Annotated in this window: 52 protein-coding genes and 1 pseudogene (1 of these 53 cut by a window edge); 33 read left to right on the forward strand and 20 right to left on the reverse strand. The window is 61.0% G+C overall.

Annotated features, from left to right (window positions below):
- Positions 1-324 precede the first annotated feature (324 nt).
- Both KW849_RS19380 and KW849_RS19385 read right to left on the reverse strand, forming a co-directional pair.
- Positions 325-1,818, reverse strand: a complete 1,494-nt coding sequence (locus KW849_RS19380; protein ID WP_218430873.1) for a CoA-acylating methylmalonate-semialdehyde dehydrogenase — start codon at positions 1,816-1,818, stop codon at positions 325-327.
- Between the two features lie 178 nt (positions 1,819-1,996).
- Positions 1,997-3,346, reverse strand: a complete 1,350-nt coding sequence (locus KW849_RS19385; RefSeq protein ID WP_218430874.1) for an aspartate aminotransferase family protein — start codon at positions 3,344-3,346, stop codon at positions 1,997-1,999.
- A 153-nt stretch (positions 3,347-3,499) separates the two neighbouring features.
- On the opposite strand from KW849_RS19385, the gene KW849_RS19390 reads away from it, so the two are divergent.
- The 6 genes from KW849_RS19390 (at position 3,500) to KW849_RS19415 (ending at position 10,057) form a co-directional block, all read left to right on the forward strand.
- Positions 3,500-4,420, forward strand: a complete 921-nt coding sequence (locus KW849_RS19390; RefSeq protein WP_218430875.1) for a LysR family transcriptional regulator — start codon at positions 3,500-3,502, stop codon at positions 4,418-4,420.
- A gap of 226 nt (positions 4,421-4,646) precedes the next feature.
- Positions 4,647-5,297, forward strand: a complete 651-nt coding sequence (locus KW849_RS19395; RefSeq protein ID WP_218430876.1) for a TetR/AcrR family transcriptional regulator — start codon at positions 4,647-4,649, stop codon at positions 5,295-5,297.
- An 18-nt stretch (positions 5,298-5,315) separates the two neighbouring features.
- A complete protein-coding gene (locus KW849_RS19400; RefSeq protein WP_218430877.1) occupies positions 5,316-5,900 on the forward strand; it encodes a YigZ family protein in 585 nt (194 codons plus the stop codon).
- Between the two features lie 547 nt (positions 5,901-6,447).
- Positions 6,448-8,013, forward strand: coding sequence for an ABC transporter ATP-binding protein (locus tag KW849_RS19405; protein ID WP_218430878.1), 1,566 nt, complete (start codon positions 6,448-6,450; stop codon positions 8,011-8,013).
- 11 nt (positions 8,014-8,024) lie between these two features.
- Positions 8,025-9,131: an ABC transporter permease gene (locus KW849_RS19410; protein WP_218430879.1), complete on the forward strand. Its 1,107-nt coding sequence runs from the start codon at positions 8,025-8,027 to the stop codon at positions 9,129-9,131.
- Positions 9,131-10,057 carry an ABC transporter permease gene (locus KW849_RS19415; protein WP_218430880.1) on the forward strand — a complete coding sequence of 309 codons (927 nt, stop codon included), beginning with the start codon at positions 9,131-9,133 and terminating at the stop codon, positions 10,055-10,057. The genes KW849_RS19410 and KW849_RS19415 overlap by 1 nt, the downstream gene beginning before the upstream one ends.
- On the opposite strand, the gene KW849_RS19420 is transcribed toward KW849_RS19415, so the two are convergent.
- Positions 10,054-10,506, reverse strand: coding sequence for a hypothetical protein (locus KW849_RS19420; protein ID WP_218430881.1), 453 nt, complete (start codon positions 10,504-10,506; stop codon positions 10,054-10,056). The two genes, KW849_RS19415 and KW849_RS19420, sit on opposite strands and share 4 nt — an antisense overlap.
- Before the next feature lie 83 nt (positions 10,507-10,589).
- Between KW849_RS19420 and KW849_RS19425 the strand changes: the two genes are divergently transcribed.
- The 6 genes from KW849_RS19425 to KW849_RS19450 all read left to right on the forward strand — a co-directional run bounded on the left by KW849_RS19425 (position 10,590) and on the right by KW849_RS19450 (position 16,749).
- Positions 10,590-10,946, forward strand: a complete 357-nt coding sequence (locus tag KW849_RS19425) for a MerR family transcriptional regulator (RefSeq protein ID WP_218431052.1) — start codon at positions 10,590-10,592, stop codon at positions 10,944-10,946.
- 19 nt (positions 10,947-10,965) lie between these two features.
- The gene (locus KW849_RS19430) at positions 10,966-11,655 is read left to right on the forward strand and encodes an SDR family oxidoreductase (RefSeq protein ID WP_218430882.1); all 690 of its coding nucleotides are present in this window, start codon (positions 10,966-10,968) and stop codon (positions 11,653-11,655) included.
- A 242-nt stretch (positions 11,656-11,897) separates the two neighbouring features.
- A complete protein-coding gene (locus KW849_RS19435; RefSeq protein ID WP_218430883.1) occupies positions 11,898-13,256 on the forward strand; it encodes an 8-oxoguanine deaminase in 1,359 nt (452 codons plus the stop codon).
- A 263-nt stretch (positions 13,257-13,519) separates the two neighbouring features.
- Positions 13,520-14,602 (forward strand): BMP family ABC transporter substrate-binding protein, encoded by a 1,083-nt coding sequence (locus tag KW849_RS19440; protein ID WP_218430884.1) that lies wholly within the window; start codon positions 13,520-13,522, stop codon positions 14,600-14,602.
- A 145-nt stretch (positions 14,603-14,747) separates the two neighbouring features.
- Positions 14,748-15,713: a 2-oxoglutarate and iron-dependent oxygenase domain-containing protein gene (locus KW849_RS19445; protein ID WP_218430885.1), complete on the forward strand. Its 966-nt coding sequence runs from the start codon at positions 14,748-14,750 to the stop codon at positions 15,711-15,713.
- An 82-nt stretch (positions 15,714-15,795) separates the two neighbouring features.
- Positions 15,796-16,749, forward strand: coding sequence for an adenosine deaminase (locus KW849_RS19450; protein WP_218430886.1), 954 nt, complete (start codon positions 15,796-15,798; stop codon positions 16,747-16,749).
- A gap of 123 nt (positions 16,750-16,872) precedes the next feature.
- Here KW849_RS19450 and KW849_RS19455 read toward each other — a convergent pair whose 3' ends face one another.
- Positions 16,873-17,607 (reverse strand): helix-turn-helix transcriptional regulator, encoded by a 735-nt coding sequence (locus KW849_RS19455; protein WP_218430887.1) that lies wholly within the window; start codon positions 17,605-17,607, stop codon positions 16,873-16,875.
- A 315-nt stretch (positions 17,608-17,922) separates the two neighbouring features.
- Positions 17,923-18,852, reverse strand: coding sequence for a LysR family transcriptional regulator (locus tag KW849_RS19460; protein WP_218430888.1), 930 nt, complete (start codon positions 18,850-18,852; stop codon positions 17,923-17,925).
- Between the two features lie 122 nt (positions 18,853-18,974).
- Between KW849_RS19460 and KW849_RS19465 the strand changes: the two genes are divergently transcribed.
- Positions 18,975-19,988 carry a zinc-binding alcohol dehydrogenase family protein gene (locus tag KW849_RS19465; protein ID WP_218430889.1) on the forward strand — a complete coding sequence of 338 codons (1,014 nt, stop codon included), beginning with the start codon at positions 18,975-18,977 and terminating at the stop codon, positions 19,986-19,988.
- A 421-nt stretch (positions 19,989-20,409) separates the two neighbouring features.
- Here the strand turns inward: KW849_RS19465 and KW849_RS19470 are convergent, their stop codons facing one another.
- Both KW849_RS19470 and KW849_RS19475 read right to left on the reverse strand, forming a co-directional pair.
- Positions 20,410-21,606: a multidrug effflux MFS transporter gene (locus KW849_RS19470; RefSeq protein ID WP_218430890.1), complete on the reverse strand. Its 1,197-nt coding sequence runs from the start codon at positions 21,604-21,606 to the stop codon at positions 20,410-20,412.
- A gap of 90 nt (positions 21,607-21,696) precedes the next feature.
- Positions 21,697-21,894, reverse strand: coding sequence for a heavy-metal-associated domain-containing protein (locus tag KW849_RS19475; RefSeq protein WP_218430891.1), 198 nt, complete (start codon positions 21,892-21,894; stop codon positions 21,697-21,699).
- Between the two features lie 148 nt (positions 21,895-22,042).
- Here KW849_RS19475 and KW849_RS19480 point away from each other — a divergent pair, with 148 nt between their 5' ends.
- From KW849_RS19480 to cueR, 3 genes are all read left to right on the forward strand, one after another.
- Positions 22,043-22,426: a hypothetical protein gene (locus KW849_RS19480; RefSeq protein ID WP_150727783.1), complete on the forward strand. Its 384-nt coding sequence runs from the start codon at positions 22,043-22,045 to the stop codon at positions 22,424-22,426.
- Positions 22,427-22,513: 87 nt separating this feature from the next.
- A complete protein-coding gene (locus tag KW849_RS19485; protein WP_218430892.1) occupies positions 22,514-24,907 on the forward strand; it encodes a heavy metal translocating P-type ATPase in 2,394 nt (797 codons plus the stop codon).
- The gene (gene cueR / locus KW849_RS19490) at positions 24,904-25,302 is read left to right on the forward strand and encodes a Cu(I)-responsive transcriptional regulator (protein WP_218430893.1); all 399 of its coding nucleotides are present in this window, start codon (positions 24,904-24,906) and stop codon (positions 25,300-25,302) included. Before KW849_RS19485 ends, cueR begins: the two co-directional genes overlap by 4 nt.
- Positions 25,303-25,451: 149 nt before the next feature.
- Here the strand turns inward: cueR and KW849_RS19495 are convergent, their stop codons facing one another.
- A complete protein-coding gene (locus tag KW849_RS19495; RefSeq protein ID WP_218430894.1) occupies positions 25,452-26,345 on the reverse strand; it encodes a PA4780 family RIO1-like protein kinase in 894 nt (297 codons plus the stop codon).
- Positions 26,346-26,791: 446 nt separating this feature from the next.
- Between KW849_RS19495 and KW849_RS31885 the strand changes: the two are divergent.
- Positions 26,792-27,880: pseudogene (locus KW849_RS31885) on the forward strand (cache domain-containing protein); the annotation flags it as partial.
- A gap of 129 nt (positions 27,881-28,009) precedes the next feature.
- A complete protein-coding gene (locus tag KW849_RS31890) occupies positions 28,010-28,738 on the forward strand; it encodes a methyl-accepting chemotaxis protein (protein ID WP_371315412.1) in 729 nt (242 codons plus the stop codon).
- A 141-nt stretch (positions 28,739-28,879) separates the two neighbouring features.
- Here KW849_RS31890 and KW849_RS19505 read toward each other — a convergent pair whose 3' ends face one another.
- Positions 28,880-30,157, reverse strand: a complete 1,278-nt coding sequence (locus tag KW849_RS19505) for an acetyl-CoA C-acetyltransferase (RefSeq protein ID WP_218430896.1) — start codon at positions 30,155-30,157, stop codon at positions 28,880-28,882.
- A 217-nt stretch (positions 30,158-30,374) separates the two neighbouring features.
- On the opposite strand from KW849_RS19505, the gene KW849_RS19510 reads away from it, so the two are divergent.
- Positions 30,375-31,727: a 3-oxoacyl-ACP reductase gene (locus KW849_RS19510; RefSeq protein WP_218430897.1), complete on the forward strand. Its 1,353-nt coding sequence runs from the start codon at positions 30,375-30,377 to the stop codon at positions 31,725-31,727.
- A gap of 2 nt (positions 31,728-31,729) precedes the next feature.
- Positions 31,730-32,584: a MaoC/PaaZ C-terminal domain-containing protein gene (locus tag KW849_RS19515; RefSeq protein WP_218430898.1), complete on the forward strand. Its 855-nt coding sequence runs from the start codon at positions 31,730-31,732 to the stop codon at positions 32,582-32,584.
- Between the two features lie 158 nt (positions 32,585-32,742).
- Here KW849_RS19515 and KW849_RS19520 read toward each other — a convergent pair whose 3' ends face one another.
- The 5 genes from KW849_RS19520 to KW849_RS19540 form a co-directional block, all read right to left on the reverse strand.
- On the reverse strand, positions 32,743-33,048 hold the full coding sequence (locus KW849_RS19520) for a DUF6124 family protein (RefSeq protein WP_218430899.1): 306 nt from the start codon (positions 33,046-33,048) through the stop codon (positions 32,743-32,745).
- Positions 33,049-33,920: 872 nt separating this feature from the next.
- The gene (locus KW849_RS19525; protein WP_218430900.1) at positions 33,921-34,484 is read right to left on the reverse strand and encodes a DUF4136 domain-containing protein; all 564 of its coding nucleotides are present in this window, start codon (positions 34,482-34,484) and stop codon (positions 33,921-33,923) included.
- A gap of 55 nt (positions 34,485-34,539) precedes the next feature.
- Positions 34,540-35,136, reverse strand: a complete 597-nt coding sequence (locus KW849_RS19530; RefSeq protein WP_218430901.1) for a DUF4136 domain-containing protein — start codon at positions 35,134-35,136, stop codon at positions 34,540-34,542.
- Between the two features lie 12 nt (positions 35,137-35,148).
- Positions 35,149-35,898 (reverse strand): methyltransferase domain-containing protein, encoded by a 750-nt coding sequence (locus KW849_RS19535; protein WP_218430902.1) that lies wholly within the window; start codon positions 35,896-35,898, stop codon positions 35,149-35,151.
- On the reverse strand, positions 35,898-36,200 hold the full coding sequence (locus tag KW849_RS19540; RefSeq protein ID WP_085727452.1) for a MazG-like family protein: 303 nt from the start codon (positions 36,198-36,200) through the stop codon (positions 35,898-35,900). Before KW849_RS19540 ends, KW849_RS19535 begins: the two co-directional genes overlap by 1 nt.
- A 157-nt stretch (positions 36,201-36,357) precedes the next feature.
- Between KW849_RS19540 and KW849_RS19545 the strand changes: the two genes are divergently transcribed.
- On the forward strand, positions 36,358-36,651 hold the full coding sequence (locus KW849_RS19545; RefSeq protein WP_218430903.1) for a hypothetical protein: 294 nt from the start codon (positions 36,358-36,360) through the stop codon (positions 36,649-36,651).
- A gap of 154 nt (positions 36,652-36,805) precedes the next feature.
- Complete coding sequence (locus KW849_RS19550; protein WP_218430904.1) at positions 36,806-38,155, forward strand: MATE family efflux transporter; 1,350 nt, start codon at positions 36,806-36,808, stop codon at positions 38,153-38,155.
- Between the two features lie 11 nt (positions 38,156-38,166).
- On the opposite strand, the gene KW849_RS19555 is transcribed toward KW849_RS19550, so the two are convergent.
- The 6 genes from KW849_RS19555 to KW849_RS19580 all read right to left on the reverse strand — a co-directional run bounded on the left by KW849_RS19555 (position 38,167) and on the right by KW849_RS19580 (position 44,963).
- Entirely contained in the window at positions 38,167-38,967 is an 801-nt protein-coding gene (locus tag KW849_RS19555; protein ID WP_218430905.1) for a DUF4123 domain-containing protein, read from the reverse strand.
- Positions 38,964-40,283 (reverse strand): type VI secretion system Vgr family protein, encoded by a 1,320-nt coding sequence (locus KW849_RS19560; protein WP_218430906.1) that lies wholly within the window; start codon positions 40,281-40,283, stop codon positions 38,964-38,966. The genes KW849_RS19555 and KW849_RS19560 overlap by 4 nt, the downstream gene beginning before the upstream one ends.
- A 232-nt stretch (positions 40,284-40,515) precedes the next feature.
- Complete coding sequence (gene speA, locus KW849_RS19565; protein WP_218430907.1) at positions 40,516-42,429, reverse strand: arginine decarboxylase; 1,914 nt, start codon at positions 42,427-42,429, stop codon at positions 40,516-40,518.
- Positions 42,430-42,647: 218 nt separating this feature from the next.
- Entirely contained in the window at positions 42,648-43,019 is a 372-nt protein-coding gene (locus tag KW849_RS19570; RefSeq protein ID WP_008053936.1) for a translation initiation factor Sui1, read from the reverse strand.
- A gap of 315 nt (positions 43,020-43,334) precedes the next feature.
- Positions 43,335-43,892 carry an NUDIX hydrolase gene (locus KW849_RS19575; protein WP_218430908.1) on the reverse strand — a complete coding sequence of 186 codons (558 nt, stop codon included), beginning with the start codon at positions 43,890-43,892 and terminating at the stop codon, positions 43,335-43,337.
- A 3-nt stretch (positions 43,893-43,895) separates the two neighbouring features.
- Positions 43,896-44,963 (reverse strand): DUF2333 family protein, encoded by a 1,068-nt coding sequence (locus tag KW849_RS19580; protein WP_108219840.1) that lies wholly within the window; start codon positions 44,961-44,963, stop codon positions 43,896-43,898.
- A gap of 487 nt (positions 44,964-45,450) precedes the next feature.
- Between KW849_RS19580 and gcbA the strand changes: the two genes are divergently transcribed.
- The 11 genes from gcbA to purH all read left to right on the forward strand — a co-directional run.
- Positions 45,451-47,121: a diguanylate cyclase GcbA gene (gene gcbA / locus KW849_RS19585; RefSeq protein ID WP_218430909.1), complete on the forward strand. Its 1,671-nt coding sequence runs from the start codon at positions 45,451-45,453 to the stop codon at positions 47,119-47,121.
- 955 nt (positions 47,122-48,076) lie between these two features.
- The gene (locus KW849_RS31895; protein WP_371319164.1) at positions 48,077-49,120 is read left to right on the forward strand and encodes a methyl-accepting chemotaxis protein; all 1,044 of its coding nucleotides are present in this window, start codon (positions 48,077-48,079) and stop codon (positions 49,118-49,120) included.
- Positions 49,121-49,295: 175 nt separating this feature from the next.
- Positions 49,296-51,041, forward strand: coding sequence for a protein-disulfide reductase DsbD (locus KW849_RS19595; RefSeq protein WP_218430911.1), 1,746 nt, complete (start codon positions 49,296-49,298; stop codon positions 51,039-51,041).
- 132 nt (positions 51,042-51,173) lie between these two features.
- Positions 51,174-51,629 (forward strand): type II 3-dehydroquinate dehydratase, encoded by a 456-nt coding sequence (gene aroQ / locus KW849_RS19600; RefSeq protein ID WP_007971361.1) that lies wholly within the window; start codon positions 51,174-51,176, stop codon positions 51,627-51,629.
- A gap of 24 nt (positions 51,630-51,653) precedes the next feature.
- On the forward strand, positions 51,654-52,115 hold the full coding sequence (gene accB / locus KW849_RS19605; RefSeq protein ID WP_108219836.1) for an acetyl-CoA carboxylase biotin carboxyl carrier protein: 462 nt from the start codon (positions 51,654-51,656) through the stop codon (positions 52,113-52,115).
- Positions 52,116-52,132: 17 nt separating this feature from the next.
- Positions 52,133-53,491 (forward strand): acetyl-CoA carboxylase biotin carboxylase subunit, encoded by a 1,359-nt coding sequence (accC, locus tag KW849_RS19610; protein ID WP_108219835.1) that lies wholly within the window; start codon positions 52,133-52,135, stop codon positions 53,489-53,491.
- 241 nt (positions 53,492-53,732) lie between these two features.
- Complete coding sequence (prmA, locus tag KW849_RS19615) at positions 53,733-54,611, forward strand: 50S ribosomal protein L11 methyltransferase (protein ID WP_218430912.1); 879 nt, start codon at positions 53,733-53,735, stop codon at positions 54,609-54,611.
- Between the two features lie 30 nt (positions 54,612-54,641).
- Positions 54,642-55,886 (forward strand): DUF3426 domain-containing protein, encoded by a 1,245-nt coding sequence (locus KW849_RS19620; RefSeq protein ID WP_218430913.1) that lies wholly within the window; start codon positions 54,642-54,644, stop codon positions 55,884-55,886.
- 184 nt (positions 55,887-56,070) lie between these two features.
- Positions 56,071-57,081 (forward strand): tRNA dihydrouridine synthase DusB, encoded by a 1,011-nt coding sequence (dusB, locus tag KW849_RS19625; RefSeq protein ID WP_218430914.1) that lies wholly within the window; start codon positions 56,071-56,073, stop codon positions 57,079-57,081.
- Positions 57,078-57,398 carry a DNA-binding transcriptional regulator Fis gene (fis, locus tag KW849_RS19630; RefSeq protein ID WP_015093301.1) on the forward strand — a complete coding sequence of 107 codons (321 nt, stop codon included), beginning with the start codon at positions 57,078-57,080 and terminating at the stop codon, positions 57,396-57,398. The genes dusB and fis overlap by 4 nt, the downstream gene beginning before the upstream one ends.
- A gap of 81 nt (positions 57,399-57,479) precedes the next feature.
- Positions 57,480-57,508, forward strand: the start of a protein-coding gene (gene purH / locus KW849_RS19635; protein ID WP_218430915.1) for a bifunctional phosphoribosylaminoimidazolecarboxamide formyltransferase/IMP cyclohydrolase. 1,579 nt of this gene lie beyond the right edge of the window; only the first 29 of its 1,608 coding nucleotides appear in the window; its start codon is at positions 57,480-57,482; its stop codon lies off the right edge, out of view.

Here is a 57,508-nt window from a genome sequence, read left to right on the forward strand (position 1 = left end):
AACAACTTCAACCACTTGCGCTTCAGATCTCTCGTCAGCGGGAGGCGAATTCTACAGCGTTACACGCTGCTGTCAACACCTCTTTTTCAACTTCCTTTTGGCTTCGATGACCTGAAGCAACCCGCTGTCGAAAACCGCGTAACTCATTGTTTACCAAGGAGTTTTCCGTTTCGACTGCGCCGGAAGTGGGGCGAATTATAGACACCTGGAATCTGCCGTCAACAGCTATTTTCACAATTCTGTCATATAGGTTCAAAAAGCCCCAGAAACGCGAAGGCCGGCTCCCCAACAATAAAGGGCGCCGGCCTTCCATCCCCTTTCTACTTACAAGCTAGGGAACGCGAACTGCGAAGCTTCATGGCTCGCACGTTGCGGCCAACGCTGGGTGATGGCCTTGCGACGAGTGTAGAAACGCACGCCATCCGGGCCATAAGCATGCAGATCGCCGAACAGCGAACGCTTCCAGCCGCCAAAGCTGTGATAAGCCACCGGCACCGGCAGCGGTACGTTGACACCGACCATGCCGACTTCGATCTCGTCGCAGAACAACCGCGCCGCTTCGCCGTCACGGGTGAAGATGCAGGTGCCGTTGCCATATTCGTGATCGTTGATCAGTTGCATGGCTTCTTCCAGGCTGTTGACCCGAACAACGCAAAGTACCGGCCCGAAGATCTCTTCTTTATAGATACGCATCTCTGGCGTGACGTTGTCGAACAGGCAGCCACCCAGGAAGAAGCCTTCCTCGTGGCCAGCCACGGTCAGGCCACGGCCGTCCACCACCAGCTTCGCGCCGGCAGCTACACCGTCTTCTACATAACCGCTGACCTTGTCGCGCGCCTGGCCAGTCACCAGTGGGCCCATGTCCAGGCCGCAGTTGGTACCGGCACCGATTTTCAGTGCCTTGATTTGCGGAACCAGTTTGGCCACCAGTGCATCGGCCACCTGATCACCCACACACACCGCTACCGAGATCGCCATGCAACGCTCGCCGCAAGAACCGTATGCCGCGCCCATCAGTGCGCTGACAGCGTTATCCAGATCCGCATCCGGCATCAGAACGGCATGGTTCTTCGCACCACCCAAGGCCTGGACGCGTTTACCGCGCTTGGTGCCCTCGCTATAGATGTATTCGGCAATTGGCGTCGAACCGACGAAACTCAGCGCTTTGACCTCCGGCGCTTCGATCAAGGCGTCCACCGCAGTCTTGTCACCGTGCACCACGCTCAGTACGCCTTTAGGCAGACCAGCCTCCAGCAGCAACTGGGCAATCAGCAACGTCGAACTCGGATCACGCTCGGACGGCTTGAGGATAAAGCAGTTGCCGCAGACGATCGCCAGCGGGTACATCCACAACGGCACCATGGCCGGGAAGTTGAACGGCGTGATACCGGCAACCACGCCCAGCGGCTGGAAGTCCGACCAGGCATCGATATTCGGGCCGACGTTACGGCTGTATTCGCCCTTGAGAATTTCCGGAGCCGCGCAAGCGAACTCGACGTTCTCGATACCGCGCTTCAGTTCACCGGCCGCATCTTCCAGGGTCTTGCCGTGTTCTTCGCTGATCAATTGCGAGATGCGCGCTTCGTTCTGCTCCAGCAGTTGCTTGAAGCGGAACATCACTTGGGCACGCTTGGCCGGCGGCGTGTTGCGCCAGGCCGGGAACGCTGCCTTGGCCGCGTCGATGGCACTCTGGATGGTTTCGCGGGTCGCCAGCGGCAACTTGTGAATAGCCTGACCGGTAGACGGGTTGAACACATCGACCGCGCGACCGTTCTCGGTCACCAGTTCGCCATTGATCAAATGCGGAATAACGCTCATGGAAGCTCCTGAAAAGTTGTCCACAGACGCTCGCTTCGGAGCGCCTGCTATGTAGATGCTTTTTGTAGGAGCGAGCTTGCTCGCGAAGATGGTGAGGGCGCCGTGTTCATCCAGGCAGCCCACATCATCGTTAACGTCCATCGCGAGCAAGCTCGCTCCTACAGGTGTGTTTGTCAAATCAGTCGATCTTGCTCAGCACTTCGCCGACCGCGTCGAACAGACGATCCAGGTCCTGCGGCTTGCTGTTGAAGGTTGGGCCGAACTGCAGGGTGTCGCCGCCGAAGCGCACGTAGAACCCGGCTTTCCACAGCGCCATGCCGGCTTCGAACGGACGCACGATCGCGTCGCCGTCACGTGGAGCGATCTGGATCGCGCCGGCCAGGCCGTAGTTGCGGATGTCGACGATGTTCTTGGTGCCTTTGAGGCCGTGCAGCGCATTTTCGAAATGCGGTGCGACTTCGGCCACGCTCTGTACCAGGTTTTCCTTTTGCAGCAGGTCGAGCGCTGCCAGACCCGCAGCGCAAGCCACCGGGTGCGCGGAATAGGTGTAGCCATGGGGGAATTCAACCGCGTATTCAGGCGTCGGCTGATTCATGAAGGTCTGGTAGATCTCGGAGCTGGCAATCACCGCGCCCATCGGGATCGCACCGTTGGTGACTTGCTTGGCGATGCACATCAGGTCCGGGGTCACGCCGAAGGTGGTGGCGCCGAACATGGTGCCGGTACGGCCGAAACCGGTGATCACTTCGTCGAACACCAGCAGGATATTGTGCTGGTCGCAGATTTCACGCAGACGTTTGAGGTAACCCTGTGGTGGAACCAGCACGCCAGCGGAACCGGCCAATGGCTCGACGAATACCGCCGCGATGTTCGACGCATCGTGCAGTTCGATCAGCTTCAGCAGTTCGTCAGCCAAGGCAATACCGCCCTGCTCCGGCATGCCACGGGAGTAAGCGTTGCTGGCCAGCAAAGTGTGCGGCAGGTGATCGACGTCCATCATCGCCTGACCGAACAGCTTGCGGTTGCCGTTCACGCCACCGAGGCTGGTGCCGGCGATGTTCACGCCGTGGTAGCCACGGGCACGGCCGATCATTTTGGTCTTGGTCGACTGACCTTTCAGGCGCCAGTAAGCGCGGACCATCTTCACGGCAGTGTCAGCGCACTCGGAGCCCGAGTCGGTGAAGAACACGTGGTTCAGGTTGCCCGGGGTCAGGTCGGTGATTTTTTCAGCCAGCTGGAAGGACAGCGGATGGCCGTACTGGAAGCCTGGCGAGTAATCGAGAGTACCCAGTTGCTTGGCGACCGCTTCCTGGATTTCCTTGCGGGTGTGCCCGGCGCCACAGGTCCACAGACCGGACAGCGAGTCATACACCTTGCGACCCTTGTCGTCGATCAGCCAGCTGCCTTCGGCGCCAACGATCAGCCGTGGGTCGCGCTGGAAGTTGCGGTTGGCGGTATACGGCATCCAGTGGGCATCGAGCTTGAGCTGGCTGGCCAGAGAAGTCGGGGCGTTTTCAGACAAGTTCATGGGCGTAACCTCGCAAGGCAATAAGCGGCATAGGAATGTAAAACCGGCAATTGAAAACCGTTGTTGCAGCTAAATTGCCACGAGGATAAAGTCGGTGAAATGCAACTTTTCTAATGTTCAGTCAGCCAATTACTAAACTTTTGAGTAACCAGCATGAGCACTCGCCGTCCCGATCCGCTGGCCCAGGTCAGCGACTTTGATATTCGCCTGCTGAGGATCTTTCGCAGCGTGGTCGAATGCGGCGGCTTCTCCGCGGCGGAAACCGTGCTGGGCATCGGACGCTCGGCGATCAGCCAGCAAATGAGCGATCTGGAGCAACGTCTCGGCTTACGCCTGTGCCAACGTGGACGTGCCGGGTTTTCCCTGACAGAAGAAGGCCGCGAGGTCTATCAATCGGCGTTGCAGCTGCTAAGTGCACTGGAAAGCTTCCGTACCGAGGTCAACGGCCTGCACCAGCACTTGCGCGGCGAATTGATCATTGGCTTGACGGACAACCTGGTCACCCTGCCCCACATGCGCATCACCCATGCCCTCGCACAATTGAAAGAACGCGGCCCGGACGTGCAGATCCAGATCCGCATGATCGCGCCCAATGAAGTCGAACAAGGCGTGCTCGACGGCCGTCTGCACGTCGGCGTAGTGCCGCAAGCCAGCGCTCTTTCCGGGCTGGAATATCAACCGCTGTATAGCGAGCGCTCGCTGTTGTACTGCGCGGTCGGCCATCCATTGTTTTATGTCGACGACAAACAACTGGACGACGAACGCCTGAACAGTCAGGACGCCATCGCGCCCACCTTCCGTTTGCCGGCAGAGATCCAGGCCCACTATCAAGCGCTCAATTGCACCGCCAGTGCCTCGGACCGCGAAGGCATGGCGTTCCTGATCCTGACCGGACGCTACATCGGTTACCTGCCGGATCACTATGCGAGCCTTTGGGTGCAGCAAGGCCGATTGCGAGCGTTGAAAGCCAGAACGCGCTTCTATGACCTCAGCCTGGCGTCGGTCACTCGTAAAGGGCGCCGTCCGCATCTGGTGCTGGAGAGCTTTCTCGAAAGCCTGGCCGCTACACGCTGATTCGTCGGATATCAGAACTGTAGGAGCGGGCTTGCCCCGGGCGGCGTTCCGACGAAGAGGCCGGTGCATTCAGCATTGATGTTGGCTGACAGGCCGCCTTCGCTGCGATGCGGCGACCCGACAAGCCAGCTCCTGCAATGATTGGTTTGCCCCAAAGACTTGTCTGTAGCCTGCGGGTACGCTATCAACGCATTGGCCGCACCCACTCATCTTCTCGGAAATGCCTATGACCTTTGAAGTCCCAGCCCACGGCGCAAAACCCGTCAGCCGCATTCGTCAGAAAAACGAAGAGACCATCATCAAAGCCGCCGAAGACGAGTTCGCCCGTCACGGGTACAAAGGCACGAGCATGAACACCATCGCCCAGAACGCCGGGCTGCCCAAGGCGAACCTGCATTACTACTTCACCAACAAGCTCGGTTTGTACGTGGCGGTGCTGAGCAACATCATTGAACTGTGGGACAGCACCTTCAACACCCTCACCGCAGAGGATGACCCGGCCGAAGCCTTGACCCGTTACATCCGCGCGAAAATGGAGTTCTCCCGACGCCAGCCGCAAGCCTCGCGGATTTTCGCCATGGAAGTCATCAGCGGCGGTGAATGCCTGACCGAGTACTTCAACCAGGATTATCGCGCCTGGTTTCAGGGCCGTGCGGGCGTGTTCCAGGCCTGGATCGACGCCGGTAAAATGGACCCGGTCGATCCGGTGCACCTGATCTTCCTGTTGTGGGGCAGCACCCAGCATTACGCCGATTTCGCCACGCAGATCTGCCGCGTCACCGGGCGCACCAGGTTGACTAAACAGGACATGGAAGACGCCGGGGACAACCTGATCCACATCATTCTCAAGGGCTGCGGCCTGAAACCTGCCATTTAAGTAGCCATTCAAGTACGTATGCCTTTTACCCTCAGCGGTTTTTGCGAATACCGCGAAGAGATTCGCAAGAGCCGCTTCATTACCTTCGCCGCGCCAGTCTCCACCCCGGCCGAGGCCCAGGCGTTCATTGAACAGCACAGTGACTTGAATGCCTCGCACAACTGCTGGGCGTGGAAACTCGGCGATCAGTATCGCAGCACTGATGATGGTGAGCCCGGCGGTACGGCCGGCCGGCCGATTCTGGCGGCGATCGAAGCGCAGGATTGCGATCAGGTCGCGGTGCTGGTGATTCGCTGGTATGGCGGCATCCAACTGGGCACCGGTGGGCTCGCCCGGGCCTATGGCGGTGGTGCAAATAAATGCCTGCAAGCGGCGCCAAAGATCGAGCTGATCAGCCGGGTGCCGCTGCGTTGCGCTTGCGGATTTGCCGAGTTGAGCCTGGTCAAGCTACGAGTGGCTGAGGCAGGTGGGTTGGTTGTGGATGAAACCTTCACCGCCAATGGTGTCGAGTTACAGTTGGCCGTGGGCGATGCGCAAATCGAAACCCTGCAGTCACAACTGGCCGATTTGAGTCGTGGACGTATTTTGTTGCAGCAGCGCTAAAAAGCTTCAGCACAAGCTGCAATCTTTTGGGGCACGCCGCTTTTTCACTTATTCCATATTTGCCCACATCTGCTGTGCACCCGGCTGTGGATAACCTGAGCACATACGGCTGTAACCCTTGTGTCATACGGCTTTGCGGACTTTGCTCAATTTTCGTCCTATTTGCCATCAAGCCCATCGAATTCAAATAAAAACAACCAGTTACAACGGTTTATCGCCTTTAGAAGAAAGCCACTCAGTGCTTATGCCCGTGCTTTGAGCTTGCGCACAAATACTGTGGAGCAATCTGTGGATAACCCGTTCATGGCCGTCTCGGCGCCCTGCACGGTATGGCTTGTGGTCGGTTGCTCATTTTTTGAGCAAACCCCCACGAGCAAAATCAGGGCTTGATTTGCACCATTGCCCCCATGTGGTGCCGGGCTCTGCGTGGCACATTTGAAAGCTGCGTACTCAACGCCTCTGCTCGCAGGACTTCGACATTTTCCTGACCATATGGCCAGAAAATTGCTTTATCCACAGGCACAAGCCCAACAGCACCGAGCCTGTCATGCCCAATCGCGCTCCAACCCCTGATCCGATTCCGCGCCTGCAACTGCGCAGAATCACAAAACGCTACCCCGGTTGCCTGGCCAACGACGCCATCGACCTGACCATTGCCCCTGGCGAGATCCATGCCCTGCTCGGCGAAAACGGCGCGGGCAAAAGCACCTTGATGAAGATCATCTACGGCGTCACCCACGCAGATTCCGGCGAAGTGATCTGGCAAGGTCAGCGGGTGAGCCTGCGCAACCCGGCCCAGGCGCGCGGTCTGGGCATCGGCATGGTGTTCCAGCATTTCTCACTGTTCGAAACCCTGAGCGTGGCGCAGAACATCGCCCTGGCCATGGATGTGGCGGCAGGCACACCCAAACAGCTTGAGCCGAAGATTCGCGAAGTGTCCCGCCGCTACGGCATGGCGCTGGAACCGGAGCGACTTGTCCACAGCCTGTCGATCGGTGAACGGCAACGGGTGGAAATCATTCGCTGCCTGATGCAGGACATCCGCCTGTTGATTCTCGATGAACCGACTTCGGTGCTGACACCGCAAGAGGCCGACGACTTGTTCGTCACCCTGCGCCGGCTCGCCGCCGAAGGCTGCAGCATTTTGTTCATCAGCCACAAGCTCGGGGAAGTCCGTGCGTTGTGCCATAGCGCGACGGTACTGCGCGGCGGACGGGTGGCCGGACATTGCCTGCCGGCCGAGTGTTCAGATCAGCAACTGGCGCGCTTGATGGTCGGTGAAGCAGCGGAGTTGATTGCAGACTATCCGAAGGTTACTGGAGGTGATGCATTCCTTGATGTCCGTGGCTTGTCCTGGCACAACCCGGACCCGTTCGGCTGCTCGCTCAAGGACATCGACCTTGAAGTGCGCGGCGGTGAAATTGTCGGCATCGCCGGTGTCGCCGGCAACGGCCAGGATGAGTTGCTGGCCTTGCTCAGCGGCGAAGAGCTGCTGCCTCGCAACGTCAGCGCGACGATCCGTTTTGGCAAGGAGCCCGTCGCCCATTTGCGCCCCGATATACGCCGCCAACTTGGCCTGGCATTTGTCCCTGCCGAACGCCTGGGACATGGTGCGGTGCCAGAGCTGAGCCTGGCGGATAACGCGCTGCTGTCCGCTTTTCAGCAAGGACTGGTGAGTCACGGTCTGATCCAGCGCAGCAAAGTCGAAGCACTGGCCGAGGACATCATCCGCCGTTTCGGCGTCAAGACACCCGATAGCCAGACACCGGCCCGCAGCCTGTCCGGCGGCAACTTGCAGAAATTCATCCTCGGCCGGGAAATCCTCCAACAACCGAAACTGCTGGTGGCCGCACACCCAACCTGGGGCGTGGACGTCGGCGCAGCCGCCACCATTCACCGCGCCTTGATTACCTTGCGCGATGCCGGCGCGGCGATCCTGGTGATCTCCGAAGACCTTGACGAACTGTTCCAGATCAGCGACCGCCTCGGCGCCTTGTGCGGCGGTCGACTATCGGCGCTCCACGCCACCGTCGACACCCGCCTGAGCGATGTCGGCGGCTGGATGGCCGGCCAGTTCGGTGCCCCTCAATCACTTGTATCCGCCACGCGCTAACGGAGTGTCACATGCTGCTTTCCCTTGAACCCCGTGGCCAGCAATCGCGCCTGATGCTGTGGTGCTCGCCGTTGCTGGCGGCTGCACTGACCCTGGGCTGTGGATCCTTGTTGTTTATCGCGCTCGGGCACGATCCGTTGCTGACCTTGCACACCTTGCTGATCGCGCCGGTCAGCGACCTGTATGGCGTCTCTGAACTGTTGGTCAAGGCCCTGCCGATTCTGCTCTGCGCCCTGGGCCTGGCCGTCGCGTATCAGGCGCGTATCTGGAACATCGGCGCCGAAGGTCAACTGCTGCTCGGCGCGTTGGCCGGCAGTGCACTGGCGGTGAACATCATTGATATACAAAGCCGCTGGGCACTGGTGCTGATCCTGCTCACAGGCACCCTGGCGGGGGCCGCGTGGGCCGGCCTTACGGCGTGGTTGCGCACACGCTTCAACGCCAATGAGATCCTGACCAGCATCATGCTCAACTACATCGCACTGAACCTGTTGCTGTTCTGCGTTCACGGCCCGTTGAAGGATCCCGCCGGGTTCAACTTCCCCGAGTCGGCGATGTTCGGTGACGCCAGCCGCATGCCACTGTTGATGGCGGATGGCCGGGTTCATGCCGGGGTGTATTTCGCCCTGCTCGCGCTGGTGGCAGTGTGGGTGTTGTTGCAGAAAAGCTTTGTCGGTTTCCAGATCAAAGTGCTCGGGCTGGACAAACGTGCCGCCGGTTTCGTCGGCTTTCGCGAGAAGCGCCTGATCTGGCTGGCGCTGTTGATCAGCGGCGGCCTGGCAGGACTTGCCGGGGTGTGCGAAGTCACCGGCCCCATCGGCCAGTTGGTGCCGCAGGTCTCGCCGGGCTACGGCTATGCGGCGATCACCGTGGCGTTTCTCGGCCGCCTGAATCCTGTCGGCATCCTGTTTTCCAGCCTGTTGATGGCGCTGCTGTACATCGGCGGCGAAAGCGCACAAATGAGCCTGAACCTGCCGCAAGCGATTACCCAATTGTTCCAGGGCATGATGCTGTTTTTCCTGCTGGCCAGTGATGTACTGATTCTCTACCGACCGCGCTTGAACCTGCGCTGGACCCGTCGCGCCCAAGCCACCGCCGTACAAGCAGGAGCGCTGTGATGGATATCGATCTGCTGAGCAATATTTTCTACGCCATGGTCCGCTGCAGTACACCGTTGCTGCTGGTGGCGCTGGGGGAGCTGATCTGCGAGAAAAGCGGCGTCCTCAACCTGGGCCAGGAAGGCATGATGCTGTTTGGCGCGGTGATCGGTTTTATCGTCGCGTTCAGCACCGGCAATCTGTGGCTCGGCGTGTTGCTGGCGATGCTCGCCGGGATGTTGCTGTCGTCGCTGTTTGCCCTCGTGGCGCAGGTGTTCAACGCCAATCAGGTGGCCACCGGGCTGGCCCTGACGATTTTCGGCGTGGGCCTGTCGACCTTCGTCGGTGCGGCGTGGGTCGGCAAGCCGCTGGCGGGGTTCGAGCCGGTGGCGATTCCGTACTTGAGCGAGATCCCGCTGATCGGACGGATGCTGTTTGGCCAGGACCTGTTGGTGTATCTGTCGTTCGCGTTGTTCGCACTGGTGGCCTGGGTGATTCTGAAAAGCCGCATCGGGTTGATCATTCAGGCGGTTGGGGAAAACCCGGATGCGGCCAGCGCCATGGGTTTGCCGGTTTTGGTTGTACGCACATTGGCGGTGTTGTTCGGCGGTGCAATGGCAGGGTTGGCCGGGGCTTATCTGTCCCTGGCGTACACGCCGATGTGGGCGGAGAACATGAGCGCCGGGCGCGGCTGGATTGCCCTGGCGCTGGTGGTGTTCGCCAGTTGGCGGGTGTGGCGCCTGCTGCTCGGCGCCTACCTGTTCGGGCTCGCCAGCATCCTGCACCTGGTGGCGCAGGGGTTGGGGCTGGCGATTGCGTCCAGTCTGCTGGCGATGCTGCCGTATGTCGCGACCATTGTGGTGTTGGTACTGCTGTCCCGGGATGCAGTGCGCACACGGTTGTATGCGCCGGTGTCGTTGGGGCAGCCGTGGCAGGCTGGGCATTAGTGGTTGTCTGGGCGGGCCTCTTCGTCGGAACGCCGCCCGGAGCAAGCCCGCGAAGGGGCCCGAACTGGCAACACTTGAGCAATGCCCCACGCCAATTCAAACACCAGAAAAACCACCAGCAGCGAACTCGCGCCATGGATCAGGGCATAGGCCTGCCAGGCCGAGAACAGGAATCTGCCCGCGGCGTCATACCGCCCATAAACCTGCTGCGGATCACGAATCCGCAGCACCGACCATACGCAGACAATCGATCCTAGCAGATTCGCCATCAACATGTGCGCCGGTTCGAACGGTGGCAGCTCACCGGGCAAACTCAACGCCTGACTCACCCCCGTCAAAACCCCATGCAACGCTGCAAAACTCCACGGCGTGACAAATGCGAGCATCACGATCAGGTCATACCAGGCACTGCCTTGCACCAACCGGCGATACTGCGTTGTAGTCCACATCGACATTGCTCCATCAATTCAAGGAGCAACAAGGCTAAAGCCTGGAGTATGCTCCAGGGTCAAGCCCCCCTCGAGACGTCATGATGCGCATCGGTGAATTAGCCCAGGCCAGCGCCGTCAGCCGCGACACGCTACGCTTTTACGAGCAGCGCGGATTGATCGCGGCGCAACGCAGCGCCAACGGGTATCGCGACTATCCGCCAGACATGGTGCAACTGGTGCAGTACATCAAGACCGCTCAAAGACTGGGCTTTACCCTCGGCGAGATCGGCAACAGCGTGGCTGCAATCTGGCAGTCGCCCGATCCGGACAGCGCCGTCACGCAACTGCTGCAAGACAAACTCAAACTGATCGAAGCCCGCATGGCCGAATTCGGCGCGCTGCGCGACGAGTTGCAACAACGGCTCGGGCAACAGTGTCCATTGAATCCACGATCCTGAATTTTCAAGGAAGCCAATCATGTCCAAGGCAAAAACCGCACTCATCATCGGCGCCTCCCGGGGGCTTGGCCTCGGGCTGGCGAAAACACTGTTGGCCGATGGCTGGCAAGTCACCGCCACCGTGCGTAATCCGCAAAAAGCCGAAGCCTTGCAGGCCCTGGGCAATGTGCGGATCGAAAAGCTCGACATGGACGATCAACAGGCTGTGTCCGCCCTGAGCCAACAACTCAAGGGGGATGTGTTTGACCTGTTGTTCGTCAATGCCGGGGTCAAGGGGCCGGAAGTCCAGACGCCGAACGGTGGCGCGACAATGGCCGAAGTCGGTCAACTGTTCTTCACCAACGCTGTGGCGCCGATCAACCTGGCCCAGCGCTTTGTCGGACAGATCCGCCCGGACACCGGCGTGCTGGCATTCATGACTTCGGTGCTGGGCAGCGTGACCATGCCCGACGCGCCGGAGCTGGCGTTGTACAAGGCCAGCAAGGCGGCGCTGAATTCGATGACCAACAGCTTCGTCACTCAGTTGGGCGAAACAGGGCTCACCGTGCTGTCGCTGCACCCGGGCTGGGTGAAAACCGATATGGGCGGTGAAGACGCGGACATCGACGTGGAAACCAGCACCCGTGGTCTGGTCGATCAGGTGAATGCGTATGTCGGCAAGGGCGGGCATCATTTCATCAATTACCGGGGTGAAACCATTCCCTGGTGACCCCCACCGCCCACTGTAGGAGCTGCCGAAGGCTGCGATCTTTTGATTTTTAAAGGCAGGATCAAAAGATCGCAGCCTTCGGCAGCTCCTACAGGTCTTGAGTTGTTCTGTCGGGCCGGGCTTGCCCATGACGGCGTTTTGATCGACACTTCGCACCTCGCCTCCCCGGCGACCCTGGATCAGCAGACAGGGCAACACTGAGCTGGCAACCCTGAACCCAACTTTCAGAGGAGCCGGCCAACATGGCTGCGACCCGTACCTGGTTAAAAAATCCCCTCGCCATTTTCACGGCCAACGGTCTCGATGCCCGTGGCGGTTTGGTGCTGCAAGATGGTTTGATCGTCGAAGTACTCAGCGCCGGTCAACAACCGTCCGCACCGTGCAATGAAGTGTTCGATGCCCGCGAGCATGTGATTCTGCCGGGCCTGATCAACACCCATCACCACTTCTACCAGACCCTGACCCGCGCCTGGGCGCCGGTGGTCAATCAGCCGCTGTTCCCGTGGCTGAAAACCCTGTATCCGGTCTGGGCACGCCTGACCCCGGAAAAACTCGCCCTCGCCACCAAGGTCGCCTTGGCCGAATTGCTGCTGTCCGGTTGCACCACCGCCGCCGACCACCACTACCTGTTCCCGGAAGGTCTGGAAAACGCGATCGACGTGCAAGTCGAGAGCGTTCGCGAACTGGGCATGCGCGCCATGCTGACCCGCGGTTCCATGAGCCTCGGTGAAAAGGACGGTGGCCTGCCGCCACAACAGACCGTGCAGGAAGGCGAAGTGATTCTCGCCGACAGTCAGCGCCTGATCGCCGAGTACCATGAGCGCGGAGACGGCGCGCAAATCCAGATCGCCCTGGCACCGTGCTCGCCGTTCTCGGTGACCCCGGAAATCATGTCGGCCAGTGCCGAACTGGCGAACAAACTCGACGTGCGCCTGCACACCCACCTGGCGGAAACTCTCGACGAAGAAGATTTCTGCCTGCAACGCTTCGGCCTGCGCACAGTGGACTATCTGGACAGTGTTGGCTGGCTCGGCCCGCGTACCTGGCTGGCCCATGGCATCCATTTCAACCCGGACGAAATCGCCCGCCTCGGCGCCGCCGGCACCGGCATTTGCCATTGCCCGAGTTCGAACATGCGCCTGGCCTCGGGCATCTGCCCGAGTATCGATCTGACCGATGCCGGTGCCTTGCTGGGTTTGGGCGTGGACGGCTCGGCATCCAACGATGCCTCGAACATGATGCTCGAAGCACGTCAGGCCCTGTACATCCAGCGCCTGCGCTACGGCGCCGAGAAGATCACCCCAGAACGCGTACTCGGCTGGGCGACCAAAGGTTCGGCCAGTCTGTTGGGGCGTACCGATATCGGTGAACTGGCCGTGGGCAAGCAGGCCGACCTGGCCCTGTTCAAGCTGGATGAACTGCGCTTCTCCGGCAGCCATGATCCGGTCTCGGCACTGCTGCTGTGCGGCGCCGATCGCGCGGACCGGGTGATGGTCGGCGGCAAGTGGCGGGTGATTGACGGGCAGGTTGAAGGGCTGGATCTGAAGGGGTTGATTGCCGATCACAGCCAGGCGGCGCGGCAGCTGATTGCAGGGGTCTGATACAACACCGATTAAAACTGTGGGAGCAAGCTCGCTCCCACATTGGTTTTGTGGAGGGTCATGGCCATCTGGATTGGCGCACCAGTGGATGGCAGCAGTGCAAGGACATGCACTTTTATCGGACTTCAAAGACCCATCGCGAGCCTGCTCGGGATGGCATCACCGCGGATTCACGTTTTGTTGTCTTGTTGGTCAGCAATTTGCATTGCCCTGTGCAAGCCCGAGAGCCCAGCCAACCTCACAACAAAATGGAGTTCCAATTCATGCACAACCGTCCGTTGAAGAAGCTGCTTTGCGCCGTTGTGGCGGCCATCGGTCTGAGCGCCAGCCTGACCGCCGTAGCCGCCGATCCGCTGAAAGTCGGCTTCGTCTATATCGGTCCGATCGGTGACCACGGCTGGACGTATCAGCATGAACAGGGGCGCAAGGAGCTCGCAGAAAAATTCGGCTCGCAAATCACCACCAACTACGTGGAAAACGTCGCCGAAGGCGCCGACGCCGAGCGGGTGATCCGCAACATGGCCAAGGACAAATACGACCTGATCTTCACCACCTCTTTCGGCTACATGAACCCGACCGTGAAAGTCGCCAAACAGTTTCCCAAGGTGACCTTCGAACACGCCACCGGCTACAAGCAGGACAACAACCTCGGTACTTACCTGGCGCGTACTTACGAGGGCCGCTACGTCGGCGGCTTCCTTGCGGCGAAGATGACCAAGAGCAAAAAAGTCGGCTACGTCGCCTCGTTCCCGATCCCGGAAGTGATCCGCGACATCAACGCCATCCAACTGGCATTGAACAAGTACAACCCCGGCACCGAGATCAAGGTGGTGTGGGTCAACTCGTGGTTCGATCCGGGCAAGGAAGCGGATGCCGCCAACGCGCTGATCGATCAGGGTGTGGATGTGGTGTTCCAGCACACCGACAGCCCCGCGCCGATCCAGGCCGCCGAACGTCGCGGCGTGTTTGCCGTGGGCTACGCTTCGGACATGGCGCACTTCGGACCGAAAGCAGTGCTGACCTCCATCGTCAACGACTGGGGCCCGCACTACATTCAGGCAACCCAAAGCGTGATCGACCATGACTGGAAATCCCGGGACTATTGGGGCGGTTTGAAGGAAGGCACGGTTGAACTGCCGATCAGCGACCTGGTGCCGGCGACGGTGAAGAGCGAAGCCGAGCAGATCATCGCCGACATCAAGAGCGGTGCGCTGCAACTGTTCACCGGGCCGATCAAGGATCAGGCCGGAGTCGAAAAAATCCCGGCGGGCGCGAGCGCGACCACGGCGCAACTGGCTTCGATGAATTACTACGTGGAAGGCATGAAGGCCGAGATGCCGAAGTAACTCTTCAGCCAGAACACACCCTCTGTAGGAGCTGGCTTGCCAGCGAAAGGGCCATTCGATCCAGCATTTTCGTTGAATGGGATGACGCTTTCGCTGGCAAGCCAGCTCCTACGGAAGGTCATATCGTACTCATCAGGACAGCCAGATGAACCTGCTCCCGATCATTGACATCGCCCCGCTCTACAGCACCGACCAAATCGCCTGGCAAACTGTCGCCAAACAAATCGACCTCGCCTGCCGCGAGTGGGGTTTCTTCTACATCAAGGGTCATCCGATCAGCACTGCGCGCATCGACGCCCTGCTCGACCACGCCAAACGATTCTTCGCCCGGCCCACCGCCGAAAAACTCAAGATCGACATCACCCAGACCCATCACCATCGCGGGTACGGCGCCATTGCCACCGAGCAATTGGACCCGAGCAAACCCGGCGACCTCAAAGAAACCTTCGACATGGGCCTGCACCTGCCGGCCGAGCACCCTGACGTACTGGCGGAAAAGCCCTTGCGCGGTCCCAATCGCCATCCGTCCATGCCCGGCTGGGAAGCGCTGATGGAGCAACACTACGTCGACATGCAAGCCCTCGCACAAACACTGTTGCGGGCGATGACCCTGGCGCTGGGGATTGAGCGCGATTTCTTCGACACACGCTTCAATGACCCTGTCAGCGTGCTGCGGATGATTCATTACCCGCCGCGCCACACTGCCAGCTCCGCCGAGCAGCAAGGAGCCGGCACCCACACCGACTACGGTTGCATCACCCTGCTTTATCAGGATGCCGCCGCAGGCTTGCAGGTACGCAGCGTCAAGGGTGAGTGGATCGACGCACCGCCCATCGAAAGTACGTTCGTGGTCAACCTTGGCGACATGATGGCGCGCTGGAGTAACGACCGCTATCTGTCGACGCCGCATCGGGTGATCAGCCCGCTCGGCGTGGATCGTTATTCGATGCCGTTCTTCGCCGAGCCGCACCCGGATACCCGCATCGAATGCCTGCCCGGTTGTGAGGATGAACAGCACCCGGCGAAATACCCGGCCACCACCTGCGCCGAGTTCCTGCTCTCGCGCTTCGCCGATACCTACGCTTATCGACGGGAACTGAAAACGCTGTGATGAACCGCCTGGTCAGGTTTTACCAATTGTTGCGGCAACCCTCTGTAGAATGGCGACCATTGCACCTGATGAGAAAAGAATTATGTATGACTGGCTGAACGCCCTGCCCAAGGCAGAATTGCACCTGCACCTGGAAGGCTCGCTGGAACCCGAACTGTTGTTCGCCCTGGCCGAGCGCAACAAGATTGCCCTGCCATGGAGCGACGTCGAAACCTTGCGCAAGGCGTATGCCTTCAACAACCTGCAGGAGTTCCTCGACCTGTATTACCGGGGTGCGGATGTGCTGCGCACGTCCCAGGATTTCTATGACCTGACCTGGGCGTACCTGCTGCGCTGCAAAGAACAGAACGTGATCCACACCGAACCGTTCTTCGACCCGCAGACCCATACCGACCGTGGCATCCCGTTCGAAGTGGTGCTCAACGGTATCGCCGCTGCGCTGAAGGATGGCGAGCAGCAACTGGGTATCACCAGTGGTTTGATCCTGAGCTTCCTGCGCCATCTGAGCGAAGACCAAGCGCAGAAAACCCTCGACCAGGCGCTGCCGTTCCGCGATGCGTTCGTCGCCGTGGGCCTGGACAGTTCCGAGATGGGTCACCCGCCGAGCAAGTTCCAGCGCGTGTTCGACCGTGCCCGTCACGAAGGCTTCCTGACCGTCGCCCACGCAGGTGAAGAAGGCCCGCCCGAGTACATCTGGGAAGCCATCGACCTGCTGAAAATCCAGCGCATCGACCATGGCGTGCGCGCCATCGAAGACGAGCGCCTGATGCAGCGAATCATCGACGAGCAGATCCCGCTGACCGTGTGCCCGTTGTCGAACACCAAGCTTTGCGTGTTCGATCACATGTCCCAACACAACATTCTCGACATGCTGGAACGTGGCGTGAAAGTGACGGTGAACTCCGATGACCCGGCGTACTTCGGTGGCTATGTCACCGAGAACTTCCATGCGCTGCACACCCACCTGGGCATGACCCAGGATCAGGCCAAACGCCTGGCGCAGAACAGCCTCGATGCGCGGTTGGTGAAACCCTAGGCAGCACCGCAAATCCAACTGTAGGAGCTGGCTTGCCAGCGAAAGCGCCCCCCCATTCACCAAAAATGTTGAATGTGGCAACGGCTTCGCTGGCAAGCCAGCTCCTACAGATTGGGGTAAGGTTTAAAGCGCCATTTCCAGTTCGGTTTCCTGGGCAAAGCGATGAATTTCGCGTTGCCCGGAAGCCGTCACCTGCAAGGCTCGGGAATCGTTGGGCAGGCTCAGCCACCCCGACTGCATGAACAGCTGCAACAATGCCGCGCCCAGCGAGCCGCCCATGTGCGGGCGTCTTTCGCTCCAGTCAGGGCATGCGCAGGCAACCCTGCCGTTGTGATGGGCCAGCGCCTGGATGAACACTCCCCGTGCCGCCAACCCCGTCGCGCCCTTGAGCGTGACCGTGACCCGCTGATCAAACTGTTCGATCCAGCCTGCCTCCAGCAGTCGCTGATACAAATCGGCGGACAGGGTGCCCCCCAAGTGATCGTCGCACAGTCGGGCACTCAGCAATGACGAACGCACCGCCCGGGGTTTGACGAGAGGCGTATTGCGTTTGAATACCTGCGCAATATCCTGGGGTGCGCTGGCGAAGGTCGCGCTGGCCAGAGCCTCGATTGCCGCCCCGACCTCGGGCGCGGCCAGGCGGAAGAAGCGTTTGCGGCCGCGGCTTTCAACCCTCAACAGACCTCCAGCGGACAAACGTCCCAGGTGTGCACTGGCCGAAGACGGTGACAGGCCGGCCAGCAATGCCAACTCTTCGGTTGTTCGCGCCGAACCGTCCATCAAGGCCCACATCATTGCGCTGCGCTTTGGGTCAGCCAGCAATGTGGCGATCTGGCTGATGCAAGGTGCATGTTCCATGTATTCACTCCCTGTTGAATCGTTTCGTTTACTGCTCAGAAACATCTTGAGCAGTAATGTGTCGTCGGCCAATCCGTGGAGACTGTCATAAACCCGGCGACGCCTTGCTCACCCATTTGCGCTGCCTGGCCGACGCTGCGAAGGCCAGAAGGATGACCGTCAGCCGGACCGACTCGAACGTTGGTCCACCATTGGGGGATCGACGCTACCTACATGATGAGGGCGCTAGTATATGCGGGTTGGTCGCGGGATCCTGTCCTCCGCCCGGCATAGGTGGTGATCGTTCCTGAGAGAAATTTCTCTTTTTTCGTGCGACTAATGATCGATATCCGAAAAACCCGGAAATTGACTGCTCAAAAGTTCACATCGGCTGACAAGCATTTCACGCAAGAGATTCACCGGCTTACTCAATTGCGCGCGATGGGCGCACAACAGATTCAGCGGTGCGCGCTCACAGAGCAGCTCCGGCATCAGCACCTTCAAGCGGCCGGCCAGTACATCGGCGGCGACATCCAGCCAGGACTTGTACGCGATCCCGGCGCCCGCCACGGCCCAACGGCGCACGACATCGGCATCGTCACTGAAACGATCGCCGCTGACGGTCAGGCTGACTTGGCGTTTGCCGTCGTGAAAACTCCAGTGGTCGTGGACCCGGCTGCCGAGCATGTACAACAGGCAATTGTGCTGTGCCAGTTGCTCCAGATGCCGCGGCTCGCCATGCCGGGCCAGATAGCCGGGAGTGGCGCACAACACCCGGCGGTTCTGCGGGGCGATGGGTAGCGCCACCAGGCTGGAGTCCTCCGGTTCACCGTAGCGCAGGGCAATGTCTACCGGTTGGCGAAACAGGTCGGCGATGCGATCCCCCAGCAGCAGGCGCACGGTCAGTTTCGGATGCTCGCGTTGAAACTCATCGAGCCAGGGCAGCAGCAGATTGCGGCCAAAGTCCGATGGCGCCGACAGTTGCAGAACTCCGCTGACCTGGTCTTGACCACTGGCCAGCAATCGCCGGCCCTCGTCGAGATTGCTCAGGGCCGCGCGGGCGTATTCGAGAAAGCCCTCGCCTTCGGCGGTCAGGCGCAGGCTGCGGGTCGAACGGGCCAACAAGCGGGCGCCGAGCTGTTGTTCGATGCGTTTGAGCGCTGCGCTGGCCACCGCCGCCGACATGTCCATGCCCCGCGCGGCGGCGGACAGACTGCCCAGGTCCGCCGCCCGGACAAACAACTGCAAGTCATCGAAACGCAGCATCAGAGCACCGATTATCAAAAAAATATTGAAAGAGACTGCTCTTTTAGCCGGTTTTATCTTCAGGAGAAATAGCCAATCATCTACCCCATCGAATCTTTCTTATCAGTGTTCCGGAGCCGCTCATGAAAGCCATTGCCTACTACGCCTCGTTGCCGATCAGTGACGACAAGGCTCTGCAAGACATCGAACTGCCGGAGCCGGTTGCCGGTCCCCGCGACTTGCTGGTGGAAGTCAAAGCCATCTCGGTCAACCCGGTGGATACCAAGGTGCGTCAGAACGTCCAGCCTGAGGGCGGCGCGGCCAAGGTGCTAGGTTGGGACGTGGCCGGTGTGGTCAAGGCGGTGGGCAGTGAGGTGACGCTGTTCCAGGCCGGCGACAAGGTGTTTTACGCCGGCTCCATCGCGCGTGCGGGCGGCAACAGCGAGTTGCATGTGGTGGACGAGCGCATCGTCGGCCGCATGCCGAGGACCCTCGGGTTCGCCGAAGCCGCTGCCCTGCCGCTCACCGCAATCACGGCGTGGGAACTGTTGTTCGAACGCCTGCAAGTACGCGAAGGCAAGACCGATGAAGGCCAGAGCCTGTTGATCGTCGGCGCGGCGGGTGGCGTGGGCTCGATGCTTACGCAGCTCGCTCACCAACTGACGGCCCTGAAAGTCATCGGCAGCGCTTCACGTGCGCAGACCCAAAGCTGGGTGAAGGAACTGGGAGCCGATCTGGTGATCGACCATAGCCAGCCACTCTGCGAAGCACTCAAGCGCGCCGGCGTCGATCAGGTCACCCACGTCGCCAGCCTTACCCAGACCGACCAGCACCTGGACCAACTGGTCGAGGCATTGGCGCCCCAAGGCAAGCTGGCGCTGATCGATGACCCCAAGGCGCTGGACGTGACCAAGCTCAAGCGCAAGAGCCTGTCACTGCACTGGGAGTTCATGTACACCCGTTCGCTGTTTGAAACCGCGGACATGATCGAGCAGCACAACCTGCTCAATCGCGTCGCCTGGCTGATCGATGCCGGGACCCTGAAAACCACGGTGGGCGAACACTTCGGCACGATCAATGCGGCCAATTTGCGCCGTGCCCATGCCCTGCTGGAGAGCGGCAAGGCCAAGGGCAAGATTGTGCTGGAAGGGTTCTGAGGCGCTGAAAAAGCCATCGCAGATTTCATGTTTTCCGTCGGCGACCGGGTAGTTCCGGCCGTCGACAATCCCTGCGAGCGCCCTCGAAAAGTCGTGTTTTTTTTAGTTACAAACCGTCAGTCCGACAGTTGATCCTTGTCACAATGGTGCTCGAATTCGGGACTACAATCGAAACTCCTGCGAGGCAGTCTTTTGCGTAACGTCTTTTACGAGACATCTTTTACGGTAGGAGTTCGGCTATGAAGATCCTGATAAAAGAACTGGCAAAGTCCCAGTGGCAAGTTCGCTTGGACCAACATGCTGTAACGTTCCGCAGCGAAGCAGAAGCTCGCGCTTTCACGCGAACCCTTGAAGCGCGCATCCAGGCCCCTCACCCCATTCCCGTCCTCCACCCGCAGCGTGCAGCCGGCTGATTCCGGCCTCAAACCTGGGCTTGCACCAGCGCCCGGGCATTTTGCAAACGCCGGGTGAGCAACGCCGCACTCACCACCAGAATTCCACACAGGCTGATGACCATGGCCATCGGCACGGCGCTGCCGTCGTGCAACACGCCCACCAGCGCAGAGGCACCGGCAGCTACGCTGAATTGCAGGCAACCGAGCAGCGCCGATGCGCTGCCGGCCCGTCCGCCCTGCCCGCTCATCGCACAGGCCGCGGCGTTGGGACTGATGCAACCGAGGCTGGCGATACAGATGAACAATGGAATCAGCAGCGGCCACAGGTGTGCCGGGTGCAGAGAGCTGACAGCGAGCAGAGTCAAACCGGCCGCCAGATAAACCCACACCGCGCGCACCAGCAAGAAGGCCGGACCACACTTGGCCAGCAACCGCGCATTAACCTGTGCCACCAGAATGAAGCCCGCCGCATTGGTGCCGAACAGCCAGCCAAAATGCTCGGCCGGAACGCCGTAGAGCTTGATGATGATGAAGGGTGAGCCGGCGATATAGGCAAACATCCCGGCGATGGCGATGCCCCCGGTCAAGGCATGGCCGAGGAACACCGGGTCGGCCAGCAACCGCCCGTACTGACGCAGCGCACCCGACAGCGGTTGACGCGGTATATGGGCCGGCAAGCTTTCCGGCAATCCCGTCGCAACCGCCAGCCCCGCCAGCGCACTGAATACGGTCAAGGCCAGGAAGATCGACTGCCACCCTGTGGTGTTGACCAACAAACCACCCAGCAATGGCGCGAGGATGGGGGCAAGCCCCATCACCAGCATCAACTGCGAAAAGACTTTCGCCGAACCCACCGCATCACACTTGTCGCTGACCACCGCCCGGGAAATCACCATCCCCGCGCAGCCGCCCAACGCCTGGACGAAACGCGCGCCGATCAGCCATTCCAGATTCGGCGCATAGGCGCACGCCACGGAGGCAACGGTGAACAGGCCGACACCGGTGAGCAACGGAATGCGTCGCCCGAAATGATCCGCCACCGGACCATAGGCCAGCTGACCGATGGACAAGCCGAGGAAGTACGCCGCCAACGTCATCTGAACGTGATTTTCGTCGGTCCCGAAAGCCAGGGCCATGGCCGGGAAGGCTGGCAGATAGAAGTCGATCGCCAGCGGACCGAAAGCGCTCAAGGCGCCAAGTATCAGAATGGTACGCAAGTTCATCAGGCATCCAGTGGGGCAGAAGTCGGCAGCCCGACAGTCTAGCCGTGCATGGACGCCTTGAACATTCCAGTAGCTCGCTAACTATCAAATTCAGGCCAGTTTGACACCGTAGCCCTCTTCGCTGATCGCCTCGATCACTTGCTGAGCGGTCAGCGCACTTTCGACACCGACCTCCCTGGCCACCAGATCGACCCGCACGCTGGCCGCGGGGTCTTTGGCCTGGACCGCCTGAGTGATGGCCTTGACGCAGTGGCCACAAGACATGCCTTCAACGTTGAACACTTGCATGGGATGACTCCTTTTCCGAGGTTTGAACCGAGTTTCGAGCTTGCCACCATGGCAAGGTCAAGTTCTGAAGCTAGCTGCCGGGCTGGCAATCGGCGCAGCGCTCGGCCAAGCTGCGTCCATCAATGACTCGAACTCAGGAGATTCAGCCATGCGCTGGTCAGTTTTCAGCCTGTTTGGCTTTCTCAGCCTTTTCGCCACCGTGCCTTCGGTCAATGCTGCCGGTCAGGATTATGGCGTGCTGATCATTTCCCGCGAGCGCCTGGAAGTCGCGACCAGTTGCGAAATCGGTGTGTACATCCAGGATCAATTGGCGGCGCGGCTGTTTCAGGAACAGAGCACCTCGTTCAACCTGCCGCCGGGCATCGTCTCGTTGCGCCTCAAGTTGCTCCCGGGGCAGGTCCCGGGTTGCAATCCGGGCATGCTCGCCCCGGGTTCGCAGGATATCCAGCTCAAGGCCGGGGATGTGCTCAAGTACCGGATCGCGATGACGCAGGAAGGGATGTATCTCAAGCGCGCCGGTCTTGGTTACTGATGGGTTACTTGATCTGAAACATGGCACTTGACCTTGCCAGCATGGCAAGGTTGATCCTGTGGTCACCTACTACAGGGAGTGCGACCGATGTCCGAATCCACCACGTTCGACCTGCCGATTGCCGGCATGACCTGCGCCAGTTGCGCCGGGCGTGTCGAGCGCGCCTTGAGCAAAGTCATTGGCGCCAGTGCCGTCAGCGTCAACCTCGCCACTGAACAGGCGCGGGTGCAAGCACCCAGCGACAGCCTGCCGGCCTTGATGGATGCCGTGGTCAAGGCCGGCTACAGCGTGCCGCAGCACAGCCTGGAACTGAGCATCGACGGCATGACCTGTGCGTCCTGCGTTGGTCGGGTCGAGCGTGCGTTGGGCAAGGTTGCCGGAGTGAAAAGCGTCAGCGTCAACCTGGCCAACGAACGCGCCCACCTTGAACTGCTCGGCCAGATCGATCCGCAATCCTTGATCGCCGCAGTGACCAAGGCTGGCTACAGCGCCAGCGTCTGGGAAGCCGAACACCCGTCAATCGACAACCAGCAACAACGCCTGCATCGCGAACGCCTGGCCTTGATCATGGCCATCGCCCTCGCCTTGCCGCTGGTATTGCCAATGCTGCTACAGCCCTTCGGCGTGCACTGGATGCTCCCGGCCTGGGCGCAGTTCGCCTTGGCCACGCCGGTGCAATTCATCTTCGGCGCACGGTTTTACGTCGCCGCGTGGAAAGCCGTGCGCGCCGGGGCCGGCAACATGGACCTGCTGGTGGCCCTGGGCACCAGCGCCGGGTATGGCTTGAGCCTGTACGAATGGGCCACCGCTGCCGGGCGCATGCCGCACCTGTATTTCGAAGCCTCGGCGGTGGTGATCGCCCTGGTGCTGCTGGGCAAGTACCTGGAAAGCCGCGCCAAGCGCCAGACCGCCAGCGCCATCCGTGCCCTCGAAGCCTTGCGCCCGGAACGGGCGATTCGGGTGATCGATGGCCACGAGCAAGACGTCGCCATCAGCGCCCTGCGCCTCGATGACCTGGTGATGGTCAAACCCGGAGAACGTTTCCCGGTGGACGGCGTAGTGGTTGAAGGCCAGAGCCATGCCGACGAAGCGCTGATCAGCGGCGAGAGCCTGCCGGTGCCCAAGCAGCCCGGCGACAAAGTCACCGGTGGCGCGATCAACGGTGAAGGCCGGTTGCTGGTGCGTACCCAGGCCCTCGGTGCGGAAACCGTGCTGGCGCGGATCATCCGTCTGGTGGAAGACGCCCAGGCCGCAAAAGCGCCGATCCAGAAACTGGTGGATAAAGTCAGCCAGGTGTTCGTGCCCACTGTGCTGCTGATTGCCCTGGTCACCCTGATCGGTTGGTGGCTGTACGGCGCGCCAATGGAAACTGCGCTGATCAACGCCGTGGCAGTGCTGGTGATCGCCTGCCCGTGCGCCCTGGGTCTGGCCACGCCAACGGCGATCATGGCCGGCACCGGCGTGGCGGCGCGCTACGGGATTCTGATCAAGGACGCCGAAGCACTGGAGCGAGCCCATGAAGTCAGCGCGGTGGTATTCGACAAGACCGGCACCCTGACCTCCGGCGCCCCGCGCATTGCTCATCTGAGTGCCATCGACAGTGATGAGGCGCGCCTGCTGCAATTGGCCGGCGCCCTGCAACGCGGCAGTGAGCATCCGCTGGCCAAGGCTGTTCTGGATGCCTGTGCCGAACGCCACTTGAAGGTGGCCGATGTCAGCGACAGCCGGTCCCTGACCGGCCGCGGCATCGCCGGCAGCCTCGAAGGGCGTCGCCTGGCGCTGGGCAATCGGCGCCTGCTGGAGGACAGCGGCTTGAATGCCGGGCCATTGGCCGACTCGGCGATCGCGTGGGAAAAAGAAGGCCGGACCTTGTCCTGGCTGATCGAGCAATCCCCCGAACCACAGGTGCTGGGCCTGTTCGCCTTCGGTGACACCCTCAAGCCCGGCGCACTGCAAGCAGTGCAACAACTGAGTGCACGAAACATCAGCAGCCACCTGCTGACCGGCGATAATCGCGGCAGCGCCAACGTAGTGGCCGAGGCCCTGGGCATCCACGATGTGCATGCCGAAGTGCTGCCGGCAGACAAAGCCGCCACGGTCGCCGCACTGAAACAAACCGGGGTGGTGGCGATGGTCGGTGACGGCATCAACGACGCCCCGGCACTGGCCGCCGCCGACATCGGCATCGCCATGGGGGGCGGCACCGACGTCGCCATGCACGCGGCCGGCATCACCCTGATGCGCGGCGATCCACGGCTGGTGCCGGCAGCACTGGAAATCAGCCGCAAGACCTACGCCAAGATTCGCCAGAACCTGTTCTGGGCGTTCGTCTATAACCTGATCGGCATTCCATTGGCGGCATTCGGCTTCCTCAACCCGGTGCTGGCCGGTGCGGCCATGGCGTTGTCGAGCGTCAGCGTGGTGAGCAATGCGTTACTGTTGAAAACCTGGAAACCCAAGGACCTGGAGGACAACCGATGAACATCGGCCAAGCGGCTCGCCACAGCGGCCTGAGCGCAAAGATGATCCGTTATTACGAATCCATCGGCCTGCTCAAGGCGGCCCATCGCACCGACAGCGGCTACCGGGTATACGGTGAAGACGACCTGCACACGCTGGCGTTCATCAAACGCTCGCGGGACCTGGGGTTTTCCCTGGAAGAAGTCGGCAAGTTGCTGACCCTCTGGCAAGACCGCCAGCGTGCCAGCGCCGATGTGAAAGCGTTGGCCCGCCAGCACATCGAAGAGTTGAACCAGAAGATCCGCGAACTCGGCCAGTTGCGCGACACCTTGCAGGACCTGGTTGAGCACTGCCAGGGCGATCATCGGCCGGATTGCCCGATTCTGAAGAATCTGGAGTCGGGGTGTTGCCCCTGAAATAGGCCTATAGGCAGGAGCTGCCGAAGGCTGCGATCTTTTGATCTTAAAAAATCAGGATCAAAAGATCGCAGCCTTCGGCAGCTCCTACAAGGGATTGCCAGTTGGGCACAAAAAACCCGGCCGAAGCCGGGTTTTGCTTTATCCGATCACTGCATCCAGGGCGGAGGCGGTTCTTCGGTCTTGCCCGGCGGCGCATCGTCCGCCGCGCGTACGGCTTGCTTGCGCTCTTCATCCAGGCGTGCGGCCTCGATTTCGCGCATGATGCCGCCCACGTCGGCCAGCTCTTCCGTGTCGGCGAACTCGCCGGTCAGGACACTGGCCGGGTGCAAGGTGCCGGCCTCGTACAAGGCCCACATTTCCTTGGCGTACTTGGTCTTCTTCAATTCCGGCGCAAACCGCCCGAAGTAGGACGCCATGTTGCCCACATCGCGCTCCAACATGCTGAACGCGTGGTTGTTGCCCGCCGCGTCCACCGCTTGCGGCAGGTCGATGATGACTGGACCGGTCGGCGTCAGCAGCACGTTGAACTCGGACAGGTCACCGTGCACCAGACCGGTACACAACATCAGCACGATCTGGGAAATCAGATACGCGTGATACTCACGGGCCTGGTCCGGCTCCAGCACCACATCGTTCAGACGCGGCGCGGCATCACCGTACTCGTCGGCCACAAGCTCCATGAGCAGCACGCCTTCGAGGAAGTCGTACGGCTTGGGCACCCGCACACCGGCACTGGCCAGGCGGAACAGCGCCGCCACTTCGGCGTTCTGCCAGGCGTCCTCGGTTTCCTTGCGGCCAAACTTCGAGCCCTTGGCCATCGCACGGGCCTGACGGCTGTTGCGCACCTTGCGGCCTTCCTGGTATTCGGCCGCCTGACGGAAACTGCGTTTATTCGCCTCCTTGTAGACCTTCGCGCAACGCAACTCGTTGCCGCAGCGCACCACATAAACAGCTGCTTCTTTACCACTCATGAGTGGGCGCAGCACCTCGTCGACCAGACCGTCCTCGATCAGGGGTTCAATGCGTTTTGGAGTCTTCATCAGCTTTTATTGTGGGTCCTTTATTACCAAACACGCGAAAGTCATTCGTTATACGGCAATCCACCCACGGGGGGGAGGGGTTGCCGACCTATGAGTATTGCAGAAGCACACAATGTGCCGATTTCATCAGGAAAAACCGACGACCGCCACGGGTCGCTCCAGATCATAGCCGAGCCTGCGTCACCTGTTGTGCAAGGGTATTGAGGGCAATTGCGACAGAAACTGACACTACAGCTCATACCTTCCGTAGGATTTTTCCCAACAGGCCTCAATTTCCTCCGACAACAGCCGAAGTCCTTAGTGACAAAGTGATTTGTCCGACAATCGCTGCCACAACAACAGCGATGCCGCACTCAAGGACCCGGGTTGACCAAGAACGTTTACGGCTGCCAATAAACCGCGAGTCATCTGCACTGCGTGGGCCTACAAGAAAATCTGGAGCGCGGATGAACATCAAACAGAAGTTGACCTGGGCGTTTGCAATCATCGCCTGCCTGCCCGTGGTGCTGGTCGCCACCCTCGTTGTGCTGAACCTGCGCAGTGATGCCAGGGACGAATTCGTCGACGGCAGTGCCCGCGAGATTCGTCAGGTCAGCAACGCCATGCAATTGTTCTTTGACGGCATCAGCCAGAACGTCGATTACCTGGCCAGGCAGCCGTTGATCCGAAACTCCGACGACAGCCTCAAGACTTACATGGTCGCCAACGCCGAGAGCGTCCCTCAAGGCGAGGCTGACAAAAAAGTCTTCGCCCTGCTCCAGGATCTGGGCAACAGCCACCCGGCCTACGCCTATGCCATCCTCGGCACGGCGGCGGGTGGCTACGTGTCGTGGCCGGATGACCCGAAGCTGAACAATTACGACCCACGCCAGCGCCCCTGGTACAAGGCGGCCCAGGCCAAGCCGGGCAAACCGTTCCGTACCGAGGCCTATTACTGGGCCCAGGACGACGCGACCTACGTCAGCACCGTGCGCACCATCGACAACAAGCTGGGCACCAACGGCGGCGTGGTCAGCATTGACGTGACGCTCAAGCAGCTCACCGAAATCGTCAAGCAGATCAAGCTCGGTGAAACCGGCTACCTGATGCTGCTGGAAAACACCGGCATGGTCCTGGTGGACCCGAAACAACCGGAACACAACTTCAAACCCCTGAACAGCCTTGGCGACGGCTACGCGCAACTGGCCAAGGCCGGCAAGGGCCTGGTGGAAGTGGAGCTCAACGGCGAGCACTACATGGCCAACGTCTGGCCGTCGGAGCAACTGGGCTGGACCTTCATCGGCCTGATCAAACAGGACGACGTGATGAGTTCAGCAACCCGGTTGACCTGGTTGATCGCCATCATCGCCGCCGTCCTGGCCGTCATCTTCGCCATCGTCGGCGCCAGTTTTTCCAGCCTCATCGTGCGCCCGATCCGCAGCGTGGCCAGTGGCCTGGAAGGCATCGCCCAAGGCGAAGGCGACCTGACCCAGAACCTGCAAATCCGTGGCAACGATGAAACCGCGCAACTGGCCAACTGGTTCAACCAGTTCCTGACCGCGATTCGCAACCTGATCCAGAACATCGGCGGCGCAGCGGGCAAGATCCTCGCCACATCCAAGAGTTCGACCCAGGTTTCCAGCGACATGGCCGAAGCCGCCGGACGCCAACGTGAAGCGGTGGACATGGTCTCCACGGCGTTCCACGAAATGGTCGCCACCGCTAACGAAGTCGCGCGCTCTTGCAGCCAGGCGGCGGAGTCTGCCGACAGTGGCCAGCGCCAGGCGCGCGAAGGTCAGCAGCAGATCGATGCGGCAGTGAACAGCGTTGATCGCCTGAGCCAGGAAATCGAACAGTCGGCCCAGTCGATGCAACAGCTCGAACGCGACAGCAACGACATCCAGTCGATCCTGGGGACCATCCGCTCGATCGCTGAACAGACCAACCTGCTGGCGCTGAACGCCGCGATCGAAGCGGCCCGTGCCGGTGAACAGGGACGCGGCTTTGCCGTGGTGGCTGACGAAGTGCGGGCCCTGGCCAAGCGCACGGCCGACTCCACGGCGGAAATCGACGGACTGCTGGGCAACCTGGCCAAACGCACCAGCCAGGTGACGCAGCAGATGCACGCCAGCCTGGAAGTGTCCCAGCAATCGGTGACGCGCATCGGTGAGGCGCGCAGCAGCTTCGGGCAGATTCGTGAATCGGTGGACGTGATCCGCGACATGAACACCCAGATCGCCACGGCGGCGGAACAACAGCATCAGGTGGCCGAAGACATCAACCGGCACATCAGCCAGATCCACGGCGATGCGCAGTTGGTGGCGGAACTGGCCAACTCGGCGCGCCTGGACTCCCAGAGCCTGGCCGGATTGTCGAATGAGCTGGACGGGTTGGTGCGCAGGTTCCGTACCTGATCCCTGTTGACGGGTGGCCGCTTCGCGGCCATTCGCTGGCAAGCCAGCTCCTACACATATTGCGCAACGGCTCAATCTGTAGGAGCTGGCTTGCCAGCGAAGGCGATCTCATGGTCGAAACAGAAACAACAGCATTCTTGCTCAACGTTCGATAATGGCGGTTACGCCCTGCCCGCCCGCCGCGCAGATCGATATTAGCCCCCGCCCCTTGCCCGCTGCATCCAGCAACTTCGCCAGGTTGGCGACGATGCGCCCGCCGGTGGCGGCAAACGGATGCCCCGCCGCCAGTGAACTGCCTTTGACGTTGAGTCGGCTGCGGTCAATCGAGCCCAACGGCGCATCGAGGCCGAGACGGGTTTTGCAATATTGCGGATCTTCCCAGGCCTTCAACGTGCACAGCACTTGCGCGGCGAAGGCTTCGTGGATTTCGTAGTAATCGAAGTCCTGCACGGTCAGGCCATTGCGCGCCAGCAAACGTGGCACGGCGTAGACCGGCGCCATCAACAACCCTTCGGCACCGTTGACGAAATCCACCGCCGCCGCTTCGCCGTCGCGCCAGTAGGCAAGAATCGGCAACCCTCGCTCCTTGGCCCATTCTTCGCTGCCCAGCAGCACCAGTGACGCGCCATCAGTCAGCGGTGTGGAGTTGCCTGCGGTCAGGGTGCCCCTGGCGCTTTTCTCGTAGGCTGGCTTGAGCGCGGCGAGCTTTTCCAGCGTGGAGTCCGGGCGCAGATTGTTGTCGCGGGTCAGGCCCAGGAACGGTGTCATCAGGTCGTTGTGCCAGCCCTCGGCGTAGGACGCGGCCAGTTTCTGATGGCTCTCAAGTGCCAGTAAATCCTGTGCTTCGCGGGGTATGTTCCAGGTCTGCGCCATCAGTTCGCAATGCTGCCCCATGGACAACCCGGTGCGCGGCTCACCGTTGCGCGGGAACTCGGGGATCAGATGTTTGGGGCGCAATTGCAGGAAGGTTTTCAGTTTGTCGCCGGTGGTTTTCGCGCGATTGGCTTGCAGGAGGATTTTGCGCAGGCCGTCGCTGACGCTGATCGGCGCATCCGAGGTGGTGTCCACGCCACCGGCAATGCCGCAGTCGATCTGGCCCAGGGCAATCTTGTTCGCCACCAGCAACGCCGCTTCCAGCCCGGTGCCGCAAGCCTGCTGGATGTCATAGGCCGGGGTGGCGGGCGACAGTCGCGAACCCAGTACGCACTCGCGCGCAAGGTTCATGTCCCGCGACAACTTGAGCACGGCCCCGGCAACCACTTCGCCGATACGCTGGCCATGCAGGTTGTAACGTTCGATCAGGCCTTCGAGGGCAGCGGTGAGCATCACCTGGTTACTGGCCGTGGCGTAGGGGCCATTGGAGCGGGCGAAGGGAATCCGGTTACCGCCGATGATCGCGACGCGGCGCAGTTGGGTCATGAAAAGCTCCTGATGAAATAGCCAAAATTGAAACTCCCCCCTGTAGGAGCTGCCGAAGGCTGCGATCTGTTGACTTGGCTTTTTTGGAATCAAGATCAAAAGATCGCAGCCTTCGGCAGCTCCTACACTGACCAAGCGTAGGCCTTATCTCGTGGATCGAACGACCGATCGCCGCTCGTGGTCCACACTTTGATCCCCAGCTTTCGGAGCGCGTTCCATGTCTGACCGCTATATCGACTTCGCCAATTCATCCATTGGCCATCGTCTGGTCGGTGCCCTGGGGTTGCCGGCGCCGAGCAGACTGGAGCGCTGGCAAGCGGGCCGGTTGCGACCTGTAGACGGCGCGTTGCTGATCGGCGGCGGGCCATTGGCCGAACTCGTCAGCGCCTTCGCCAACCGCCTGACCGACGCGATCTACAGCTACGGCATCGAGCCTTCGATGGCCACGGCCTGGATTCCCGGCCACGGACCGAAACTCAAGGCCGTGGTGTTCGACGCCAGTGACCTGCTGCACACCAATCAGCTCAAGCAACTGCGCGAGTTTTTCCAGCCGCTGATGAAGAACCTCGAACACTGTGCGCACCTGGTGATTCTCGGGCGCGATCCGCAAACCTTGCGCGACCCGTTCGCCGCCAGTGCGCAGCGTGCCCTGGAAGGTTTCAGTCGTTCCCTGGCCAAGGAATTACGCAGCGGTGGCACCCTGCAATTGATCTACGTCGGCGAAGGGGCCGAGGCGCAACTGGAAGGCCCGCTGCGGTTTTTCCTCTCACCGAAAAGCGCCTTCGTGTCCGGACAGGTCATTCGCTTGAATCCGTGCTCGACGCCAGTCACCGACTGGACACGCCCGCTCGCCGGGCGCAAGGCACTGGTCACTGGCGCGGCGCGGGGCATTGGTGCCGCCATCGCGGAAACCCTGGCCCGTGATGGTGCCGACGTCATCCTGCTCGACGTGCCGCCAGCCAAAACCGATCTCGAAGCCCTCGCCGCACGCCTCGGTGGGCGCAGCATCACCCTCGACATCTGCACCGAAGACGCCGCCGCGCAGTTGATCGAACAGTTGCCCGACGGCCTTGACATCGTGGTGCACAACGCCGGCATCACCCGTGACAAAACCCTGGCCAACATGACCCCCGAATACTGGGACGCCGTGCTGGCGGTCAACCTCAATGCGCCGCAAGTGCTGACCAAAGCCCTGCTCGACAGCGGCACCCTGCACGACAACGGCCGGGTGGTCCTGTTGGCGTCCATCAGCGGCATTGCCGGCAATCGCGGGCAAACCAATTATGCGGCGAGCAAGGCCGGGCTCATTGGCCTGGCGCAAGCGTGGGCGCCACTGCTCACCGAGCGCGGTATCAGCATCAACGCCGTGGCGCCGGGCTTCATCGAAACGCAAATGACCGCGCACATTCCCTTCGGCCTGCGCGAAGCCGGACGGCGCATGAGTTCGCTTGGCCAGGGCGGCTTGCCACAAGACGTCGCCGAAGCCGTGGCCTGGCTTGCGCAACCAGGCACCGGCGCGTTCACCGGGCAAGCGTTGCGCGTGTGTGGGCAAAGCGCTCTGGGGGCTTAAGGATGATCACCGACTGGCACACACTCAACCGCGAACCCAGCCTGCCGGGGTCGTACGCACGAGCGGCGACACGGCGAAAAATCACTGGCACCCGCCTGCCCGATTCGGGATTACGTTGCTGGGTCGAAGTCGATCCCAAGCGCCTGGCGGCTTATCGCAAGGTCTGTGGTTTCGCCGACAACGGCCTGCTGCCACCGACCTACCCGCATATCCTCGGGTTCGCCTTGCAGATGCAGTTGCTCACGGCCAGGGACTTCCCGTTTCCGCTGCTGGGCCTGATTCACCTGAGCAATCGCATTCGGGTGCTGCGCCCCATGGGCGGGGTGAATCGGGTGCGCGTCAGCGTGCTGGTGCAGAATCTGCAACCCCACGCCAAAGGCGCGACGTTCGATTTGCTCACCACCCTCGACGATCAGTTGGGGTCGTTGTGGGAGGCGCAAAGCCGGATGCTCTGTCGCGGCGTGAAACTCGAGGGTGAACCGCTCGAAGAACCTCTGACAACCAGCTTGGCCTTGAGCGAAATCGAGCACTGGAAAGCGCCCTCGGACATCGGCCGGCAATACGCCAAGGTGTCCGGCGACTACAACCCGATCCACCTGAGCGCGGCCAGCGCCCGGCTCTTCGGTTTCCCGACCGCCATCGCCCACGGCTTGTGGAACAAGGCGCGCACGCTGGCTGCGCTGACCGGGCATCTGCCAGCGGCGAATGTCGAGATCATGGTGCAGTTCAAGAAGCCGGTACGGTTGCCCAGTGGGGTAACGTTGCTCGCCAGTGCTCCGGGACCGAGCGGGGATCTGCAATTGGTGGGTACCGGCGATCTGGAGCATATGGTCGGGCAGTGGCGGCCGGTAGCCTGATAAGACCGATGCCTGTGGCGAGGGAGCTTGCTCCCGCTGGGCTGCGAAGCGGCCCCGAAACCCGGCAATGGCATTTTTACTGATACGCTCCATCGACCGGTTTACGGGTGCTACGCACCCGAGCGGGAGCAAGCTCCCTCGCCACAAAAGCTCCGTGGTCAGTCTTGCGGATCGAGATTATCCAACGCCCGGTTCACCGCCAACTCACCCAGCATGATCACCTGCGCAATCCCCAGCATCGTATTGCGCTGCGAGCCTTCCAGAAACCCCGCGAAATCACTCGCCATCACACTCGCCGACGCCAGTGATTCACAGGCGTGGGCCAGCAGGGTTTCGGTGTCGATGTGCGGGGCAATGACGAACATCGTGCTGGGTTTGTGAGTGACAGGTTGCCTGGGTGGATCGAGGTAGTGATCGAGGACGCGGTCGGCGGCTTCGGGGGGATTTGGGGTGGGTTTGATCATTGTTGCACCTCTGGGATGAAATGGAGCCACGTCCAAATTGCCGCGAAGCAATTTGGGGTGGCAGCTGTACGCGGGTTCGCGGACCGATCCCAGAGGCAGCTCGGCATACCCGAAGGTATCCCGCGCACAGTCGCCATGACACAGAACGACAGACACAAGAAGGTGTTGTTGTTAAGTGGAGCGATTATGCCTTAGGAATCGAGCCGCGACGCCCGGACGCTGAATTTTCAGCGACTGACAAAGGCTAGAGATCGCACTTCCGACGGACAACCTGAAAAACGTGTCGGAGGTTTCCTTGGGACTTGAGGAAAACTACACAGGATTGATTGACTGTCAGGGCCTCATCGCGAGCAGGCTCGCTCCTACAATTTGACCGGTGGACATCCGCAAGAATGTCGTCGGCTGGCCGGCCTGGTTCGTCATGCGTGCACATTTCCCTGTAGGAGCTGGTAGGAGCTGGTAGGAGCTGTCGAGTGCAACGAGGCTGCGATCTTTGGGCCTTATTACTGACAAACAAGATCAAAAGATCGCAGCCTTCGGCAGCTCCTACGCAGTGATACATCCGCGAAATCAGGTCGGCTGGCAGGCCGCCATCGCGAGCAGGTCGGATCGCCGCACCGTCGCTCCCACAGAAGAGCAAAGGCAGAGCGGCGTACACCCAGGCTCTTCACCACTCATCAGGCCGAGCATTAGCTCACCTGCAGCTCTTGATCTTGATCCACCCGCCCCCTCGGGAGCGAAGGAACCCCGAGCCTTGTCGAGGGGCCGTACGTAAGGGCGAAACCATAAGCCGCCGTTACCGCAGCAATGGATATGTACACCATCCAAAAAAAACCCCTGTGGGAGCACAGGGGTTGAGAGGCCGGCTGATGCTAGGACGCGTGCGGTGGATAGTTGGCCAATATCCGCGTGACCGTTTGCCAGATGGCATCGCGACGATCCGTCGGGTTCGGCGTGCGACTGAGCATCTGTTCGTCACTGCCGCGCCACACCAGTTTGCCGTCCTTGCCATCGAGCAGGTCGATCTGGATGGTCGCCACTTTGTAGCTGACATTGCGGGTTTCGTTGTACATCGGTGCGCCGTAGTAGCCATGCCATGGGTAACCCCAGCCGCCGCCGTAATTGGTGGTCACCTGCTGTTGCCGCTCTTCGACAATCAGGTAGGCCTGCACATTCAAATCGCCCTTGGTGCCTGCAGCGGCCGGACGCAGACCGCGCTGATCCAGTTGATCGGCAACCGCCTGACGGATGCGCTGTTCGGTCAGGTCGCTCTTGATCCGCGGATCATCGGGACGGTATTGCAGGGCGGGTTCTTTCCAGGTCCAGCTGCGATAGGCAGCAAAGTCGCGGCTGGCGTCGAAGTCATGATTGACCTGGTTGGCGGCGCAGGCACTGAGCAGCGCGGCCACTGCCAGTAAAACAAAACGGCGGAACATGATGATTCTCCGGTTGAAGACATGATCCTGTGGAATGCTTCTTATCTACAAGAAGCTAACTAGGAGGATACGCCGACATCGCCTTTTCCACAGCCTCCCGTATCGCATCGGCGCGCTCGCTTTCGCTGCCCCGGTTGCCGGTTTCAGCGCTGGAGCTCCATATCGGTTGACCGCTTTTGGCGTCAAACATGTCCACCTGCACGACCACGACCTGTTCCCGATAGGTACGGATGATCGGCACGGTGGCGTATCCGCCATATCCAGGGCCGTAGCCGTTGTAGCCGCCATAATAGTCGTCCTGAACCTGACGCAAGCGGGTTTCCATCCGCAGGTCGGCGCTGACAAACAGGTCCGCCGGACGATTGTCATGCAGCGGACGCAAACCCCGCTGATCCAGCGCATTGCTGACCGCTTCGGCAACCTGCGCCGAGTCCGCCCACGCGGTGCCCGGTGGCAGATGGCCGTTGAGCCAGGCCCAACTGCGGTACTTGCCGTAGTCACGGGGCGCCGCCGGGTAGGCGCTGCGATCGAACGTATTGGCAGCCTGGGGCGGTGCCGGTGGCAAAGGGTTTGAGGTGGCTACATAGGGGTTGCTGCCCTGACAGGCAGCCAGCCCCAGGCAGAGCACCAGCACACCTGAATGATTTTTCATTTCGTGCTCCGATCAGACAGGCCGACAGATCCAGTGCAGGTAACGCCCAAGCCCGGCAAAGCTTGGATGACGGCGGTGGGCCAGCTCCATTTCCAGCAGGTCCACCAACTCGGCACGGGCCTGGAATTCCACCGGCATGTAATCGTGAAAAACCCGCACTCCACTCTGTATTTCGACCTGCCACAGGCCTTCAAGTTGCGCCGCCAGCTCGCGCGGATCAAGGGGCTGCTGCGGGGTCAGGCTCTGCTTTTCGCCGGCCATGTCGTTCTTGCGCATCTTGCGGAAATGGCCCTTGAGCAAGTTGCGATAAATCAGCGCGTCGCGGTTGTAGAACGCCAGGGACAGCCAGCCGTCCGCCTTGGTCAGCTGATGCAGCACCGGCAGGATGGCGTGGGGTTCGGCCAGCCATTCCAGCACGGCGTGGCATAGCACCAGGTCGTAGGGTTCGGTGAGCTGCCCGAGCAGTTCCTGCCAGGGTGCCTGAATGAACGTGGCGCTCTGCCCGGCTTCGGCAAAACGCTGGCGGGCGCCTTCGAGCATCGGTTCGGCCGGCTCGGCGAGGGTCACCTGATGGCCGCGTTGGGCCAGCCACAACGACATATGGCCAAGGCCGGCGCCGATGTCCAGAACGCGCAGCGGCCGGTCGGGCAAGGTTTCGGCCAGATCGGCCTGCAACACTGCCAGACGGATCGCACCTTTGGCACCGCCGTAAATTTTTTCGGCGAAACGGGTCGCCAGTTGGTCGAAATGACGGTCGCTCATCAGCTGAACCTCCGTTCGCTGTCCGCCAGTTTGCTGCGCACCACGGCATCCATGTCCAGGCCCAGCTCACTGCACAACAGCAACAGATAAAGCACAATGTCACCGACTTCCTGCCCGGCGTGGGCAAGTTTGTCCGCCGGCAACTGGCGTGACTGGTCTTCGGTCAGCCACTGGAAAATCTCCACCAGCTCGGACATTTCCACGCTCGCGGCCATGGCCAGGTTTTTCGGGCTGTGAAATTGCCGCCAGTCATTGCGGTCACGGATGGCGTGCAGGCGTTCGGTCAGTTCAACAAGGTTCATCGGGCTCTCCTGAAGGCGTATAGCTTCGGGGGGATCACAGGTGAAGGCAAGGGGCAGAAGTTGCATGCTCACCTGTGCAACCCTCTATGCTTGTGGGGGCTTGGCAGCATGATCGACAGCCCAAGACTCAATTCTCTTTAATCAGGACGTTCACTCCATGCAGGTAGAAGGTTTCTCCGAATGGCTCGGCCAGGTACTCGGCTCGATCATCCGCTTCATCGTTGATGCCCTCAGCGGGCTGTTCAATCTGTTGAGCAACGCCAGCAGCAATTTTGTCGAAGGCCTGTCCCAGGCGCTGGGCATGGATACCTCGGTCATCAGCATCGTGACCTTGCTCCTCGGGCTGATACTGCTGTGGTCGGCGATCCGCGCCTTTCTCAATGCGTCGTTCATCATGGGGATCATCTGGTTGATGCTGGGGTTGTGGTTGCTCAGCTGGATCATCCACTGACACCATCAATTCCTGTAGGAGCCGGCTTTCCGGCGAAGGCGTCCTCCAATATTGCATCGCACTTGCGGACGCCTTCGCTGGCAAGCCTGCTCCTACATTGGAGCGCGGCATATCCGGAATGTGCCGCTACAATGCCTGCTCCCAAGGAGCCTGCATGTCCAACCTGACCGCCGACTGGCGCGACCGCCCTACCCATCGCCGGGTCTGGGCACTCGCCGCACCAATGATTCTTTCGAACATTTCCGTCCCGCTGGTGGCCCTGGTCGACAGCACCGTCATCGGTCACCTGCCCCACGCCCATCAACTCGGTGCCGTCGCGGTCGGGGCCAGTCTGTACACCTTCCTTGCCTGGGCCATGGGTTTTCTGCGCATGGGCTCCACCGGGTTCGCCGCCCAGGCGGCGGGGCGCGGGGATGGTGCGGCCTTGCGGCAGATTCTATTACAAGGCCTGCTGCTCGCCATCGGCCTGGCCGTGGTGTTGGGTGCGGTGGGCGTGCCACTGAGCGGGATCGCGTTGCACTTCATGCAACCGTCGGCTGAGCTCGATCAACTGACCCGAGAGTTCTTCCACACCCGCCTGTTTGGCCTGCCGGCGGCGCTCGCCAGCTATGCACTGGTCGGCTGGTTTCTCGGCACCCAGAATGCCCGGGCGCCGCTGGCGATTCTGCTGAGCACCAACCTGGTCAACATTGCCCTGAACCTGTGGTTCGTCCTCGGCCTGGAATGGGGCGTGGTCGGTGCAGCCCGGGCCTCGGTGATTGCCGAATGGACAGGGGCACTGATCGGTTTGCTGATGACCCGCAAAGCCCTGCGCGCCTACCCTGGGCATATCGTCTGGGCGGCATTGGCGCTGTGGCAGAGTTGGCGGCCATTGCTGGCGGTCAACCGCGACATCTTCATCCGCAGCCTGGCGCTGCAATCGGTGTTTTTCCTGATCACGGTGCAAGGCGCGCGGTTGGGCGATGCCACGGTCGCTGCCAATGCCCTGCTGCTCAATGGCTTGCTGCTGACCGCCCATGCCCTCGATGGCCTGGCCCACGCCGTCGAAGCCCTGTGCGGGCATGCGCTTGGCGCCCGCAATCGCGATGCCCTGCGCCGCTCATTGGTGGTGGCCGGCGGCTGGTCGTTGCTGGCAAGCCTGGGCTTTGCTGCGCTGTTTCTATGCGCCGGGCATCTATTCATCGAGATGCAGACCGACATTCAAAGTGTGCGCGACACCGCGTTCATCTACCTGCCCTACCTCGCCGTACTGCCGCTGATTGCCGTCTGGAGTTACCTGCTCGACGGCCTGTTCATCGGCGCCACCCGTGCCAGGGAAATGCGCAACGGCATGCTGCTGACCGTAGCGCTGGTGCTGCCATTCGGCTGGGCACTGCAAGGCGGGGGCAACCATGGCCTGTGGATAACCTTTCTGGTGTTCATGCTGCTGCGCAGTCTGACCCTAGGCGTGATTGCCTGGCGCCTGCGCCGTCACGATGGCTGGTTCGCTGGCAGCACTCACTGAACGGGGCGACCTCATGACCAGGGTGGATCGTTCTGCCACAAGTGACGCAGGCTATCGAGGCGTTCCTGTTGAGTCCGCCCCGGCAACGGCTGCACGGGCTCGGCGTCGGGATACTGCAAGCGCAGCCATATCCAGCCATCAAGCACCGGGCGCTCACTGAAACCCAACGCCACCCCTTCTTGCACATGGGCCCACAGGCGGGAGAAATCGGCACCGGTGGATTGGCTCCAGCGCCAGGCCTGCTGCTCGAGCAAGCAGGTTTGCAGCTTTTCCTGTTGCCCGGCGCTGAGGTTCTCCTCGACTGCCAACGGGCTGACCGCCAGCCCCGGGTTGGACAAGCGCTGCCAGCCCTCACAGCTCATCGCGCGGTCGGCCCAGCTGCCACCGAACCAGCGCAACTGGTTGATGGGCCCGAGCCAGCGACTCAGTTCAACGGCATCGCAGGCATCGAAGAAATAGCTCGCCGTGATCGGGTTGTAGTAGCTCAAAAGAGCCCGGTGCAGGCCAAGCGTGACCGTGAGCATGCGCCGTAAATGCGCCAGCAACGACGCGGCGCTGGCCTCGCTGACCATCAGCAATCCGGGCCAGCGTTGTCCGTCGACGATGCATAAATCGGCCAGTGCCGGGCAGGTGCGCAGATCGACCAGGACCGGTCCCTGCTCATGCAGCGCATGCCACTCCGTACCCTCGAACAACCCGAAGCACCGGGCTTGTGCAAACATCTGCCGAAGTGTGACACCCGCCTGCGGCGTGCCCGGCACATCCAGCAACAGCCACTGCGGGGGTGCCTGGGGCGTGCGTGTGGCGATCATGCTCCAGAGCTCTGGCCAAGCTGCGCCGCCAGACGACAGGTGCACAACGCCTGTGCGCAATGGTTGAAACTGCCACCGCCGGGCAGCAGGCACAACACCAGCAATGGCTCTCCCGACCGCAACCATTGCTCCAGGCCCTCATCAGGGGCGCAGCCGGGCTGGGGGGTGCCAGCGTCCGTCATTTCGACCGTTGCCGGCGCATGCAGCAGCCCGGTTATCTGCGGTTGATCGGGATCGCCCTCGACAAACCCCACGACCAGCTCAGTCCCTTCCCGCAATGGCAAGAACGTCGATGCCTGCAGTTGCCTGGCCAGGGGTAACCAGCAATGGCTGGGCGCAGCCCCTTCGCCCTGATAAAGCCAGTCGAACTGCACCGGTACCGGCCTTGCCGGGTCGGGGCTTGGTTCGTCGATCTCGACGACCCACGCCCGTTGCAGGCTATGCATTTGTGGCTTGACCGTCACACAGGGCGGCGTGAAGGGTGTCGGCCACTGCAGGGCACGGGCCTGATTGCGGTAAGGCGTCGCCGTATCCTGACTGCCCCAATGCTCAACGTGGGTCAGCAACCAGAGGCGATTGCATTCGGCAACCGGATGACCGGACAGCGGCATCAGCCGACCGCTGCGCAAGGTCACCAGGTCTGTCCGGCATTCGGCACTCTGCGCCGCTGTCCCACCGCAGTGCTGACGTTCGAACTGCCGCACCGCCGGCCGATCGCCCTCGCTGCGCAATACCGCAGGTTCGCCGGTTGGAAAATGCTGATGATCATCCCCAAACACCACACAGTGCCCGCGGGCCCGGTGTTCGAAGTGGTAGTGAAGCCGTTCCTGGGCGCACAGTCGCTGGAGAAACTGCAGGTCCGACTCTCGATATTGCGTGCAGAAATCCCGGGGCGGGTATTCGCCGCTCAGCGCCAGGCGTCGATCTTTGCCGGTAATGCCGTGCTCCTTGAGCACCCGGTCGAGGATTTGCGGCACTGAAAGGGCGCTGAAAATTCGTTGGCTGAAGCGCTGGGCCAGGCAAGCCAGTTTTGGCCCCAGACGCACCTGGCAGAGCCGGGGTCCCGAGGCATGATCACGCTGGACGAGTTCATGCAATTGTCCATGCACGTAGCTTCCAGCGGGTCCGAAATGCAACGAGGCCGGGCGGTACAGCAAACTGGCAAGGTCAAGTACCGGGTCATCGATCAGCAGGTCCAGGTCGAACACGAACGGCTCGCTGATGGCCTCTTTACCGGTAAAGGCCAGGACCTCAAAGGAGTCGGGCAGACCTGCTACATCCAGACGAAATGACGGTTCGCTGACTGGATTGAACATCGGCGTTTCTCTACAGGAGGGGCGGCCGGGGATTCTCGCTGAGAGACATGGCCGAGTAGAGTGCCGAAATACAAATTAGGAAATAACCTACGCGAAAAGGAGACCAAATGCTTTGGGTGGCCGAGAACGCGGGAAATTTCGCCTGGAATAGGAGAATTGCCGCACCAGGTCATCTGAAATCTCCGCGGCAAACGGAAAATTTTCAGACAACCTGATGAGCGTGGTGCTTACCTCAGGAAGACAGGTAAGACGAACGGGTCAGCCCCAGACGCAAGGCATCGAGGAACTGTGTGCGCTCGGTGGCGCTGATGCGGGCACTGGCACACTTGTCGCGGTAGTGAGTCATCAGTTCCTCCGGCGACAAGTGCACGTAACGCAGCATGTCTTCGATGGTGTCGTGGGTTTCGATACCAGCGTGGTACACGCTACCGTCGGCGTTCTGGTAGATATTCACCGAGTCGGTGTCACCGAACAGGTTGTGCATGTCACCAAGAATTTCCTGGTAGGCGCCCACCAGGAAGATCCCCAGCAGATAGTCTTCACCTTCATTCAGACCGTGCACCGGCAAGCTGGTCTCGATGCTCTGCTCATCGACGTACTGCTTGATCTTGCCGTCGGAGTCGCAGGTCAGGTCTTGCAGCACGGCACGGCGCAGCGGCTCTTCGTCGAGACGGTGCAGTGGCAGGATCGGCAGGACCTGGCCGATGGCCCAGGTGTCCGGCAGGCTCTGGAATACCGAGAAGTTGCAGATGTACTTGTCAGCCAGCTTGTCGTTGAGTTCGTCGAGCACCTGACGGTGGGAACGCTGGCGAGCCTTCAGCGAATTGTGCAGGCGGCGGCACACGGCAAAGTAGCACTGCTCGGCCAGGGCTTTTTGCGCCAGGGTCAGCTTGCCATCGGCGTATTGAGCGGCCACGTCGCTCATGTAGTGCGTGGCGCGCCAGTAAGTCTCGGTGACCATTTCGATGTCGGTCGGGCCTAGCAGGTCAACCAGCCACTGCACGGTTTCCGGCAGCTCTTCCTTGTTATCGATCTTCGGCACGTCGTCGTGGTGTTTCTCGACGTCGGTCACCTGTACCACCAGCATGGCATGGTGGGCGGTCAGGGAGCGGCCGCTTTCGGAGAAGATGTTCGGGTGCGGCAGGCTCTGCGCGTCGCAGAATTCCTTGAGCATCCCGACCACGACGCCGGCGTAATCGTCCATGTCGTAGTTGATCGAACTGGCGTTACGCGAGTGCGTGCCGTCGTAGTCCACGCCCAGACCGCCGCCGACGTCGATGTGATCCACCGGCAGGCCAAGGTTGCGCAACTCGCCGTAATAACGGATCGCTTCCTTGAAGCCGTGCTGGTAGTCCGCCAGGTTGGCGATCTGTGAGCCCATGTGGAAGTGCAGCAGGCGAATGCCCTGATCCAGACCGGCAGCGCGGAAACGCTCGACCACCGACAGCAACTGCGCCGCCGAGAGGCCGAACTTGGATTTCTCGCCGCCGGTGTCTGCCCACTTGCTCGACGCCAGGGACGACAGACGCACGCGCAAGCCGACCTGCGGCTTGACCTTGAGCGCCGCCGCTTCTTCGATCACCAGACCGACTTCGGATTCTTTCTCGATCACGATGAACACGTTGTGGCCGAGCTTCTGGCCCATCAGCGCCAGACGGATGAACTCGCGGTCCTTGTAACCGTTGCAGACGATGGTGCCGCCCTTCGGCGCCAATGCCAGTACCGCCAGCAGTTCCGGTTTGGAACCGGCTTCCAGACCGATGGAAACGTTCTGGGTAGCAATGATGTTTTCAATCACCGCTTCCTGCTGGTTAACCTTGATCGGGTACAGCGCGGTGTACTTGCTCTGATATTCCAGGCGCTCGATGTTGGCGTCGAACGCACCGGTCAGCTGACGCACGCGGTCTTGCAGGATGTCTGGGAAACGCACCAGCAATGGCAAGGACAAACCGCTTTTGCGCAGTTGGTCGACTTGCTCGAACAGGTCGATAGGCGAACTGGTCGGGCCGTTCGGACGAACTTCGACGCGACCGGCGTCATTGATCGCGAAATACCCGGCCCCCCAATGGCGAATCCCGTAAACACTGCGGCTGTCCGCAACTGTCCATTGGCTGCCATCGTCTTTGCGTGTGCGTCGTACGGACATCGAAGTCCCCTATAAAGAAGTCATAGAGCGTCGCCTGGGTTCAGGCCGGCGCAGTCTAAAGTATGAAAATGACGGTTCGTCAACGAGGGGGTAGACCTCGCTGACCGCAGTGAGTTTAGAAACCAGTCATGAACAGGCTCTGTGAAAACCATGGAGACGACGCCAGACCAGAATGAATCGGGACTGGATCAAGCCGTGGGTGGTTTTCACAGAGGCTGCTAGCCGCCGGACTTCTTCGCTTTGAAACCGAGCTTGATCAGTTCTGCCAAGAGTAGCTCGACATGATCGCCCTGGATTTCGATGACACCGTCTTTCAGCGCCCCACCGGTACCGCAACGTTTCTTCAACGTCGTGGCGAGGTCCTTGAGCGCATCTTCAGCCAACGGCACGCCGGTGATGGTGGTCACCGTCTTGCCACCACGGCCCTTGCTTTCGCGACGCACGCGTGCGATGCCGTCGCCGGCAGGGATAACGGTCTGTTTGCAGATGCAGGCGTCCACCGGTTTACTGCATTCCGGGCAATGACGACCTGCGTCGGTGGAAAATACCAGGCCGCCCAGGGCGGCGAAGGATGCGGCTTTTTTGGCCACCGGCAATCCTCTTCGGAGGACAAAGACTGGTCGCAGCACTTGGGAAGGCTATCGACCGCGAAGCCCCACTCAGGCAGGGGCAGCGCTACTGAAACGGTACAACATTCACTTCACTGTAGGAGCGAGCTTGCTCCGGGCGGCGCTCCGACGATGAACTCAAAGACGATGCGTTCATTCTGGATGCCCGCGTTATCGTTGACGTCCATCGCGAGCAAGCTCGCTCCTACAGCAATAACCAGCAATACCGGTTCAGTTTGAAAAGTCGCGCAGTGTAACGGCAAAAACGCCGATTGCTAAGAGCCAATCGGCGCCAATTTATGCCTCTTTTGCGACGTCTTCGCCACGTGAGCGCAAATAGCGCTTCAACGCGGCCAGAGAGTCCGGGCAATAAGGCTTTTGTCCGATTTCCAGCATGACCTGATCAATGGGAATAAAGCGCGCTTCCAGCACCTCTTCCGGTTGCAGGATCAACGGGCCGTCCCACACCGCCGAGAACGCCGAACACCACAGGCGATTGCCGGTGTCCTCGAAGAAAAAGTGGTCATGAGCGGTCAGTTCCACGCCACTCACTCCCAGTTCTTCCTCCAGCTCCCGAGCCGCCGACTCGGCGTAGGTCTCACTGGCGAGCACCATGCCGCCCGCCGCAACGTCCCAGTAACCGGGATAGATCGCCTTGCTCAGCGTGCGGCGATGCACGCACAACTCGCCAGCGGAATTGAACAACATGATGTAGGTGCCACGCCCGATCAGCCCGCGCTCGCGCAAGTCGGAACGGACCAGGGCGCCGAGCAGGTTGTCCTGCTCGTCGACCCAGGCGATCTGTTCGGCATCGGAAGCCGCGCGGTGCGCGGCTTCTCTGGCGTTATCGACCATGACTCAGCCCTGATTGAGCAATTGACGCAAATCGATCACTGCGGCGTTGGCCCGGGAAATGTAATTGGCCATGACCAGCGAATGGTTGGCCAGTACGCCGAAGCCACTGCCGTTGAGGATCATCGGGCTCCATACCGGCTCCTGCGACGCCTCCAGTTCACGAATGATCTGGCGCACGCTGACGGTGGCGTTCTTCTTGGCCAGCACATCGGCAAAGTCGACTTCGATGGCGCGCAGCAAATGCGACAAGGCCCAGGCCTGACCGCGGGCTTCGTAGAACACGTTATCGATTTGCAACCATGGGGTTTCAACGATTTCTTCGTCGACCTGCGGCGCCACGCCTGGTGCTACCACCTCGGTTTTCAACGCGGTGTTGAGCTTGACCCGGCCCACACTGGCCGACAGTCGTTGCGACAGCGAACCCAGACGGGTGCCGACATCACCCAGCCAGTTGTTCAGGTTATCGGCGCGGGCATAGAACAGCGCGCTCTTCTGGTTCGGATCGGACAGGCGCGCCTGATAGCGGCTCAGGGAGTTGATGCCTTCCTGATATTCGGACTCGCTGGACGGCAGCACCCAGCTCTTGTTGTCGAAGTTGAAACGCGGCTCGGCCTTGGCCAGGTCGGCGTCTTCGGCGGACTGCGACTGCGAACGGGCGAAGTCTTTACGCATTGCCCGGCTCAGGTCGCGGACCTGCACCAGCACGCCGTATTCCCAGCTCGGCATGTTGTCCATCCACAGGCCTGGCGGGAATCGGTCGTTGGAAATATAGCCGCCCGGCTTGGTCAGCAAGGTGCCGGCGACGGTCTTCAGGGTTTCCACCGTGGTGTAGCCGACGACCATCTGCTTGCCTTCTTTCTCGGCCGCCAGTTGAGCGGTCTGCTGGACCGGGAACAGCGCCGGCTCCTGGCTCCAGTACCAGCCCAGGACACTCGCCACCAACAGGTAGATGCCCAGCAAAGTGGCCAGCGCCCGGCTGAACAACAGACCGCCCAGGTAACTGCGGGTCTCCGACTTCGGTTCAGCGGCACGTTCAGGCGCACTGCCTGTGCGGTTCTTCCAGTCCAGCATGGCGATTTCCTTTCAAGCTCTTGAGGTCAACGGTTCGACCACAACCATACAACAACGTGCCTTGGCCCGGCACCCGCCATCGCACCGATGCGGAAAATTACCGGTCTTGAGGATGAAAAGAGTTCCTGCCCACCCGATGACTGTGTTGCCGTCGAAATCCTCCTAATGGTTTGGATGACACGCCCCAAGGGAATCCCTGACCCCCTGAAGCCAATAAAAACGGATCGGTCCGCACCGCTCAGACAGCCGTGAATGGCCAATGGCCTGTCACCCGCCGATTGCCGCCCTGCGCCCGTCAAGCGCCCTGATTCACGGCACTTCACCTCCGCACACGGCGACTAAACAGCCCGGAATCAGACCGATCGGTCACAAATTGAATGAAGCCACATTGCAGATTATTGACGTACAGCACTCATGTAATGGAAAAGTGGTGCTAGCATAGAGCCACCAGTCGACCTCAGTGTGCACCCTAACTAGTAGTCAGGATATGACCGAGCCAGAAGACCCCAGCCGCGAGCGCCTCAAGCACCACTTTGCCCAGCGGGTAATTCATCAGGCTCGTCAGATTCTTGAGATATGGCAGCGCCTGCAACGCAGTGAGTGGTCCACCGCCGACCTTTCGCAATTGAGCGAGGCCAATCTGCGTCTGCTGCGTTTCGCCGAGCGCTTCGAACAACCGGAACACACGCAATTGGCACGCCACATCGGGCAGTCCCTGGAGGCGGTCGACGCCAATCGCGGACGCCTGAGCAGCGGCCTGATCACCGACCTCAATCGCTTGATGCAGCGCCTGTCACGTACCGGCCTGCGCCATGGCGACCAACTCGATCAAACCTTCCTGCCACCGCTGCGCAAGCCCGTCTATGTGATGCTGCAGGATCACGGCCGCGCCGAGCGCCTGGCCAAACAACTGGAATTCTTCGGGCTCAGTGCCCAGTCCCTGGACAGCGTAGATGCGTTTCGCTCATCGATGGTCGAGCGCTTGCCAGCGGCGATTGTCATGGACGTGGATTTCAGTGGCGCCGGAGTCGGTCTGAAACTGGCCGCCGAAGCCCAGGAAGGCCTGGACCATCGCTTGCCGCTGCTGTTTTTCAGCCTGCACGAAACCGACACCCCGACCCGCCTGGCCGCCGTGCGTGCCGGCGGCCAGGAGTTCCTCACCGGCACCCTCGAAGCGTCGAGCCTGCTGGAGAAGATCGAAGTCCTGACCTGCGTTGCCCAGTACGAACCGTATAAAGTGCTGATCATCGACGACTCCCGCGCCCAGGCCTTGCACACCGAGCGCCTGCTCAACAGTGCCGGGATCGTCACCCGTACGCTCATTGAGCCGATCCAGGCCATGGCCGAACTGGCGGATTTCCAGCCGGACCTGATCATCCTCGACATGTACATGCCGGCCTGCACCGGTACGGAACTGGCCAAGGTCATTCGCCATAACGACCGCTATGTCAGCGTGCCGATCATTTACCTGTCGGCCGAAGACGACCTGGACAAGCAGCTTGACGCCATGAGCGAGGGCGGCGATGACTTCCTGACCAAACCAATCAAGCCCCGGCACCTGATCACCACCGTGCGCAACCGCGCGGCGCGAGCCCGCAACCTCAAGGCACGGATGGTCCGCGACAGTCTCACCGGCCTGTACAACCACACGCATATCCTGCAATTGCTCGAAGACTGCTCGTTCCGCGCCCGCCGCGAAAGCAAGCCGCTGAGCTTTGCCATGCTCGACATCGACCATTTCAAACGGGTCAACGACAGCCACGGCCACCCCATGGGCGACCGGGTGATCAAGAGCCTGGCGCTGTTTCTCAAGCAGCGCCTGCGCAAAACCGACTTCATTGGCCGCTACGGTGGTGAAGAGTTCGCCATTGTCATGCCGGACACCGATATCGAAGCGGCCTACAACGTGCTCGATGAAATCCGACAGCGTTTTGCCGAGATTCACTACCCCGCGCAACCTCAGGATCTGTGGTGCACCTTCAGCGCCGGGTTGGTGGAGTTATACGAAAACTCCGACAGCCTGATGATGGCCAGTCAGGCAGATGATGCGCTGTATCGGGCCAAACATGGCGGACGCAATCAAATACAGGCCGCTCGCACACCAAGGCAAAGTGCCACTTTTTTATCGGAATCGACCGATACAGTCATAACCCTGTAACAGAAACGCAATAACTTCAGGCACTTACCATTTCTGTCATTGGTAGTCCGTAATGCGCCTGAAGCTGCTGACCAATCTCAATACCCTCCTTCTGGTGGCCGTGTGCATGGCCCTCGGCGCTACGCTGTGGTGGTCGCAGAAAGCCCTTGAGCGTCCGTATCTATTAATGGAGCGCTACCTGGGCCTGTCGCAGCAGTTTCAGAATGAAGTGGCCCGCAGTGTCGAGGATTACCTCGCCAGCGGCGATGCATTGCGCCTGAGCAGTGCCGCCCAAGGCATCGACAACCTGCAAAAAGAACTCGGCGAATTGCCACCGGCCTTGGCCGAGACATTGCGCCCCAGCCTGTCGACCCTTGAAGCGTTCAGCAAAACCGACCTGCTGGCCGCCGGCAAACTGGCCGGCGATCCGCAGGCCTTGCTGCTGCAAGCCGAGCGCGAACTGGGTGCCAGTCTCGATCAGCTCAACCACTACGCCAGTGGCAATGCGGCCTACCTGACGCCACTACTCACCGCATCGCAGCACCTGGGTAAATTGTCCCTGGCACGGGACAAACTGGTCAGCAGCGGCCGCAGCGAACTGGCTGCCGACGTCGAACGCGAAGTGGCCAACATCCGCATCCAGGCCGAAAAACTGGACGCCCTGCCCTTGCTGGGCGTGACCACCAGCAGCGAGTCGAACACCGATGATTTCGCCTCGATGATGGGCCTTGAGAACAAGGAAAAAACCGTCGCCGAAGATGCTGGCGTCGGCCTCAAGCGCGAACTCAACAGCCTGCTCACCCGCTACCCGGCAGAGCTCACGCGCACTCGCGATCAGATCCAGAAACGCGCCGACCTCAGCGCTGCGACTCACGTGAAAATCGCCGACGTGCAACAGGCCATTGCCGGGCTGGAACCGGTGGTGCGCGCCCAGCACGGGCAGATCCAGGGTGAAGTGCGGCTGATGCAAGGCGTGATGATCGGCTTGATTCTGCTGATCGCACTGCTGATAGACACCCTGCAGCGCAAACTGGCCCGGACCCTGACCAACCTCGCCCCGGCCCTGTCGACCTGGGCCGAAGGCGACTTCAGCCGCGACATTCAACTGGGCAACACCAACCGCGAACTGCATGACATTGAAGCGTCACTCAACCGCTTGCGTGCGTATCTGGTGGACCTGGTGGGGACCATTCGCCGCAATGCCGAACAGGTGGCAGGCAGCAGCCGCACCCTGGCCGACCTGAGCAACGACTTGCACAGCGGCGCCGAGCATCAGGCCGGCGACACGGCGCTGATCCGCGATTCCCTCAGTGAGCTGGAAGCGACCATCCAACAAGTCGCCGGCGATGCCAGCCAGGCCGCCGACGCCAGCCGCCACGCCGGCCTCGCCGTGGAGCATGGACAGAAAGTCATCGGCCTGAGCCTCACCGGCCTGCATGCGCTGGTGGATGAAGTGCAAGGCAATGCACAAATGATCGAACACCTGGCCGAAGAGTCGGCCACCATCGGCGGCGTGTTGACGGTGATCCGCTCGATTGCCGACCAGACCAACCTGCTGGCCTTGAACGCCGCCATCGAAGCGGCCCGGGCCGGGGAAATGGGCCGAGGCTTTGCGGTGGTGGCCGAAGAGGTGCGCTCACTGGCGCAACGTACCGCCGGGGCCACGGCGCAAATCCAGACGCTGATCGCAGGGCTGCAAACCGCCGCACGGCAATCGGTGGAGGGCATGCGCGCCCAGGTCGAACACGCCGAGGCCACCGCCAGCCAGGCCCAGGCCGCGGATGGCGCCCTGGACAAAATCGTCGGCGCGATCCAGACCATTTCCGACACGGCGATACGCATCGCCGATGTCACTGCCCAGCAGAGCGGTGCTGTCAGTGAGATCCGTGACCACAGCGAGCGGATTCACCAGCTGGGTGGGGATAACTTGCTGCGCATTGGCGAAGGGCGTGAGCAAGGGGAGAACCTGCTGGTGCTGGGCGGACGACTGCATACAGCCGTTCAGGCCTTCCGCGTCTGATCGATCGCCTTTACTGTAGGAGCTGCCGAAGGCTGCGATCTTTTGATCTTGCTCTTGAGAGGCAAAGTCAGAAGATCGTCCGAACGCGGCCCGAGCCTTCGGCAGCTCCTACGCAGTTCGATGTGGTCATGCTCTCTCAGCTATCATCCCCCCAATTCCGATACGCGAGATTGTCATGCGCCGTTTGCTTTGCCTGCTGTTTTTAGTGTTCGCCCTGCCGGCCAGCGCCACTGGCCTGCTGGAGAACCGACCCAGCTCAAGCCTGGGCTCGATCAACAACAGCGCCGACTTCCTGCCGGTGCGCGAAGCCTTTCAACTGAGTCTGGTCGAAAGCACGCCGCAATCGATCAAGCTGCGCTTCGTCGCCACCGAAGGTTATTACCTCTACCGGCACCGCTTTCAATTTCGCGCCGACCCCGCCGATGTTGTCCTCGGCGCGGCGAAACTGCCCGACGGCCAAAAAAAACACGATGAATACTTCGGCGATGTCGAGGTCTACCACGGCATTCTCGACGTCGAGTTGCCGCGCACCGACCAACGTGCCTTCACTCTGGCCGTGACCTATCAGGGTTGCGCCGACAAAGGTTTGTGCTATCCACCGGAAACCGAGCGTTTGAGCATCGACGGCAGCGGCGCTCCAGCGACGGTTTATCCATGGAGCTGGCGCGAACTGGCATTGTTTTTCCTCGCGGGCCTGGGCCTGACGTTCACGCCATGCGTGCTGCCCATGCTGCCGATCCTGTCCGGCGTGGTGCTGCGCGGTCAGATCGGCGGCTGGCGCGGTTTCAATCTGTCACTGGCCTATGTGCTGCCGATGGCCGTCTGCTTTGCCCTGCTCGGTGCGCTGATGGGGCTGTTCGGCGCCCAGCTCAATCTGCAGGCGCGGCTGCAATCGGCCTGGGTGCTGGTACCTTTTGCGATGTTTTTTGCGCTGTTCGCACTGGCGATGTTCGGCGTCTTCGAACTCAAATTGCCGCACGCCATCAGCAGTCGCCTGGACCGCATCGCCGGTCGCACCAAAGGCGGTTCACTGTGGGGCGCTGCGGTGTTGGGCGTGGTCTCCAGCTTGCTGGTTTCACCCTGTGTTTCGGCCCCCTTGGCCGGCGCGCTGCTGTACATCAGCGCCAGTGGCGATGCGCTGGGCGGCGGCTTGAAACTGTTCATGCTCGGTCTCGGCATGGGCGCACCACTGTTGCTGGTGGCCACCGGTGGCGCAGCCTGGCTGCCGAAAAGCGGGCCGTGGCTGGTCTACGTGAAAAACGCGATCGGTGTGTTATTGCTGGGACTGGCGATCGGCCTGCTCAGCCGCGTCTTGCCCGGTCAGGTCACCTTGCTGTTGATCGGTCTGCTGGCCGGAGGCGTCGGGCTGTTCATGGGCGCACTGGAGTTCGTCTACAAACCGCCGCGCGAGCGCCTCGTACAGTTGCTCGGCATGTTCCTGGTGTTTTACGCCCTGGCCTGCTGGTACGGCGCGCTCAGCGGCCAGACCGACCCGTTCAACCCGATTGGCCAGCCGCGCGTCGTCGAGAGCAACCAGCCTGTGCAAGGCACCAGCGCCTGGCAAACCGTCAGCACTTCCGCCGATCTGGACCGCGCGCTTGCCGAGGCTCGGTCGTCCGGCACACCGCTGCTGCTCGACTGGTACGCCGACTGGTGCATCAGCTGCAAAGTCATCGAACACGAGGTGCTGGTCGACCCTGTGGTCGTCGAACGCCTAAAGGGTTATCGGCTGATCCGCTTCGACATCACCGCCAGCAACGCCGAGCAACGCACCCTGCTCGACCGTTATCAATTGTTCGGCCCACCGGCCCTGATGTTTTTTGGCAAGGATGGCGTCGAACGCGCAGATGTGCGGGTGATCGGCGAGATCAACGCCAAAGACTTCGCCGAACGTGTTGCCAGGGCGAATGACCCAATTTAATCAAGCAGTCATATACTTCGCGCAAACATCGGTCATCGTGCTGGCTATTGCAGAGAACTGGACAGTCACAAAGGCTTTGCGGCATAGTCTGCGGGTTCTGACAATTGCTCACAGATAACATAGGAACCGCCGATGGCGACGTTACTCGTTCTGCACGGACCCAACCTGAACTTGCTCGGTACCCGTGAACCGGGCACCTATGGCGCCACGACGCTGGCGCAGATCAACCAGGACCTGGAACGCCGTGCCCGCGAAGCCGGTCACCATTTGCTGCACCTGCAAAGCAATGCCGAGTACGAATTGATCGACCGTATTCACGCTGCCCGCAGTGAAGGCGTGGACTTCATTCTGATCAACCCAGCAGCTTTTACACATACAAGTGTCGCATTACGTGACGCGCTGCTGGCGGTGAGCATCCCATTCATCGAAGTGCATTTGTCTAACGTGCACAAACGCGAACCTTTCCGCCATCACTCTTACTTCTCCGACGTAGCGGTGGGAGTGATCTGCGGCCTTGGCGCCAGCGGTTATCGACTGGCCCTGGAGGCCGCCCTGGAACAGCTTGAACAACAAGTTAACCGCCCCTGACCGACCCTTGGGAGTTGATGATTCATGGATATCCGTAAAGTTAAGAAACTGATCGAATTGCTGGAAGAGTCCGGCATCGACGAGCTCGAGATCAAGGAAGGCGAAGAGTCCGTACGCATCAGCCGTCATAGCAAGACCCCGGCTCAGCAGTACTACGCGCCGGCTCCGATGCATGCTCCGGCTGCCGCGCCTGTCGCCGCTGCTCCGGCTGCCGCTGCCGCACCTGTTGCTGCCGCCGCGCCAGCACTGAACGGCACCGTTGCCCGTTCGCCGATGGTCGGTACTTTCTATCGCAAGTCTTCGCCAAGCTCGCCGTCCTTCGTGGAAGTCGGCCAGACCGTGAAGAAAGGCGACACCCTGTGCATCGTTGAAGCCATGAAGATGATGAACCACATCGAAGCTGAAACCAGCGGTGTGATCGAATCCATCCTCGTCGAAGACGGCCAGCCGGTTGAGTACGACCAACCGCTGTTCACCATCGTTTGAACCGCGGAGAGCCTTTGATGACTGCGAAGTTGGAAAAAGTTCTGATCGCCAACCGCGGTGAGATCGCCCTGCGGATCCTGCGCGCCTGCAAAGAAATGGGCATCAAGACCGTCGCCGTTTACTCCAAGGCTGACAAGGAACTGATGCACCTGGGCCTGGCAGACGAATCCGTCTGCATCGGTCCGGCATCGGCCGCCCACTCCTACCTGCACATTCCGGCAATCATCGCCGCGGCCGAAGTGACTGGCGCCACCGCCATTCACCCGGGCTACGGCTTCCTTGCGGAAAACGCCGACTTCGCCGAACAGGTCGAGAAATCCGGCTTCGCGTTCATTGGCCCGAAAGCCGAAACCATTCGCCTGATGGGCGACAAGGTATCGGCCAAGCACGCCATGATCGCTGCCGGCGTACCGACTGTTCCGGGCTCTGACGGCCCGCTGCCGGAAGACGAAGAAACCGCTCTGCGCATTGGTCGCGAAGTCGGTTACCCGGTGATCATCAAGGCCGCTGGCGGCGGCGGTGGTCGCGGCATGCGTGTTGTGCACAAAGAAGAAGACCTGATTGCCTCGGCGAAACTGACCCGCTCCGAAGCAGGCGCGGCGTTCGGCAACCCGATGGTCTATCTGGAAAAATTCCTGACCAACCCACGTCACGTGGAAGTCCAGGTACTTTCCGATGGCCAGGGCCACGCTATCCATCTGGGCGACCGCGACTGCTCGCTGCAACGTCGTCACCAGAAGGTTCTTGAAGAAGCGCCGGCACCGGGCATCGACGAGAACGCACGTGAGGAAGTACTCGCACGCTGCGTCAGGGCGTGCATCGATATCGGCTACCGTGGCGCCGGTACTTTCGAGTTCCTGTACGAGAACGGCCACTTCTACTTCATCGAGATGAACACTCGTGTCCAGGTAGAGCACCCGGTTTCGGAAATGGTCACCGGCATCGACATCGTCAAGGAGATGCTCAGCATCGCCGCCGGCAACAAGCTGTCGTTCACCCAGAATGACGTGGTCATCCGCGGTCACGCACTGGAATGCCGGATCAACGCCGAAGACCCGAAAACCTTCATGCCGAGCCCGGGCACGGTCAAGCATTTCCACGCTCCAGGCGGCAACGGCGTTCGTGTCGACTCGCACCTGTACAGTGGCTATGCCGTTCCGCCGAACTACGACTCGTTGATCGGCAAGCTGATCACCTACGGCGCAACCCGTGACGAAGCCATGGCGCGCATGCGCAATGCGCTGGACGAAATCGTGGTCGACGGGATCAAGACCAACATCCCGCTGCACCGCGACCTGACCCGCGATGAAGGCTTCTGCAAAGGGGGCGTGAACATTCACTACCTCGAGCACAAGCTGGCTGGCGAGAAGCACTAAGCTTCGACCCTATCAATAAGGCCGCCTTCGGGCGGCTTTGTTGTTTGCGGGAAAGAAAGATCAAAAGATCGCAGCCTGCGGCAGGCTCCTACATTTGGAATGCATTCCCCTGTAGGAGCCTGCCGCAGGCTGCGATCTTTTGCTTTTGCGCCATGGTCGTGTTCTGCCGCGCGCTCGCGTAAACTTGCGTCCTTCTCGCAGCCCGCCAGGCTGCAATCAATATTTTTCAAAGGTGCCCGCCATGCCTTGGCTGCAAGTACGTCTCGCCATCAGCCCAGAACAAGCCGAAACCTATGAAGACGCCTTCCTTGAAGTGGGCGCCGTGTCGGTGACCTTCATGGACGCCGAAGATCAGCCGATCTTCGAGCCGGAACTCAATACCACGCCGCTGTGGTCGCACACGCACCTGCTGGCCCTGTTCGAAGGTGGTACCGAGCCCGGCCCGGTACTGGCCCACCTGGAGTTGCTGACCGGCAGCCCGCTACCTGAACACCACAGCGAAGTGATCGAAGACCAGGACTGGGAACGCAGCTGGATGGACGGTTTCCAGCCAATGCGGTTCGGCCAGCGCCTGTGGATCGTGCCGAGCTGGCACGCTGCGCCAGAGCCTGACGCAGTGAATCTGCTGCTGGACCCGGGCCTGGCATTCGGCACCGGCACCCACCCGACCACCGCACTGTGCCTGGAATGGCTCGACGGTCAGGACCTGAAGGACTGCAACGTGCTGGACTTCGGTTGCGGTTCGGGGATTCTGGCGATTGCCGCGCTGTTGCTCGGCGCCAGGGAGGCCGTGGGCACCGATATCGACGTGCAGGCGCTGGAAGCCTCACGCGACAATGCCGGACGCAACAACATTGCCGATGAGCTCTTCGCGCTGTATCTGCCGCAAGACTTGCCACAGGTTCAGGCTGACGTGCTGGTGGCCAACATTCTTGCCGGCCCGCTGGTCTCCCTGGCGCCGCAGTTGTCCGGCCTGGTCAAGTCCGGCGGTCGCCTGGCGCTGTCGGGCATCCTCGCCGAACAGGGCGACGAAGTCGCTGCCGCCTACGCCAAGGACTTCGATCTGGACCCGATCGCCAATCGCGATGGCTGGGTGCGCATCACTGGCCGTCGGCGCTAGAATGGCCGTCTGCATAATCCGGAACGCCGCATGACCGATAGCTTCGTCACTCAGTGCCCGCATTGCCAAACCAGCTTCCGCGTCAGCCATGCCCAGTTGAGCGTGGCGCGTGGCGTGGTTCGCTGTGGCTCCTGCCTGCAGGTGTTCAATGCCGCCAGGCAGCTGCTTGAGCAGGCCGACAAGGAACCACCGGCAGCGAAGCCGCTCCCGCCTGAGCAGCCCCTCGAAGCATCGCCGCCGCGCGCCATCAGCCAAAAGCAATGGAGCGCCACCGAGCTGGATCTGGACAGTCTTGACCTCGACGAAGAACTCGCCCGGCTCGAACAGCGGGAAATCCAGCCGACCACCGAGCTCGGCCGCCATCGCGACGACTCGCTGAGCGCCCGTCGCGACAGCGCCGGGCAGGATGACGAGGAGCCGTGGTCCGACAGCCTGTTCAGTGAATCGGCGGCGGATCGTGCGCAACTCGACGAACCGCTCGAAAGCCTTGAAACGCCAGAGCCGACAGTCGAGCCGGGCAAAGCCTCGCGCACCGAACCTTCGCTGTCTCTGGAACCGGATGATCTCGACGACGAACCACATCCACCCCATTTGCGACTGCACGACCCTCTCGATGCCCCGCTGAACCACGAACGCCTGTCAGCCGCCGACGAGAACGAAACCGACGACAACCTGCCCTCGATCGAACCGCTGCGCAAGCGACGCGAACGTAGCGAGCCGGGCGTGCGCGCCGAAGTGCTGCAAGACCTGACCGACGACCCACTGCAACTGGACTGGCAAAAACGCCGCTCGCCCTGGGGCCGACGGCTGTTGTGGTTGCTGCTGGTGCTGATTGCTGCTGGCGCCCTCGCCGGCCAGTACATCGCCTACCATTTCGACGAGCTGGCGCGACAGGATCAGTATCGCCCGTGGTTCCAGCAACTGTGCCCGCAAATCGGCTGCACCGTGCCATCCAAGGTCGACATCGCGAAAATCAAGAGCAGCAACCTGGTGGTGCGCAGCCATCCCGAGTTCAATGGCGCCCTGGTGGTCGATGCGATCATCTATAACCGCGCGCCCTTCTCCCAGCCCTTCCCACTGCTGGAACTGCGCTTCGCCGACCTCAATGGCCACCTGATCGCCAGTCGCCGCTTCAAACCCGGCGAGTACCTCAATGGCGATCTCGAAGGCATGGCGGAAATGCCTCCGCAAACGCCGATCCACATCGCCCTGGACATTCTCGACCCCGGCGCCAAGGCCGTGAACTACAGTCTGAGCTTTCACTCTCCGGAGTGAAACGCTTCATTGCTCCCGGATTAACGCCGGCTTTCTGACTGCCCCTGGCAAACCAAACCACGGGTAATAACAGAATAACTGTTCAGAATTTGTTCAATTCAGCCTTTATCCAGTCATCGAGAGCGGGTATCATGCCAACCCTTTTTCGAACTCCCATGATCCGGCCCCACAACAGGGAAGTCCTATGTCGGCGGTACGCATCGGCCCATACACATTACACAACAGCTTGATACTCGCCCCCATGGCGGGCGTCACCGACCAGCCCTTTCGTCAGCTGTGCAAGCGCTTGGGCGCGGGACTGGTCGTCTCGGAAATGGTCACTAGCGACATGAGCTTGTGGAACACCCGCAAGTCGCGCATGCGCATGATCCACAAAGGTGATCCCGAGCCACGCTCGGTACAGATCGCCGGTGGGGACGCGCAGATGCTGGCGGACGCCGCCCGTGCCAACGTTGAAATGGGCGCGCAGATTATTGATATCAACATGGGCTGTCCGGCAAAAAAAGTCTGCAACAAAGCTGCCGGCTCCGCACTGTTGAAGGATGAAGCCCTGGTAACCGAGATCCTGCAGGCTGTCGTGGCTGCGGTCGATGTGCCGGTTACCCTGAAGATCCGGACCGGTTGGGACCGGGACAACAAGAATGGCCTGACGGTGGCGAAGATCGCCGAGCAGGCAGGCATTACGGCGCTGGCGGTGCATGGCCGCACACGTGCCGACCTGTACACAGGTGTTGCCGAGTACGACACCATTGCCGCGATCAAGCAGGCGGTGTCGATTCCGGTCTTCGCCAACGGCGATATCGATTCGCCGGAAAAAGCCCGGTACGTGCTCGACGCGACCGGTGCCGATGGTTTGTTGATTGGCCGGGCTGCCCAGGGGCGGCCATGGATTTTTCGCGAGATCGACCATTTCCTGCGTACCGGCGAGAAGCTCCCGGCGCTGGAACTGATCGAGGTGGAACGCATTCTGCTAGAGCATCTGGCCGCCCTGCACGCCTTCTATGGCGATGTCATGGGTGTGCGCATTGCTCGAAAGCATGTGGGCTGGTATCTCGCAACCCTGCCGGGCGCCAGGGAGTTTCGCGCCCACTTCAATCGTTTGGATGGTACGGATACACAATGCGCCAACGTTCGGGCGTTTTTCGCCGAGCGTTACAAGAGCCTGACAGGGGACGGAGAGTGGGTGGCCGCATGACGATGATGACCGAGACTTTAGTGAGTGGAACAACACCCGTGAGCGACAACGTAAATTTGAAACAGCACCTCAATACGCCGAGCGAAGAAGGCCAGACCCTTCGCGGGAGTGTCGAGAAGGCGCTGCACAATTATTTCGCCCACCTTGAGGGCGCTGCCGTCACGGATGTGTACAACCTGGTGCTCTCCGAAGTCGAGGCTCCCCTGCTCGAGTGCGTGATGAATTACGTCAAGGGCAACCAGACCAAGGCCAGCGAGATGCTCGGACTGAACCGGGGCACGCTGCGCAAGAAACTCAAGCAGTACGATTTGCTGTAAGCATTCAATCAAACCAGAAAGGCGCCCGCGTAAACCGGTCGCCTTTTTTGCTGACTTCCTTTGCTTTTGATGGAAATTGAGATGACCGACCAGACTACCCGCCTGCCGAT

Origin of the sequence: Pseudomonas sp. PDM26, from assembly GCF_019219185.1 — a bacterium.
Lineage (GTDB): Bacteria > Pseudomonadota > Gammaproteobacteria > Pseudomonadales > Pseudomonadaceae > Aquipseudomonas.

Coding starts and splice junctions, on each gene's coding strand:
- KW849_RS19380 (WP_218430873.1), bottom strand. CDS start 1,818: ATGAGCGTTATTCCGCATTTGATCAATGGCGAACTGGTGACCGAGAAC.
- KW849_RS19385 (WP_218430874.1), bottom strand. CDS start 3,346: ATGAACTTGTCTGAAAACGCCCCGACTTCTCTGGCCAGCCAGCTCAAG.
- KW849_RS19390 (WP_218430875.1), top strand. CDS start 3,500: ATGAGCACTCGCCGTCCCGATCCGCTGGCCCAGGTCAGCGACTTTGAT.
- KW849_RS19395 (WP_218430876.1), top strand. CDS start 4,647: ATGACCTTTGAAGTCCCAGCCCACGGCGCAAAACCCGTCAGCCGCATT.
- KW849_RS19400 (WP_218430877.1), top strand. CDS start 5,316: ATGCCTTTTACCCTCAGCGGTTTTTGCGAATACCGCGAAGAGATTCGC.
- KW849_RS19405 (WP_218430878.1), top strand. CDS start 6,448: ATGCCCAATCGCGCTCCAACCCCTGATCCGATTCCGCGCCTGCAACTG.
- KW849_RS19410 (WP_218430879.1), top strand. CDS start 8,025: ATGCTGCTTTCCCTTGAACCCCGTGGCCAGCAATCGCGCCTGATGCTG.
- KW849_RS19415 (WP_218430880.1), top strand. CDS start 9,131: ATGGATATCGATCTGCTGAGCAATATTTTCTACGCCATGGTCCGCTGC.
- KW849_RS19420 (WP_218430881.1), bottom strand. CDS start 10,506: ATGTGGACTACAACGCAGTATCGCCGGTTGGTGCAAGGCAGTGCCTGG.
- KW849_RS19425 (WP_218431052.1), top strand. CDS start 10,590: ATGCGCATCGGTGAATTAGCCCAGGCCAGCGCCGTCAGCCGCGACACG.
- KW849_RS19430 (WP_218430882.1), top strand. CDS start 10,966: ATGTCCAAGGCAAAAACCGCACTCATCATCGGCGCCTCCCGGGGGCTT.
- KW849_RS19435 (WP_218430883.1), top strand. CDS start 11,898: ATGGCTGCGACCCGTACCTGGTTAAAAAATCCCCTCGCCATTTTCACG.
- KW849_RS19440 (WP_218430884.1), top strand. CDS start 13,520: ATGCACAACCGTCCGTTGAAGAAGCTGCTTTGCGCCGTTGTGGCGGCC.
- KW849_RS19445 (WP_218430885.1), top strand. CDS start 14,748: ATGAACCTGCTCCCGATCATTGACATCGCCCCGCTCTACAGCACCGAC.
- KW849_RS19450 (WP_218430886.1), top strand. CDS start 15,796: ATGTATGACTGGCTGAACGCCCTGCCCAAGGCAGAATTGCACCTGCAC.
- KW849_RS19455 (WP_218430887.1), bottom strand. CDS start 17,607: ATGGAACATGCACCTTGCATCAGCCAGATCGCCACATTGCTGGCTGAC.
- KW849_RS19460 (WP_218430888.1), bottom strand. CDS start 18,852: ATGCTGCGTTTCGATGACTTGCAGTTGTTTGTCCGGGCGGCGGACCTG.
- KW849_RS19465 (WP_218430889.1), top strand. CDS start 18,975: ATGAAAGCCATTGCCTACTACGCCTCGTTGCCGATCAGTGACGACAAG.
- KW849_RS19470 (WP_218430890.1), bottom strand. CDS start 21,606: ATGAACTTGCGTACCATTCTGATACTTGGCGCCTTGAGCGCTTTCGGT.
- KW849_RS19475 (WP_218430891.1), bottom strand. CDS start 21,894: ATGCAAGTGTTCAACGTTGAAGGCATGTCTTGTGGCCACTGCGTCAAG.
- KW849_RS19480 (WP_150727783.1), top strand. CDS start 22,043: ATGCGCTGGTCAGTTTTCAGCCTGTTTGGCTTTCTCAGCCTTTTCGCC.
- KW849_RS19485 (WP_218430892.1), top strand. CDS start 22,514: ATGTCCGAATCCACCACGTTCGACCTGCCGATTGCCGGCATGACCTGC.
- cueR (WP_218430893.1), top strand. CDS start 24,904: ATGAACATCGGCCAAGCGGCTCGCCACAGCGGCCTGAGCGCAAAGATG.
- KW849_RS19495 (WP_218430894.1), bottom strand. CDS start 26,345: ATGAAGACTCCAAAACGCATTGAACCCCTGATCGAGGACGGTCTGGTC.
- KW849_RS31890 (WP_371315412.1), top strand. CDS start 28,010: ATGGTCTCCACGGCGTTCCACGAAATGGTCGCCACCGCTAACGAAGTC.
- KW849_RS19505 (WP_218430896.1), bottom strand. CDS start 30,157: ATGACCCAACTGCGCCGCGTCGCGATCATCGGCGGTAACCGGATTCCC.
- KW849_RS19510 (WP_218430897.1), top strand. CDS start 30,375: ATGTCTGACCGCTATATCGACTTCGCCAATTCATCCATTGGCCATCGT.
- KW849_RS19515 (WP_218430898.1), top strand. CDS start 31,730: ATGATCACCGACTGGCACACACTCAACCGCGAACCCAGCCTGCCGGGG.
- KW849_RS19520 (WP_218430899.1), bottom strand. CDS start 33,048: ATGATCAAACCCACCCCAAATCCCCCCGAAGCCGCCGACCGCGTCCTC.
- KW849_RS19525 (WP_218430900.1), bottom strand. CDS start 34,484: ATGTTCCGCCGTTTTGTTTTACTGGCAGTGGCCGCGCTGCTCAGTGCC.
- KW849_RS19530 (WP_218430901.1), bottom strand. CDS start 35,136: ATGAAAAATCATTCAGGTGTGCTGGTGCTCTGCCTGGGGCTGGCTGCC.
- KW849_RS19535 (WP_218430902.1), bottom strand. CDS start 35,898: ATGAGCGACCGTCATTTCGACCAACTGGCGACCCGTTTCGCCGAAAAA.
- KW849_RS19540 (WP_085727452.1), bottom strand. CDS start 36,200: ATGAACCTTGTTGAACTGACCGAACGCCTGCACGCCATCCGTGACCGC.
- KW849_RS19545 (WP_218430903.1), top strand. CDS start 36,358: ATGCAGGTAGAAGGTTTCTCCGAATGGCTCGGCCAGGTACTCGGCTCG.
- KW849_RS19550 (WP_218430904.1), top strand. CDS start 36,806: ATGTCCAACCTGACCGCCGACTGGCGCGACCGCCCTACCCATCGCCGG.
- KW849_RS19555 (WP_218430905.1), bottom strand. CDS start 38,967: ATGATCGCCACACGCACGCCCCAGGCACCCCCGCAGTGGCTGTTGCTG.
- KW849_RS19560 (WP_218430906.1), bottom strand. CDS start 40,283: ATGTTCAATCCAGTCAGCGAACCGTCATTTCGTCTGGATGTAGCAGGT.
- speA (WP_218430907.1), bottom strand. CDS start 42,429: ATGTCCGTACGACGCACACGCAAAGACGATGGCAGCCAATGGACAGTT.
- KW849_RS19575 (WP_218430908.1), bottom strand. CDS start 43,892: ATGGTCGATAACGCCAGAGAAGCCGCGCACCGCGCGGCTTCCGATGCC.
- KW849_RS19580 (WP_108219840.1), bottom strand. CDS start 44,963: ATGCTGGACTGGAAGAACCGCACAGGCAGTGCGCCTGAACGTGCCGCT.
- gcbA (WP_218430909.1), top strand. CDS start 45,451: ATGACCGAGCCAGAAGACCCCAGCCGCGAGCGCCTCAAGCACCACTTT.
- KW849_RS31895 (WP_371319164.1), top strand. CDS start 48,077: ATGATCGGCTTGATTCTGCTGATCGCACTGCTGATAGACACCCTGCAG.
- KW849_RS19595 (WP_218430911.1), top strand. CDS start 49,296: ATGCGCCGTTTGCTTTGCCTGCTGTTTTTAGTGTTCGCCCTGCCGGCC.
- aroQ (WP_007971361.1), top strand. CDS start 51,174: ATGGCGACGTTACTCGTTCTGCACGGACCCAACCTGAACTTGCTCGGT.
- accB (WP_108219836.1), top strand. CDS start 51,654: ATGGATATCCGTAAAGTTAAGAAACTGATCGAATTGCTGGAAGAGTCC.
- accC (WP_108219835.1), top strand. CDS start 52,133: ATGACTGCGAAGTTGGAAAAAGTTCTGATCGCCAACCGCGGTGAGATC.
- prmA (WP_218430912.1), top strand. CDS start 53,733: ATGCCTTGGCTGCAAGTACGTCTCGCCATCAGCCCAGAACAAGCCGAA.
- KW849_RS19620 (WP_218430913.1), top strand. CDS start 54,642: ATGACCGATAGCTTCGTCACTCAGTGCCCGCATTGCCAAACCAGCTTC.
- dusB (WP_218430914.1), top strand. CDS start 56,071: ATGTCGGCGGTACGCATCGGCCCATACACATTACACAACAGCTTGATA.
- fis (WP_015093301.1), top strand. CDS start 57,078: ATGACGATGATGACCGAGACTTTAGTGAGTGGAACAACACCCGTGAGC.